This window comes from Microbulbifer maximicatervae (SeqCode) (genome assembly GCF_056232625.1).
Window position 1 is genome coordinate 4,646,716 of record NZ_CP174324.1, and the last position, 57,671, is coordinate 4,704,386.

A 57,671-nucleotide genomic window follows, 5' to 3' on the forward strand; every position below is an offset into this window, starting at 1 on the left:
AGCGTCGCTAAAAAGAATTGCTACGCCCGCCAGCAATAATCCGCAACACACCGTAGCCCCTTTTCCCGATGTACTCATTCGAGTGTAAAAGTCCGGCATTCGCAGCAAGCCCAAAGCGGCGCTGAACCCAAAAAAACTGCCCACCAGAATTATCAAAGCGATAAAAATTTCATCAAATGTCATCATGATCCCTATGGCTGTGGGTGACTGTGCGCGAGCCGCTTTTTTCAATAAAACGGGCAAAGGCCACACTCACTAAAAATGCGACCAGGGCCAGGGCGATGGCAGCGTCCAGATACACGGGTTGTCCCGAGGCGATTGCCAGTAGTGCACAGTAGGCTACCGCCAAAATATTGAGAACATCCAGGGCGACAACCCTGTCTGCTAAGGTGGGGCCCAAAGCGATACGCAGGAAGCACATCACCAGGGCGAGTAACAATAGAAAGGAAGCAATATTGATTGCTACTGTGACCAGTGGCGAATGAATATCGATAATTGTGAGAAACATCAGGAAACAGCCTCCTTAACCCGTTTCTCAAATCCCTCCCTAATCTCCTCGCGAAAGGTTTCTGGATCACTGACAAACATAGTATGTACGATTAAGGCATCATTGTTGGGTGTGACATCCAATACCATAGTGCCCGGTGTCAGCGAAATTAAATTAGTGAGAATAAAAATCTGGTTTCTATCGAGCCTCTCCATGGGTAGTCGTACTACCAGGGGCCGGCTTTGCAAGCGGGGCGAAAAGACTTCGTAGGCGGCACGCAGGCTGGATAAAACAAGCTCCTCGATAAAGAAAAAGAATAAATGAGCCAAACGGGGCAAGCGGGTAAAGTAAGTCTGTGCCCCGGGTAATATAGGTGAGACTCGCAGTGCCAGAAATCCGATCAGAAAACCAAAGAAAAAATTTGCCATGGAAGCATTGCCGGTCAGGGCCGACCAACTGATCGCGAGCAATAAATTTAATAGAAAAATACGCATTTCTATTTATCCATCCCAAAGTTAATGAGTGGTACCTGGTAACACGGCGTTCAGGTAATCATCAGGCTCCAATAACTCTCCGGCAGCCCCCAGGGAGTATTCGATAAAAGGCTCGGGAACCAATCCCAAAGCCAAAGTGATTAATGCCAATAACGCGACTGGCAACAGCCGCTGGAAGCGCTCTGCGCCGCTGAGGCTATATAAATTCTTGCAGTGCTCCTGGGGGTGTGGCTTCCAGAATGCCTCTGCCCATATTTTACTCATTGAAAATAGGGTAAGCGCCCCGGTAATCAGTGCGACGGCAGCGACGATATAGGCGGCTTGATCGAGGCTTGCTTTGACTAATAGCAATTTTGCCCAGAACCCAGATAATGGTGGGAACCCCGCTAAGCTAAATGCGGCGATAAAAAAGAAAGTAGAGAGAAGTGGGCTGGCGCGATATAAACCACCAATTTCATTGAGCTCATAACTACCAGTAAGGCGCTGGGCAGTACCGCTAATCAGGAATAAATTTGTCTTTGCCACAATATTGTGGACCATGTAGAACACAGATCCGGCCAATGCTAAAGGGCTGTTCAGTGCTAATCCCAATACCAGGAATCCAATCTGGCTGATGATATGGAATGCGAGTATCTTGCGGAATTCGTACTGTGCTGCTGCGCCCAAAACACCCGTCAGCATGGTGAGTAATGCAGCTCCCAATAAAATATCCCGGGTGAAATCCAAATCATTGGGAAATATTAAAGTAAAGGTGCGAATTAGCGCATAGACGCCGACTTTGGTCAGAAGACCGGCAAAGACAGCGGTTACAGCGACCGGTGGAACATGGTATGAAGCGGGCAACCAGAAAAAGAGTGGAAATATTGCCGCCTTAATTCCAAAAGCGCAGATAAAAATAACTGCCAATGTTGAAATCGCGACGGGATTTTGTACCTCGGCCAGAGAAATATGCAGCTGCGCCATATTAAGGGTGCCGGTGAGACCATAAAGCAACCCGATAGAGGTCAGCATCAACAGCGTGGATACAAGGTTTAATGCTACATACTTGATGCCACCGTCCAGCTGTATTTTTTCACCCCCCAGTACCAGCAGTGCGAAAGAGGCAATCAGCATCACCTCAAACCACACATACAAATTAAATAGGTCGCCGGTGATAAAGCTACCGCTAACACCGGCCAATAACAGTTGAAAGAAACTGTGAAAGCCAAGTTTCACCCGTTTCTCACTGATATCTGAAATGGCAAATAGAGAGACACACAAACCCACGATGGCACTGATCAACAGCATTACCGCACTGAGCCGATCGGCGACCAATGTGATTCCGAAGGGAGCCTGCCAGTCTCCCATTTGCCCAGCCTGAGGGCCCTGGCTTTCTACCAGGACAAGAATATAAAGGTTAATGCAAAGGGCAGTGAGGCATCCCAATATCGAAATGGCAGAGCAAAGGTATCTACGGCCTCGAGCGGGAAATGTGATTAACGCCGTGGCGATAGGGATTAGGAATGGCAGGGCCAATAACCAACTCAAGTGGTCTTCTTCCTCTTGGGTTTGACAGGCTCGGCAATACGCATGCTATCCACATCTAATGTACCCAGCTCACGGTAAGCCTGGGCGATCAGGGCTAGGGCAAAGGCCAGCAGGCCGAAGCCAATTACGATTGCGGTTAGGATCAGGGCTTGGGGTAGGGGATTGGCAACAATAATTTGCGGGGCTTCCTGATCCTTGGGTACCAGCGGTGGTGAGGCGCGTGTCAACCGCCCCGCGATGAAAATTGCCAAGTTGGCGGCATTGCTAATCAGTACCAAGCCGAACAGATAGTGCAACAGGTGGCGGGCTAGCATAAGGTAGACTCCGGTAGCAATCAGGATGCCGACGACAACGGCGAGGGGAGCTTCCATATCAGCTGGCCTCTTCCAAGGCAAAAATTAGTGTGAGAACGGCTCCGAGTACTGTCAGATAGACCCCAATATCAAAAAATAAAAGATTGCTGATAATGATTCCGCCATTTTCTTTGCTACCTACAATGGCAAACCACTGCCCGGAAAAGGGGCCGTCTCCCCAAAATAGAGCCATCAACCCAGATAATCCGGCGATGACAACTCCCCAGGCGGCGAGAGTTCCTGGAGGTATGCGCAGAGCACTTTGTGCCGCCTCCATCCCCCAAGCCATGGCAAACAGAGCAAAAGCAGAAGCGGCGATTAATCCAGCAATAAATCCGCCTCCGGGATAATTGTGTCCACGTAACAGCATATAAATGGAGAAGACCAAGATCAGCGCTACCAACACACGGGTCGCTGTCTGTAGGATAATAGAATTCACTGCTTGCCCCGTCTTAAATGATGACCGAGTAAGGTCACCGCAGCGACAGCTGCGGTAAACACCACAATAATCTCCCCGAAAGTATCCAGGGCCCGGAAGTCCACCAGAATGACATTGACGATATTGCGCCCATGAGCCTCGGGTACAGCAGCTTCCTTGTAAAATTCACTCACTGGGCTCTCGAATGGGGTTTGCAGAACCACCAGAATGCTAATGGTAAATAAAAGGCCAACTGTGGCACCGAGCAGTGCATCCCTGGGACGAAAGCCTTCCTTCTTACCGGGAGTAAATACGGGCAGACGTGGAAGAATCGCAGCAATTAATACCAAGTAGAGTGTTTCCACCAGAATCTGTGTAATGGCCACATCCGGTGCACCAAAGAAGAGATAAATTAGAGCGATACCCACACCAAGAGCGCCGAGAGCGCAAATGGCGGTGAGAGGTTTACGCGCAAAACCCGCAGTAAACGTACCTCCTACCGTCAGCAGTATGGCTGCCCACTCTTTTAAATTAAGTCGTGGCGCAGTGTATTCCAGTGAGAAGTGGCCGGTATGAACAAAGGCATAAAAAAGGGCCATCGAGAGCGTAACAAAGATGACTGTGAGATAACGACGCATAATTCCATTTTGCAATATGCGTGTTTGCAGTGCGGCAAAAGTTTTTAATAGTTCTAAGGATTTATCCCACAGTAGATCGGCGCTAGTTGGCGCATGGGTAAAGTCCCAGTTTAGCCAGGCACGCATACGTTTAAGATTGACATACATAATCACTCCGAGCACAAAAGTAAGAATGCTCATCAGGAGCGGAATGTTAATACCGTGCCAGAGTTTCAGGTCGATGGTTTCCGGAAGGCCAAGTATCGCTGTCAGTGCCGGTTCTACCAGTCCGCCACCGACTAAGTCCGGGGCCAAACCAAATGTGAGGCCGAAGGCGCTTAAAACTAGTGGGCTTATCCACAAACCAGGAGGTGCCCAGCGAATACGACTGGCATCTTTGGGGGGAGGGCCAAAGAAGGGTTTGATGGCCACCATGCCGGCTACTGTCACCGTTACTGCATTGGCAAAAATTGCTGCTGTGCCCACCAGTGCGGGCTCTGAAGCGACCGCCAGTGCACCTTCATATTTCAGTTCTTTACCAATAAACCCCAAGAACGGCGGGAATCCTGCCATGGATAGGGCTGAAGCCAGTGCAGCTATAAAAGCAAAGGGCAATAACTTCGCCAGGCCATGAAGCCTGGTTAAATCCCGAGTACCTGTCTGCCGATCGATAATGCCCACCACCATAAACAGTGCGGCTTTATAAAAAGAGTGAACCAGCAAGAAAGTAATTGCAGCGGCGACGGCAGCTGAAGCATCAGAACCCAGAAACATGGTGATAGTGCCCAGAGCGATCACGGTGGTATAAGCGAGGGCCAGTTTCAGGTCTGTTTGACGCAGGGCGGCCAATGCCGCCACTGCGGCAGTGGCAATACCGGTGCAGGTTAAAATCCACTCCCAGTATTCAGTGTGAGCCAGTACCGGATGTAGGCGCGCAAGAAGGTAAATACCGGCTTTGACCATAGTGGCGGAATGTAGATATGCGCTCACCGGTGTTGGCGCCGCCATGGCATTGGGCAACCAAAAATGGAAGGGCAGCTGTGCCGACTTTGAGAATGCTCCGATAAGTACCAGTATCAAGATAGGAAGATACAGTGAACTGGATTTAATCTGTTCACCTTTAATTAACAATTCTTCAAGATCATAGCTATCGACAATCTCTCCCATTAATAGGAAAGCGGTTAGTAAGCAAAGTCCCCCTAAGGCAGTTACCAGTAAGGCTTGCAATGCTGAGCGTCGTGCAACAGCACTGGAGTGGTTAAAGCCAATCAGGAGGTAACTTGCGACCGTCGTCACTTCCCAAAACACAAATAAAGTAATGAGATCGGATGCCAATACCAACCCCAGCATTCCGATCATAAATAGATAGAGATAAAGGAAGAAACGTCGCAATAGTGGATTGCCACGTAAATACTCAGCTGCGTAAATGGTGATAAAAAATCCAATACCGCTGATTAATAAGGCAAATAAGAAGCTGAGGCCATCGATATAGAAGCGTAGGGATACGCCCAGCTCTGGAACCCAGCTAATGCCAAAAGAAAACTCTCTACCAGCGGAAATGTCGGGCAGATGAAAAAGTAATGACAAAGCGATAATGGCCGGAGGAATCGGAGAAAGCAGGGAGATCCATCTTCCCGGCGTTTTTTTATCGCCATTGCGACTTTCCATGTCGCCTGCTGATCCCATTATTTTATCCCTGGTGACTCGATGCCTATATACAGCAGTGATTCACTGCCAAGTTAATAGTTTAGGTGTAAACCAGAGATTGTCGCTTTTAGGGTGAGTAGTCTTGTGCTTGTGAATATGAACATGCCGGTTAGATAGAGTTTAATGCCTGTTACGAGAAGCGGTATCTTAGAGCAGGTTTACAGTCTACACAGAATTAGTCTGTTGATAGATCGCCTATTATCGAGGCAAGTCGAACCATAGTGCGATAAGATCATTTGCTGAAGCGGTTAATACTATTTTTTCCCGATAAACTCCCAAGCCATCTCCCGCCACGAGCAGATGGCTGCCATTGAGTTCGGCATTACCAGCGATGATATGAAGATATCCTGGGCGCTTAAGGGTATCCAACCTTAAACTCTCACCGGTGCGTAGTTGGAGGCGAAATAAGCTGGCATTCTGGTGAATAATTAGTGAGTTATCGCGTCCATTGGGAGTTGCCAATGGAGTTAGCGCCCCAGCTTGAGTAATTGTCTTTTGTTCATAGCTGGGTTGAATATTTTTCCGGTTAGGTTGAATCCAGATTTGTAGGAATTTAAGATTTTTAGTCTTTGAGTGGTTATACTCTGAATGGGTAATACCTTTACCTGCACTCATTCTTTGAATCTCACCGGCGGGAACGACAAAGTGGTTTCCCTCGCTATCTAAATGTTCGATAGCACCCTCCAGAATGTAGGAAATAATTTCCATATTCTGATGACCATGAGTGTCAAATCCTGCCCCAGGCTTTACGGTATCATCGTTAATAACTCGCAGCGCGGAAAACCCCAGATGATGCGGGTCATAATAGTGCCCAAATGAAAAACTGTGTTTGCTGTGTAGCCAACCAAAGCGGGCTTGCCCCCGTTCCCCTGATGGTCTGAAGTAGTACATAGCCGGTTCCTTATCGGTAGAAATAATTTGGCTATGGTAGGCTGCTGTGGTTATAGGAGATATTGGATAATAATGAATCGGTTATTCGTATTAATAGAATGTTTAAGATTCTTCAGAGGTTGGCATATCTAAGGTCAGTAATCTTAGCTCACCAATAAACTCTCTAGCGGCAGGGCCTAATTTATCCTGGTCTTTAAAGTTCAAGAAAAAACTTGTGGAGCGCAGGCTGCCGTTTTTTAACTTAAGCTTTTTAAGTGTCCCCGCATTGAGTAACTTAGAAATTAGGGGTATGGGTAGCCAGGCGAATCCGAGGCCCTGTTCAATAAGATCCAAGGAAGCCCGTAAACTACCTACCTTCCAGCGCTGTTCGGCTCCCAGCCAGCCTGAATCCCTGTTTGTCTGCATAGCTGAGTCCCGCACAATAATCTGTCGATATAATTTCAGATTCTCGTAAGTCAGTTCGCAATTTAATTGATGCAGTGGATGATCTCTATGAGCGACAGCGACAAATTCTATACGGCAAATTTCATCGTTGAGAGCATTTTTCATACGAAAGACAGAAAGGCCTAAATCCACAAGCCCTTCTTGGATCAACTCATTGGTACCGGACAATACGGTATCGACAATATCGATATTCACCTGGGGATATCTCGCCGAAACTTTCTCCAGTGCCTGAAAAACCACACTTTGGGGGAAGGCGCCATCTACAGCGATACGCAGTTCTGATTCCACGCCTTCACCAAGGGTTTTGGCAATATCCTCGATACGGGAGACTTCATCCAGCAGGTATTGGCCACGGCGCAACATTAGGTTGCCAACTTCCGTGAGTATCACTTTGCGGCCAGATACCTCAAAAAGCTTGACTCCGAGAGCAGCTTCCAGGTTACTAACCGCATTGTGAATACTGGATTGGCTTTTGTGGACTCGCGCAGAAGCCTGATTAAAACCACCGGCATCCACTACCGCTTTAAACATGCGCCATTGTTCTAAGGTGGTTTTTTGCATTATGTAACCCCTGATTCTTATACCGGTAGTTGTGGATAAATATCAAGGGTAAAGCTGTACGGCCTAGAACCCCAAATACTTGCCCCAAGCGAGGGGCAAGGGCATTTATACCCGATTGTGGGGGCTGTTGTAATCGATCATCGGACCCACCGGTACCACCTGGCTGGGGTTGATGGATTTATGGCTAAAATAGTAGTGGCGTTTAATATGGTGGAAATTCACTGTCTCTGAGACCTGGGGCCATTGGTATAGCTCCCGGACATAATTGCGCACGTTGGGGAAGTCTTCCAGACGCTGCCGGTTACACTTGAAATGGCCGTGATAAACGGAATCAAAGCGAATTAAAGTTGTGAATAGTCGCCAATCTGCCTCAGTGATCTTATCGCCTACCAGATACCGCTGCTTACCTAATATTGCTTCTACCTTATCCAGGGCATCAAATAAGTCTAGGTAGGCCTCTTCATAAGCGGATTGAGTCGTCGCGAAACCACAGCGATAAACCCCGTTATTGATATTTTCATAGACCAATTGATTGATGGCTTCGATATCTCTCTGTTTGCCTTTGGGATAAAAGTCTTGTGTATCACCAGTCATTTCATTAAACGCACTATTAAACATGCGAATTATTTCGGATGACTCATTGCTGACAATACAGTTTTGCAGTTTGTCCCAAAGTACTGGGACCGTAACGCGGCCGGAGTAGTCGGATTTATTGCGAGTGTAAACCTGATGCATAAAGTCATAAGCAAATAGTGCATCACCGCTACTACCCTCATCGGTATTGAAGCTCCATCCCTGCTCAAGCATATCCGGGCTTACAACGGAAGTACTGATATGTTCTTCCAGCTTTTTCAATTTACGGAAAATCAAGGTGCGATGAGCCCAGGGGCAGGCCAGGGATACATATAGATGGTAACGCCCAGACTCAGCTTTAAAGCCACCTATGCCACTGGGCCCTGCGCTGCCATCGACAGTAATCCAGTTGCGTAACTGTGCAGCCTCTCGCTTAAATGCGCCACCTGAATTCTTGGTGTCATACCACTGGTCGTGCCACTGGCCATTAATTAACAATCCCATGTCATACTCCTAAATAGCGGTTGTTTTGTGACTGGCTTCAGATGGAATCAATGTATTTTCTTTCTATTGTCCAAGCTGAAACGACCAGCGCCATGGGCTGCTATCACCAGAAAACCACCGGCTATAGCCAGGTTCTTAAAGAACATTAGAAACTGCATTTGATCTTCCAGGTTGTTATGGAACAGGAGCGCAGTGAGTAAGCTAAATCCGGCGAATGCCAGAGCAGTTAATCGAGTTTGAAAACCTGCAATCAGAGCTAAGGCACCGGCTATCTCAAATAGTATTACCAATGGGAGCAGAAACTCGGGTAGACCACCGTAGGCCAGGTATTGAGCGCTACCCTCATAGTTTTGGATCTTGTTAACGCCTGCCAGTAAAAAGATTGCTGCCAAGCCAATACGTCCGGAAAGGTCTGCGACGGCTGGAAACAAGGAACCACTGGGGGCATTTGATGCTGTGGATAAAGTGGAAGTATTCATTGTGTCGGTCCTTAAACTGTAAATTGAGCGCCACTGCGGAGTAGCTTCTGTGGATAAAGGGCAGTTTATAGAGGACGAGCAGAATGAAAATTGGTTAAATTCGACCATATCATTCGAATAAATCGAACATCGGATTGGCCGGGTTCATTGAGAAGTGGACAAAAGGCCGCTCAAAAGTGATAGCCGATACCTATTGAGTAGACCCAGGGGTCAATATCTACATTCACATTGATGCGGTCGTAGTCGTTATCTTCTGTGCGGAAGCGAATTTTTGCCTTGGTATCGATACTTAAGTACCAGATAGCCGCATTAAACAGCCAGTTGCTCTCTCGTCCAAAGGCAATATCTATGCCCACTTCCCCTGCCAAGCCCCAGGAATTGCTCAGGCTCAGGGATGCTCTTGAGTCTGCACCCAGGGCCGTATCGAAGTAGTTTTGTGCCGTACGGCTGATATCTTCATCGAAGAAATGGGTGTAGTTAATTCCTACACCAATATAGGGCTGCACCCAGGACTCGGTGCATACCGGATACCATTGTACGCTGAGGGTTGGGGGAAGGTGCTTGATGTCACCCAGGGATACCCGACCCAGTGGATCACCGGTATCCGGGTCCGGTAAACCGCGCACATCAAGATCGTGCCGGAAAGGTACAGCTGCCAGTAATTCCAGTCCCCAATGGTCTGCAAATAACCAGGTACCAGTGATGCTAGCGGAGTAGCCTGTATCCACGTAGACCCGGGTGTAGTCCAAGGGGGTGCCATTTAGGCGGAGTCTGCCAGAGTCGTCGTTTGGATCGACCGCAGCAGCGCCAACGCGAACGATAAAATCTCCCTTTTTATAGTCCGCAACCGACTGACCGGTAAGCAATAGTACCGTGCAAAAAACTAATGTCAGATTGATTCTTTTCATGCCCAACTTTCCAGAAGTACGACTGAAAATATGTAGGAGGGTTGATAGCAACAGGAATACTGTAATCTATCGCTAGATTATTAGTGTAGATGTCTTTGAGGTCTGGGTTTATAGATAGCAAGAGCTGAGGCGCAGTAATTTATTGGTATAACTTTGTAAGCTTCTGCTGGGAATAAATTCCTATTTTCTGAGAAAGATTGCCCAGAAAAGGGTTTGGTTTCCTATTGCGAGGATAATTGTAGAATCGGTTAATTTATTGAGTGAAATTGCCCTGTATTATTTTGTGTTTTTACGTTGATATGTATTTAGCGATTCCTGATCAGTGTATTTTGCTTGATGTGCAGTAAAACTCACTATCAATGATCATATAAGACACCAGGCTAGAGATTTAATAACATGCTTAAGATAATACAGGGAGCAATGCAGCTCACAGGGCGACTATCCCCAAAGTTATCGGCAAATATTGCAATGTATCTGTCTTCACGACCCAGACGCTATGCTGACTCCGAACGTGAGAGATCGCAGCTGGCTCAAGCCAAGAAGATTACCTACCGGGGTGCTTTAGGTACAGAAAACACAGCCTGGTCCTGGGGTGAGGGCCCTGTGGTGATTCTATGCCACGGCTGGGAGGCCAAAGCCGCAAAAATGGCAACCTTGGCAATGGCAATTGCCGATCAGGGTTTCCAAGCGGTAGCCATCGATGCTACCGCTCATGGCCACTCTGAGGGCAAGGTTTGTAATTTTGATATTATGGCGAAAGATATCTGCTCTCTAGCCAGCCAGTTTTCGGAAATATTTGCCATCGTCGGTCACTCGATGGGCGGAATGATGACAATGCGTGCGCGGGAGTTTGGGCTTAAAGCCCAGTGCTACGCAATACTTGGCTCACCGAGTGCTCCCCTGCCCATTATAGAAATTATGAAAAAAATGCTGAAGGTGAGCCCTGGAACAGCAGAGTTATGCCAAGACAAGATTGCCAGTCAAATAGGGTATTCTTGGCAAGAGTTGTTGCAGTGTAAAATGTATACACCGGAAGAGACCCCGCTTCTGATGATTTACGATACTGAAGACGATGAAGTGCCGATTTTTCATGGAGAGAGAATTCATAAAACCTGGCCCGCAGCGGAGATGATCAAAATTAGCGGCGTTGGGCATCGGAAAATAGTTTGGGATGCTGAAGTGATAGAGCTTGTAAGTAACTTCCTTCAGCAGCAGAAGAGTAAAAAAATAGTAGTCAAAGGTACTCTAAATAAAATAGCTTGAATACTGATAAAGTTTTCATCTTATAAAAATGGGCCTGAAAGGCCCATTTTTATTTGTGTGAAAGAGAGCTACGTTTAGGATTTACTATTTTGGGCTGCCAAAAATTTTTGATATTGATAGGCCGCCCCCAGCATACATAATCCCACTAACATACAAACGACTATCTTCTGTATTAGTGAGAAGTCCTGCATATCCCAGAGCACAATCTTCAGTGCAGCTATGCCGTAGATAATTAGTGACAACTTAAGTAACTTCTGGGTTTCGGGCTTTAATGTCTGGAACAATAGTAGGGTTGCATGGACAACGAGAGCGAAGGAAACTGCTGGTAGCCACATGGCATCAAATAGCTGTGCTAATAGAGCTACGTAAACAAAAATCGCGGTAACATGCACCAGCCACATATTTGCCATTCGATGACCAGACCAAACGGCTCTTGTAGGCAGGGTTTTGTGGTAAACCAGCAAGACAGCGATGCCAAGAGAGACCAGGTTATAGGCTCCAATCCACTCTGCATTGTGCGATTTCACAATGACAGCTCCGACTTGAATCAGTGTGATTAATTCAAAAATACCCAGTGTCAGCATGTAGAAGGGCGTAAGCTGGTTGCGTACTGGTGCCAGCTTGGGTTGGCTGAAAAAGAGGCTTCCAAAATAGAGCTGGGTGAGTAGTAATGACAGGATAAAGTCATGAGTTAAAGTGTAACTGACAGCTATCAGCACTGCCGCAAAATAGTAAAAGGCCATCGGGAATACAGGCTTCAGTGCCCAGTGAATAGCATGCTGCCACTCCCTACCTGCGGGGTATCGCTTTAAGCCCTGGCCAAACCATATGAGCCCTATGAAGCTGGCTACTCCCAGCAATAGCCCCTCCATCGCCTTGCCCTGCCAGCCGACAAACTCCTGTAGGAGACAACCGCCGATAGTGATAAGGCTTGCAGCAGAAATCAAAATGCGAACTTCTTGTTTTAGATGTTCCATCCGCAGCCATTTGTAGAGGAATAGGGCAATACCACACGAGAACCACATAGCAACAGTGAAGTAGTCACTGGCCTTATACAGTATGGTAGGTAAGGCAATAATGGGCAGTAAAGCGTAAAAGAGTTTACGCAGTGCCAATGCCAGCTTCTGCCCTGGTGATTGTATATTCAGCTGGTGATAAAGCTCCGCAAGCAACCAAAGTCCCAGGAAAGCTTCAATACTGGCGATTTTTCCGTAGGGGATTTGATCGTAGAAATGAAGGTTGCCTACAACCGATGCACTGGCTAACAGTGGGACAAACAACAGAAGGTAATGCCAGAGACCGAGCCACTCGCTAAATGCTGAATTCATGCGCTGGCTACGCCAGATCAGGAAAGTCATTGGCAGTGGTGCCAGCAACCACATCCCTTGCGGCCAGATAATACCCACCGATAGCAGGAAGCTCGCAGATAAAAGCAGTCCGAAAGCATTATCTGCGATATAAGTGAAACGTTGTTCTGCGGGAGTGATTTTACCAGCACTACGGCGTAATAACTGGGTGATCGCAAAGGCCCCAGCACTGAGGGTTAGCCAGTTAGTCCAGCCTGCACTCACCTCTAAGGAGAATAGTAGTGGAGCAGGAACCAAGCTTTCAGCCACCCATACGAGAGCTTGCAAGAATAAGGTTACGCCGGCGAGGGCTAGAGCGATATAGCCCTCACTTCGCACACTGACAAAACCAAAATGTATTCCAAGGTAAATCAGCAGGAGGCCCTCCAGGCACCACACAATGCCCAAAAATTCAGGGCTGCAGAGTGCCAGAATTGCCAGGCCTGTTAACAAGCCCCCATGGAGTAAAGCTATTGCGAGGATACTGCGGGCTGAGGCACTGTTAATATCGTAGCCGAACAGGTGGCGTGAGTAGATGGCGAGCGCGGCCCAGGGTATTAGGTTGAGTAACCAAACCACACCTAGTGCATTAGCAGTGGGTGCTAGAGACCAGCTAATATGAATAAATAGCACCAGGTTTGCTGCCAGCAAACCGAGGCGCCTCCTATCCATTTCCTTGCCACTAAGCCCACCCAGTATGTAATGGGCAAACCCGTAGAAGAAACCTTGCAGTATCAGTAACAGACCCCAGTTTGAGCTAGACTCGCCCAAGTTTGCGACTGAAAACTCGAACATCCCTGCGCTGAGCGCCATAGTGACCACCGCCAGCTGAGGCCACTGAATCAACTTGGACAAACGCAGCATTGCGAGCGCGAGTACCAACAAGTAGCTGAGATAAATAACTGCGGATGGATCAAAATGATTGGCCACCAAGGGCATCGTGGCTCCACCCAGCAGAGTCACCATGGAAACAACACGGGTCTCGAATAGTAGGGCGAGTAAATAAGCAACTCCGGTAGTTACTACAAGCAGCCCCACGCCGATGGGAATCGGAACCAACTGATAGTAAGGCCCAGCAAAGTAACCACATAAGTAAAGCAGTATGACCCCGAGAGCGATCAGTCCTGAGCCGTAATCCGCCATGTTGGGCATGCGCCGCCTGAACATTACTCCACCAGTAGTAGTCGCGGCTGCTACCAGGAAGCCTAAAGTCACTTTACCTACAGGCCCCAAATAGGCATTGAAAGAAAACTGCAACAGGTAAGCAAAACCAAACACCAGCGCCAGGATGCCGGCAGCGGTCATAAAGAAGACAGGAGCCTTCCCTTGGCTTTGATAGTGCCGGTAGAAACTCATCAGGGAGCCCCATACTCGGCTAATGGGTTCCAGAGCAGGTTCCAATAGACTCGGTAGCTCCTCAGATAGCCATTTAGCGTGTCTACCAGGCTTCTCGGTTCTGTTAGGAGCATTGGTAATAGTACTTGCTGGCTGGGTTGGAGTTTCAGGAAGAAGGGGAGTAGCTTGCCCTGTCGACGGGGATCTGGAGGGATGAGTACCCATCAATTGGGATAGCTCATCTTCAGGCTCATCCACTGTCGGGAGCTGACTTGCCAACTGATCCCCAGTATCTTGCTGTATCTGTGCTTCTAGAGTCGATAACCGTTGTTCGAATATCTCAATGCGACGGCGATTATCTCGCTCCAGCAGGGCTAGTTCCGCGCGAAGTGATTGCAGTTCACTTTCCATAACTTGCTCTAAATGCTTTTTTCCGAGGCTACCTGGGCCTGACTGAGGGAACAAGTATTTATAGGGTTATGGATACCTATTCAATTAGTTTTGATAAATGTATCACTGTTTGTCAGGTAAGTGTTCGCCAACTGCCTCGTTGGTAACTAATAAAATCGTAGGAAGATTTAGTACAGTGAAGATTGCTGTTTTTGTTCTGTCTGTTTTACGGTGATTGGGGCAGGGGAGATCGTTTGTTGTCACTCAACCAAGAAACTTGATAGGTCTCGATAAGATAGTTCTTTCACTGTATAGCGCTTACCAAAACTACTTTTTCTATATTTTTACTTTTTTGCACTTAATATTTCAATGTGGAAAAATCATTTGACCCCCTGTAATTCAAAATATATAAGTTCCACCAGAAAAAAGATTAAACATCTTTAAATATTTCACGGAAAATATGGAAGCTAGGTTTCAAAGATCTAAATATCGCATGTTGTTAATCATTTGTTGTTGTCAATTTCATATGCTCGATTGTGTATCCCTCAAGTAACTTTGTGATTTTGTATCAGGTAGAACAGTAGATATTCCCAAATAGTAAAAGTTGTCAGTAATTATTATGGATGTTCAAAGAGCCATTCCCACAGAAAGATCGCATTCACTTGTAATGGCAGCAATACTTGATACTTTGCCATTAGCAATAGCTGTAATTCCCTGGGGGATTCTTTGTGGCTCTTTAGGGATTAAAATGGGCTTGAGTCCACTAGAATCACAGCTAATGTCCTTACTGGTATTTGCCGGGGCAGCCCAGTTATCGGCTCTTTCCATTATTGGTGTGGGCGGTGGACTTTCGTCTATTCTTGGTAGTACAGCAGTTGTAAGTTCTCGCCATTTACTCTACTCAGCAACTTTTAGAAATGAAGTTTTAAAGCTGCCTATATACAAGCGAATTGTATTTGCCTTTCTTCTTACGGACGAAATGTTTGCAGTTGCAGAGAATAAAAAGAGAGTGCTTGGATATTTTTCGTTTGAATATGCGCTAATGTCCGAATTTACCCTTTTACTTAATATGGAATTTATCCACCTTTGTAGGCGTTGTTGCAGGAAAGAGTATTCCAAATTTAGAAGCGCTTGGATTGGAATTTGCAATTGCTGCAACTTTTATTGCTATGGTAGTTCCAAATATTAAATCTAGGGCTACTATTATAGCTGTTTTGATTTCGGCAGTAAGTTCCGTAATGTTTCATATTTATGCAGTACCCAATGGATTACTCTTTTCAGGATTGATGGGTATGTGCATAGGTTATCTATTGGAAGATAAGGTCGAGGAGGAAGAGGTATGAGTATTTATACAATCTTAGCAATGTCTACCATTACTTTTTACATGCGTTATGCTTTTTTTGTAAAGAATCTTCCAATAGAGCTAAACAATAATACCCAACGTTTTTTAAGATTTACTGCACCCTGTATATTGACCTCAATGGCTGCTCCAATCGTATTTGGAGAGGTTGAGCTTTCCAATTCTGATCTGGCTAACCCCTTCCTTGTGGCAGGTCTCTTTACTATTTCAGTTAGCTGCGTGATTAAGAATATCCTTGCCGTTGTCCTTCTTAGTATATTTGCATTTTCAGTGATGAAGTTCTTTTTTAGCTGAAAGAGCTTTAACTGTTTAGAGCGAAAGCTACTCGGCAGCAAGTTTAGTAGGCTGAAGTTAGGTTAAGCCAATTTTTGATAGTAAATTAAGGTGTCAGTTTAAATTAATTTGCTCTTCTTGCTCTTCTTGCTCTTCTTGCTCTTCTTGCTCTTCTTGCTATTAATGGTCTAAGTATTATCAGGCGTTAACTTAACTGAGTCACGATAGCGTGCCAGTTCATCTAAAAGCCACTGCTGGGATACTTCTTTAGGCTTTTCGGCACACTTAATATGGTAGGGCTTGCCACTAAAGGTGCTCTTGGTTGCACTTAGCCTAATAAAATCCTCCGCGCTATCAATTTTGTTGGAGAAATACTTATATTTCTTCTCCATATGCTCCACTGCTTCCTGGCTGGTGTGCTCACTATCGTTGCGGATAAAGGTACACTCTGAAGCAGAGACAAACTCCATTAGGTGGTTTATTTCGTTGATAGGAGTATCTGCCTGAGCCAGGATGGAGGACATACTTAGCGAGATAATAGTAAGTAAAGTTGAGAGACTTTTAATCATTTTCCCATTACTTGGCTGTGGAGTATCAGGGGGGCATTAGCGGGCCAAGAACTGGTATAGAGTCAAGAGGAGCTCTATACCAGAACTTATACCAAGGCCAGCAGCCTGGTGCTTTAAGTGTTCTTAGTGACTATCACTTTTGCAGTGCACTGTACGCTCTTGCTAGCTTCCTCTCCAACAATTTCAGAGGATTCAGTCAAAATTTGGGAGACCGTAAGTTCAGAGGCAGAGATCACCTCCATCATTTCCTTCTTACAGTTGGTGATGTTGATTGCATTAGAGATAGCTGGGTCGTAGCTGATTTTGTGAGAGAAGTTTCTCTCTTCTTCACCATTACGGCTTCTTTTGATGCTTTGGAACGCCTCTTTACCCGCATCTACAGTATCCCCGATCACGTTGCTAGGCTGTACCTCGAGCTTCATACAGGAAGTGGTGGCCAAGGCTATTGCAATAATGGTTAAGAATTTGTTCATTTCTTCTTTAGGCTCTTGAAATTGTAGTGTTTAACCCTTAATAGAACGGTAAGCCTACCGTTCAGAAGTCTAGAGGATCATTCTACATGAGCGGCCGTATTGAGTCGTAACAGAACTCGAATTGTAGTTGATAATCAGTCAGGGCTGATTGCATATTGTTCAAATCGGTTGATAAAAATACATTCAAGATAGAGCTTGCTCGCTAGGAACTAACTCTGGAAGTGGTTCTTAGTGGTTTTTCCATAACTAGTATTATGGAATGGTTCCTGGCTTATTGAACTTATTGCCTTCTACTCAAATTTCGACATTCGTTTGTTCTATTGACAATTCCGAGTCAAAGGTTACTGACCTGCGTAGGTATTGAGTTTCTAGTCTTTTCTTTAAAATTCCTGGGGAGATCAAAAAGGTTTTTTCACCCTAGTTATTAATAAAAATGATAACAAGGAATTACTACTTAACTTCTAGGGTCACTTTGTTCAAAGGTCTATACAGTGAATGATTGGTCACCAATCTATTTGGTACGATCTGGGTGTAAAATCCACAAAGATCCTTATTTTGTCCATAATTTCTTTGCTAAAGTTGCGCCCCATAAAAGTTCAACAAAAAAATTTGTTAAAAACTCTTGGGGAGATCATATAGTGAGCAGCTTTAAGAAAGTTTTGTGCCTCAGCTCTATCATTTCAATTGCAGCTTGCGGAGGTGGAGGTGGAGGCGGCGGTGGCAGTTCGAATGAAGGTGGTTCGGGTGGTGGTTCAACTAATAGCGCCCCTGAGTTTGTCTCTGCAAGTGAAGTCACTACGGAGGAAAATAGTACCGGTATTTTGCTTACACTATCCGCTAGTGATGCCGATGGAGACAGCATTAGTTACAACACTATCGGCGGAGAAGACCAGTCCCGTTTTCTGATAGATAACGGTAACCAGTTGCGCTTTGGTTTTGCTCCAGACTTCGAGAATCCTGCCGACGCAGATGGAGATAATATCTACCAGGTGGTAATTGAGGCTAGCGATGGCAACGGAGGTCAGGCGAGCCAGGAAATTGTGGTAACAGTTACTAATGTCAACGATGGCGCTCCCGAGTTTTCATCTGCAACTGAAGTTACAGTCGAAGAAGGTGTAAGCGGAATTTTTTACACCGCTACGGCCCAGGACCCAGATGGAGATGAGGTCACATTTTCATTGAACGACGATGCTGATACGGCATTGTTTTCTATTGATTCTGCTAGCGGTGAACTTAGCTTTAACACTGCTCCAGATTTTGAGTCTCCTGCGGATAGTGACAAAGATAATTATTATCAGCTATCAATCAGCGCTGCTGATAGTGAAGGGATCGTCAACCAGCTTACGCTACAAGTGTCTGTGACTGATCTAGTTATACCTTCCGCTCGTATGGTTTTCCCCACTGGTGGTGCCAATATGGGAGGGAAGCTTTCCAACCTCGCTCTTACTACCAGGGTCTTAGACCTGGAAAGTGGTGAAAATACTACCGAGCAATTGTCTAGCATCACGATCGATAATCAGTCGCCGATTATGGATGCAACGTCCTCGTCAATTTGGTATCTCGATAGCACGGTTGATAAAGGTCGCGATTCTTATAGTCTTTCAGCCGAGTTCGTCTCGGGCGAAACGGTTCAAAGTTCTCACTCTGTCAAGAATGAGCATTTAATCCATTGGCCAGTGGGGGTGTCCTACGACAATTTATATGGGAGTCGGTATTTCGCTGATACCGGCTTGAATATGATATTTGAGGTAGATTTTACATATACGCGCCGAGTAATTTCTGGGCCATCGGTTGGGTCGGGTCCATCTCTGAATCCAATCGATATGGTACAAAAATTCCCCATGGTGCGCGCCGATCCAGCTGATGACTACTTTGTCGTATTGAATGGGGACGGGAGCATCTACTCTGTACAACGGACAACCGGTAACCGCACGCAATTGTCCACATGGGTTCCGGCAGATCTCACTTCATTGGCATTGACTAGCTATGGAGGTATTGCTTACGCCACAAGAGCACAGGGATCGTATGGAGAAATTATTGAATTTGACCTGCTGAATGGAGGCTACTCCGTGATATCCAGTTCTAATTCATCGTCCCCGATTGGCGCTGGCGCTGACATGATACATCCAAAGGGCATTGCGCTAGATGAGCCAAATGGGCAGCTTTACGTGGGTGACGACAGCACAGATTCTATACATAGGATAGATATTGCAAGCGGTGATAGAACAACAATAAGTGGTAATGGTATCGGCAGCGGTGAACCCGTGTCACAACCAAAGGGTTTAATCGTCGATGTTGACAATGGCAAGATTTATGTTGCCAACGGTCAGGTTCAGAATATCCTGCAAGTTGACATATCTACCGGTGATCGCACAGTTGTGACTGACTGGACTAAGGGAGAAGGATTGCGGCTTGTAAACCCCCAATCAATTAGTCAAGGGGGCGGTAGCGATAGCCTTCTGGTGTCCGGAATTCTCTTCGACCCGGTAATTATGTCTGTCGATATCAATACGGGAGATCGTACAGAAATTTCCTCCAATCATGTTGGTACGGGCCCCAGCTATGTTTGGAACAATATAAGCTATAACCGTGAGACTGATCGGTTATTGACTGTTGTTATAGATAGTTCCATAGCGGCGGAAATAGATTTACAAAACGGCAATCGCACCATTGCGGCTGAATTTATTCCGCCCGCTTCAGCTCGTGTTCGACCGTCTGCGATTGTTCCGGATGACTCAGGTCAATATGCCTATATATTCGATGAGAGCAGCGATGAATTAATTAAGCTTGATTTGGAAAGTGGTGAATTCGAGAGTATATCTGCATCTGGTATTGGTGAAGGCCCTGCGTTCTCCGGTGGCGTAGAAGCCATGGAGTTGGATGCTACTAACAATCGCATGGTTTTGCTACAGGATACAGGGTTAGTAAGCGTAGATCTTGATAGTGGCGATAGGGAAGTTATCTCCGCTAATGATACCGGCACAGGAACCTTCTTTGACTCCGCCAAAGGCTTAGCGCTAGATCTCGCGAATAACCGCGTCTTTGTAAGTGATTCAGGTACTAGTGGCATAGACTGGCAAGTAGACCTGGGTACCGGTGTCAGTGAGTCAGGAACCGGTGCTATCTGGGAAGTAGACTTGACTACTGGTGACAGGAACACTTTCGCCTCGTCAGTGCATGGCGGTAGTAATAATAAGATCCCTAATGATATTGTCCTGGACACTATTGGCAACCGCCTTTTGGTCGGCACTAATAGCGGAAGTTTAGTAGCCATTGATATGGACGACTTTTCACAGTCAATTCTATCTAGTGGCAAGGGTTGTGATAGCGACTGCCGTGGTGACGGAATTGAAGTGGAGAGCCTCTCCTCCATGGCCATTGACACAGAAGGCCGCCGCCTCTTTGCCTACGATGGTGGCTCGAATGGCGTGCAAGGAGTTGTCGTTATTGACTTGCGTTCTGGCCAACGCGCACTGGCTTCCAAATAGGAGCCTACCGGGTCCCAAATGAAAGGGGCCCGGTATCTTTACATCGAATTGCGAGGCTTGTATGCCAGGTGTTGGAATTACGAGATGATTCTGGATCGGTATTGTAGGCCTTGCTTGAATGGCAAGTCCTTTAAAAAACTGCAATAAATAGTTCTACAGTAGCTCAATAAAAGAAGCCCCAGAAAATAGAATTCTCTGAGGCTATCTATTTCTAATCAATAAGCGCTTATGCCTTTTGACTAGCGCTGATAGACTTTAGAAATATTTATAGAAATGCCACTTACAGCTAGCAGTTCATAATGAACGAGCCCAACCTTCACCAGATCACGGCTGGTATAGAGGGTAGTCCGTATATCCCACTTCGGTGCCGCCATACATAGTTTCCGCGTCAACCTGATTGAGTGGCCATTCATTACGAATACGCGTGGGAAGATCCGGGTTGGCAATAAAAGGTCGGCCAAATCCAAAGATATCTCCATTACCTGCGTCAAGCACCCGCAAGGCTTTTTCGGGGGAATACTTTCCTGCATACATGATGCGCCCGCTAAAGATTTCACGTACTTCTCGATAGAAATTCTCAGGCAAATCCGGTGCATTATCCCAATCCGCCTCAGCCAGTGACAGATAGGCAATTCCAGCTTCATTTAGCAGCTTAATAGCTTCGATATAGGTCTTATGGGGATCACTCTCCACCAGCCCAAGGTAGACTCTGTCCTCATCGGTACTTTCGAAAAGCGGTGCAAACCGAACACCGAGCAGTTCGCTGCCGACTTCTTTTGATACCGCCGCAACAATTTCTTTAAGGAAACGCAGGCGGTTTTCCAAACTACCACCATACTCATCATCGCGATGATTGGTATGTTCTGAAATAAACTGGTTCACAAGGTAACCGTTGGCACAGTGTAGCTCAACACCATCAAAGCCAGCTTCCATGGCGTTGCGAGCGGCCTGGGCATAGAGTTGAACCAGTTCTTTAACTTCCTTTGTTGTCAGCGCACGAGGCTCACTGGGTTCAGCCAGGGCGCCTTGTCCTGGACCTGTCTCGATAAATACCTTAACTGCGTCTGCACGGATAGCAGATGGCGCAACGGGCGCTGCATTTTCAGGCTGTAATGTAGTGTGGGATACACGCCCAACATGCCAGAGCTGGGCAAAGATGATACCGCCTTGATCGTGTACGGCTTTGGTCACTTTTTTCCAGCCTTCGATCTGTTCCTTTGAATAGATTCCAGGTGTCCAAGCGTAGCCTTGGCCTCTTGGTTCGATTTGTGTGCCTTCTGTAACCATAAACCCAGCACCAGCACGCTGTGAGTAATAGTTAGCCATCAAGTCATTGGCAATATTACCAGGCTGGCTACTGCGTGATCGGGTCAGCGGTGGCAGAACAATACGATTTTTTAGGGTGTAAGGGCCCAGGTTGATCTCACTGAATAGTGACTCGTTTTTCATAATGACCTTCCTGTTTAAAACTGACTGCAGTGAGTGTTTGAAAAGACACAGGTAAAAAGCAGCAGTGATAAGGGCAACTGAATAGCCCCAGCGAGTTTTGGCTGTGCCTTGTGATGGTGGGAATACTAGAGGTGCAAGGATACAATTTGAAACAACTACTCTTTGTCTTAGTTACAAATATGAATGGTATAAGCCGCCTGGACCTAAAACAGCTACGTATACTGGAAGCACTGCTTCAAGAGAGAAACCTATCCCGGGTAGCTGAAAAGGTGGGGTTAACCCAGCAAGCGATAAGCGAACAGTTGCGTAAGCTGAGAGAAGTGTTTGATGACCGGCTGTTTATCCGGCAAGGCAACGGTATGGTGCCCACCCCTGTTGCTGAGCAGCTGGGAGGCAGGATCAGTAGCATTTTGAAGGATGTAGAGTCACTGCTAACTCCAATAGCGTTTGACCCGGCAACTTATAAAGGGATTTTTAGTATTAGTGCCACGGATTACGCGATTCAATCGGTACTGCCCCAGCTATTAGAGGTCGTCCGTAAATCTGCCCCGGAACTTAAAGTTATCGTCAGGGACTTTGAAACAGATAATCTCAATCAGTTAATGGTGGCTGGTGAGATCGACTTAGCGCTCACCTTTCCTGATTTTATTCCGGATGATCTGCCATACAAACTGTTATTTGAGGAGCAACATGTCTGTATAGCGGGAAAAAAGTCTCCGCTGAAGGGTAAGTCATTAACGTTGGCAGACGTGGCCGAGCTTCCGCAACTGATCATTTCACCGTCACGGGCAAACCTCAAAGGATCACACGATGAGTGGTTTGCGATGCAGGGGCTAAAACGCAATATTGTTATGTCGATACCCAGCTTCTCTGCTGCCCCAGATATTATTGCTGCGACAGACACAATTGCGTTCTACCCCTCAAGACTTCTACCCAATAAAAAAGTTATTCCCCTTAAGTTGGAGACGCAAACACCAAAATTTGAGGTTATAGCAGCATGGCATAGTCGATCTAACCATAGCCAGCTTCATATGTGGATGGTTGAACAGCTGATGAAACTTTTTAAGTAGCCTCTTGGGTAACTAATAGGCTCCTGTATAGAGCGTTAGAAGTATACAAAAGAATAATATTTAGAATTAAATCGCAGTGGGAAAATAAGATGGTTTATAGCGAACCATCTTATTTTTGAAAACTGAAACAGGCTGTATTTCTATTCCCGTAAGAATAACTCAGCAACTTCTTTTTTAGCAGCAACAACATAGGTAATCATTAGGTCTTCCTGATTAATATCAGTCAAGTAATCGATATCTCTATGCACTGCTCTCAAAATAGAAAAGTTACCGGTGTCGAGATCGTATGACCATAACTGATCATCTCGATTGATTGAGTAAATCACATTCTCTTTGATTACAAACCTTTTCTCACTGCCCTGATGAATTAGCTCTTCGATTAGCTGATCTTCCGCTGGGCCGGGCTGCCAGAAGCGGTTCATATGGTCCATATAGATCAGTCGGCCATCCTCGCTTCGTTGGGCCCAGTTAACTTGGGTATCGTTGATAATGCTAACTTCAAGGTTATCCAGGTTTACTTCTGTAAACTTTGTAACGCCTTTAACCGTTAAAGTTAACAGCGCGAGGTTACTCACACTATCCCACTGGAATAGTCGGTCAACTGGATGGGCTAGTGAGAAGGCTTCTCTGCTACCGTCCAGGGAGATTTTAGTTAGTATCTGATTGGCACTCGCCAGTATACTTTGGCCGTCGGCAGACCAGCTAATACCGTAGATATTGGTATCCATTGGAAACTGGCTGACTTGCCGTAAATCGCTGCCATCAGTTATCCATACCTGATCTTCACCAGAGCGCCTGGAGGTAAACGCAATCAAGTTGCCATTGGGTTGGAAAACGCCATCATCCTCTCCCAAAATCGACCGTGTTGTGCTTGGGTAGAGTTCGCTGACATCTTCGTTCGAAGGCGTATCGATGGACTCGGGTTGGTTAAGCGGTATTGATGCAATATCACTATCGTATCGGCCCTTAATCAGAAGTGCCCTCTGCCCATTTGGGTGAAAATCGGGTGTGCTGGCAGATTGATCCAAAGGCAAATCAAGCTTACTGACCTTTCCATCATAAGTGAGAGAGAAGAGTCGTCGCCCTGTGCTGAAGATTAACTCATCTTTAAGCGGCGAAAAGTTAGGGGATATAGTCCTGCGCTGAGGGATTTCATCCGGATAGTCTATCGGGTGGCTGGATAAAAGCGCCCCTTTGGAATCCAGCATATCGATATAAAGCTGGCCATCTTGGTGATGGCTGGTTACAGCTATTAACCCATCAGTAATTGAGTAATCAAAGTAGGCCAGATTTCCATTCTCCAGATCATAAAGGACTCGACTGGTATTATCCCTGACTGAATAGTTGATCAACCGCCAACGGTTGGTCTCTTTATGCAAAATAGCGAGATTATTGTTATTTAACCATACCGGGTTCTTAATGGCCGAGTTCTTACAGCGCATTAATACATTTGGCTGCTGTGGGCTGACTAATGCCTTTTGAAAATCCAGACTTACCAGGTTGTAACAGGTATTCTGGGTTAGCGGTATGGTGCAGTCTTCTTCAGATATAAATACCAGTTTCTTGCCATCTGGTGATAGTGTATGGCGGCCATAAGTACCCCATTCTGGAGTTAATTCCGTCTCCTTCTGGGTACGAATATTTCTGGCCCATATTTTATTAACACAGAGCTTATCTAGATAACGATTAAAAATAATATATTCACCATCTGGCGAATAAGAGGGGCTAAATTCTTTGCGGTCAGTTGCGGTTACTGCCTGTAATCGATCAAATACAAGCTGAGATTTTTGCTCGGGCGGAGAGTATTTAAATATAACAAATACTAATAATACCAATCCGACAAGTGCAAATATTGGAAATCGATTTGGTTTGATAGTCTGGGTTTGGTGGCTTGGATTAACCGGTTTTATATCTATTTCCGGCTTGGGGGAAGAAGGGGAGGGAGCTTCTTCTTTCGGTGCTGTGTTATCTTGTGGAATAGAATCATCATCTTGCCAAACAATATCGCATTCCAAGCTATAACCCTGTTTGGCGTGAGTTCTAATATAAGATTGCTGCTTTCGATCCTCGCCCAAGGCTTTTCTAAGTTGCGCAATACTTCTTTGCAGCGTATTTGGTGTGACTATTGTATCGGGCCAAACTTCAGACAGTAGCTCATCCTGGCTCACCACTTTTCGCTGATGCTTTGCCAAGTGGGTTAAGACAGCAAGGGCTTTTGGGGGGATAGTTTGCGATTGCTCACTTCGGGTGATCTGGTTTCTGGATAAATCAACAAAGAAGTCACCCACCCAATATTGTAAAGCCATTAATATATCTACCTGAGCAAAATTTGATCTGTATTTTTGTGTTCGATACTATCACAACCCTGTATTAGGTCTAAATTGAGTTTTGTGACTTATTAACAATCTGTCGCTTTTAAGTGAAGGTGTCCTGTGCTAGTTGATTGCTTCATTTAGGGCCGGTATCCAATGACAGCAAAATTGTGAAGAGGCAATTAGCTGAGTATTCAGGCCTGGAAATGCTAGCTTTGTATAAAAAGTGGTAGGGTGATCCCAGCTTTCTATAGTAATTAAATCAAAATCAGTCTTGAGAGAATTAAGCTGCGATTCTTAGATGTCACCAACTAAGTTTATATTTCTTTAAATCATCTATTTTTTTACAAATGAGGTCTGGCTGACTACTTTAAGTCACGAATGAACTATCTCCCTCTTTTGTTTATAGGCTTGGATGGTCAGAGATTGCCGAGAATTGAATCAGATGACCTGACATGTTACTCACAAGAATTATCTCCTTTAAGTTCTGATTTGTTGTTCTGTTAGGAGCGGCAGATGTTGGTAGGAAATGCCCTTACAGTGAAAGCTCTCTTCAAATAGGGTTTGGTGGATAGAAGAATTCAATGACAATCTTGAAAGTGAAACTCTAATAGTAAATAGAATGTCGCTGGTTAGATATCATGTTTTCTAACTCGCTAAATACAATACTTAGCTTGTATTGGTTCTGATTTCTATTTTCTTAAGTGTGGATATTTTAAAATTTAGGTAAAAATTGATTGTTTTGTGGGTTTTTGTGGGGATATATATTAAATGTGTTTGTGTTCTGCGTTTGAATTATATGTCTGCAATCATTTGGTATGTTCTTGCCGGCGCTAACTTTTTTAGTTTGGCTGAGCTCCTACTTCTACTTCTACTTCTACTTCTACTTCTACTTCTACTTCTACTTCTACTTCTACTTCTACTTCTACTTCTACTTCTATGGGAATGTGACTTTTACAGAAAAACTGTCACTTTTCCACAATAATTCTGAATGAGAGTGTAAGTGTAGCTGAGTTTTCTTAGTTAATTTTTATCGATTTTTTAGGTTTAATTTAAACGATAGTTCCACTGTGATAAATAAGTAAAGTGTGACCTGGTTTTAGGTTGTTATGTTTTTTTAATGTTTTTTATGTTGCTTTATTTGGTTGTGTTCATATGCGCGCCAAAAAATTACAGAGGGTTAAATTAAATGTTGCTTAAGCTGTCAGGCGTGTGAATAATTTAAAAGTAAATAGTCAGGGCTGCTAGAGCCTGAAGAAATAACTCTGGAAATTAATGATGCTGCGATCTCGTGTAAGTGGTACGAAATTACTTTTTTTGAGCGTGTGTGGTTTTTCACGGTTTAAAAATATTTTGTGTTACCTCTCCGTTAGTTTCATTTTTCTCTTTGTTTCCTTCCCTAGGGTCCATGCTGAATCCATACTTATTTATAGCTACCAGCTTATAGCAGATCCTCAGGGTCCAAAAAGTGAACAGTATAATTTTTCAGCTCCGGTAGCTGGAAACTATGAACTTACGGTATATCGTGACGGAGCAACTCTTCATCAATTATTGTCCCCAAGTGGATCAATTGAAGTAAATGGGAGTGAGATACTTAGTTGGGAAAATAATGATCCAAGGAATTTTATAAGGATTGATGCAGTTCCTTTGGTGGAAGAAAATATAATAGAGTTGGATATAGCTGCCTATGAAAATGCAATGTACATTGTTCAGTTTAAGCTTGTAGATTCTATAGCACCAATCATTGAAGCATCAGTCAATCCAGTTGCCAATGACCACGGATGGAATAACTCTCCTGTCACAGTTTCATTTACCTGTACTGATGATGTTGGGGTAGAAACCTGCTCTGATCCAGTAACGGTAGAACAAGACGGCGATAATCAGGTAGTAACCGGTTCAGCAACAGATTATGTTGGAAATACAAGTAGTACGGAAGTAACTATTAATTTAGATACTGTTGTACCCGCTATCGAAAAGACAATCCTACCCTCCGCAAACTTAAAGGGTTGGCATAACACTGACGTCATTTTGAGCTTTGACTGCTTGGATCAACTGAGCGGGGTGGATAAATGCAATGAGCAAATCCTTGTTACAGGTGAGGGAAGCAATCAAGAATACGATGCTATAGTCCGAGATAGGGCCGGAAATGAAACAGTATCTACAACAATTTTAAATATTGATAGAACTCCTCCAGTTATTACTAGTCAAGCATCGATACAGATAAATGGGGCTGGATGGTATAAGGGGCCAGTAACTTTTACATATAGTTGTCAGGATAATTTAAGCGGTGTGGTGTTTTGCCCAGAGGACGAAACTATTCTTACCGATGGACAGAACCAAATAATAAATTTAGCCATTGAAGATGAAGCAGGTAATGTCACACAATGGCAAGAGATTGTTAATATCGATCAGACGGCACCAGAACTCGCATTTATCTCACCCAGCAGCGATGCCTTGCTGAATGATGCCTTGCCTCAAGTCCGTATTCTTCTAAATGATAATTTTGGATTAGATCAGAGCAGTCTGGAGGTGTCAGTTAATGGCGTAATTATTCCTGACTGCGAGATAGATAGAGATACGGCTTCATGCAATTTGGTTTCTTCTCTGCCAACTTCCAGTGCCGTACCTATACAAGCGAAAATACTTGATTTTGCGGGAAATGAGCAGCAGGTTTTAATTAATGTAAGTGTGGATACAGATGGCGACAATATTGCCGACTATCTGGACCTCTGTAGCGATACACCAATTAAAGAAGAATCAAATAGTGACGGTTGCGCTTTGTCACAGTTGGATAGTGATAATGATGGTGTGAGTGACAATGAAGAGCTGGACGCCGGTACAGATCCCAATGATGTTACAAGTTTCCCACAAGTGGTAATAAACCAATTTGAAGCTTCTCCTTCCTCTGTTTCTGAAAAAGGTCAGAAAATCGAGTTGCGCTGGCAAGTACAGGGTGCTGAGTCAATTTTGCTTGAAACAAATACAGGTACGGATCCTATCGATGACCTGCCAGAGAGTGGAAGTTTAGAGCTACCTATAGATTTAAATACCCAATTCACACTAACAGCTATTGGCCCTGCTGGTGAGCAAAGTAAATTAGTGGATGTAGCGATTGATGCTGAATCTCCACCGGTGCTTTGGGAAAGTGGGTCTAGGCCAATTCAGGATGAAATTATAAGTTCCCTATCCGTGGATAATAATGGAAATTCTTATGTGGGCGCCTTTGATGGACGCTTCTACAAAGTATCACCTAATGGGCAGGTAGCGTGGTCTATCGATGATTTTGGTGTTGCTTTTGGTAAAACAAATGTTATGGATGGCATGGTTATTGTTGGAGTAAATAGGGGCGGTGGGAACGGTAGGGTTTACGCTCTTTCACCAGATAAAAATATCCTCTGGAAGCTGGATACAACGGGAGCTGTAGTAGCTTCAACCTTGGTAGACGAAGACTCTAGTCGAGTATATGCAGTAACTATATCAGGGTATGTCTACGCGGTTAACCGTATAAACGGGGATGTAATTTGGGAGGTTGAGCTTCCTGATAAACCTGAGATTTTGTCTAAGCCAGTAATTAGCGGTTCTAATCTAATTGTTTCTACGTCTGCTGGAAGTATTCTGGCTTTAGATGCCGGTGTTGGGGTTAATAGTATAAGTTCTAAAGTTAATGGTATTGGTGATTCAGATTCAAATACGGCAGGCAATATTTTGTGGGTAAAAAATTTAGCGGATAAGTAGTAGCTGGTTACCATTAGTATAGATAAGTGATTCTTTCTTACTATTAAAAGATTATGCTGGGAAAATGATTGTGAAAACAACAATAAATGTTGGCGATTTTTTAGTTGCTCGGATGCGTAAATATCTGTTTCTAATGTTGCAAACGATTCTGAGAGTATTGTTGTTTTGTAAGTTTTCTATAGTGTGTCTGAATTTCATCACAAGGGTTAGGGGTATATTAGTTAATACCTCAAAGAGCTTTAGTTTTCTTGTCAAGTTCATACCTGGGTTTCTCATCGTTTTTCAGTGTAATGCCGCTTTATCTGCAACTTTGACTTTGACCATTGATGATGCCCCAGTTTCAAAGGACGGAAAATATAAAGTAATTATGGATCTTGATGATCCAGATTTGGGTATGTATGACTGGCCAGATTATAAAATTTATGAAAGTACAGATAATGAAACTTGGTCTGTAATTTCAAGTGGTATGAGTATCTATCAATCAATAGATATTGAGAAAACAGGTGGAACCCACTTTTATAAAGCTAGAATGCATCGTTGGAATGACCGTACGGGTCGTACTGCCTATATTATTTACTCAGATGTGAAAATTATGGAGCTGCCAGATGAGCCTGGCACGCCTACAATTAGCAAACCGACAGCTAATTATGACTTAGATGGTGTATATACCATCGAGTGGTCTCTTCCGACAGGAGATATAACCTATTATAAAATTCAAGAAAGAGTTAAGGATTCAGATGGTTCTATTATTCAAGATTGGGCATGGATAGATGGGCAGGACCCAAACACTTCAGATCGTAAATTCTCAACGAGTGGTAATCCGCGTGAAAATAACCGCACCTATGATTATAAAGTAAAGGCTTGTAATCAGCTAACGTGTAACGATGCATTTAGTAATATAAAGTCTATTCATATTCCTAAAAACGTTGACGCTTCTGGTCAGTTTCTAGACCCAACAGAATCCATAACAATCAGGCCTGGCACTATTAGAACACTTCGGGCTACCGCTACAGATCCTAACGGTATTAGTTCAGCCAATTTCTATTATGGAGGTGCTGATCTCGGCCAAGCTGATGTTGGTACCGGGGATTGTTCTGGGGACACCTCTTGTTTTTATCTGAACCCACGCTTTAATGTAGTTGGGTCAGGCACATTAACGCTGAAAGTCACGGATATATATGGTTATGTTTCGGAGATTACCGGTCATACTCTTACTGTTGCCGAAAATTCTGATCCAATCGTATTAATTGATGAAGATTCGCTTCCCTCTGAAATTATTGAAGGGAGTCCTCTAAATTTACGGGCTTTGGTACAAGACCCGGATGGAAACGAGGACATCACCGAAGTAACATTTTTAGTTGATGGGGCTGAAGTTGGTGCTGGTGTTTACGTTGGTGATCAGGGGCAGTTTCAAGTCTGGGAACGGCCACAGCCATGGAATGTTCCTATACCTTCAGGAGATTCAATTATTTTTGGTGTCCGTGCCAAGGATAATGAAGGTGGCGAGGCTGAAAGTTACCTACAGCCGAAACCGGTCACTCACTTAAATCCTCCAGAGCCACCCACAAGCTTATCTCTAACAGGGATGACCTTGGAAGGGGATGTATTTCCTGTCGACAATGGTGATGCAATTACTGGTGCTAGTTTTACTATTACATGGAACCCAGTTGCAGATGCTGATTTTTATGTTCTTCAAGAAGGCGTGAATGGTAGTTTTACTGACTCAACATGGCACAATCCTCCAGAATCTCTCTCAGTTTTGATTCCTCCACTATCTCATGGAACGTATCAATATAGAGTGGGCGCCTGTAGACATGACGTTGGATGTAGTGGTGATGACGATAATTGGAGTCCAATATTTACAATTCAGTGGGTACAGTATGCGCCCTTAACACCTACGAATTTTTTAATTGATCCTAATCTGAACAATTTCGATTTCACCGGAAGTCATACTTTAAAGTGGGATCCAATAACCACCGGATATAAACCTCAGGATTACCGAGTATTTGGGAAAGATGGGGGCATTGAATCTCCTAATTCATGGGTTGAATTAAGGCGAGTTTCTCATTCTGAAGATGCTGGATTCGAACCTTCGTTTTCATTACAAAATCTTGATCCAGGTACTTACAGTTATCAGGTTCAAGCTTGCAACGCCGAGCACAGCTGTAGTAATGGAGAATATGTCAGCGTCGATGTGTTGTCGCCTGTTTTATATAACGGTATACCTAGTGATAGCACTATACAGTTACAAGGCAATGGTATAGATCCCGATACAGTAATTACCTTAACTGATCGTAAAAGCGGAGATCAGCAAGTCTATCCGGCTGGCAGTCCGCAAATTACTTGGACTTCTCCCTCTAACCAGGAACCAGCAACATACGCGACTATCGTGTTAGATGATGCTATGGAGCTGGCTCTTTCAGATCAAGGCATCCGTGTGTCAGCAGAAAATGCTAATGGCGCACGCGCAGGAATTGACATTTTTGCTAATGATAACGTAGAAAGATTAAGTAGAATCGAGTCAGGACCAGCTGTAGGAGCTGACGGAATAATTTATGTTGGCTCAGGTAACAAAGTATATGCTGTTAACCCTGAAGATGGCTCGACGGTACTTGGGTGGCCCTTTGCTACAGAGGATTTGGTTAAAGCAACCCCGGCGATAGACGCAGTTAGCGGCCATATCTATGTAGGTTCACTCGATGACAGCCTCTACGCATTAAGTTCTTCTGGTCTACAAAAGTGGCGTTTAGTAACAGGTGGAGATATATATGCTTCTGTAGTACAAGATGAAGACCGGAATATCTATCTCGGTAGCATGGACGGCTTTGTTTATTCAGTTCAAGCTGAAAACGGTGCAATTCGGTGGACCTATAATGCGGGTGCCGGTATTGCAGAATCACCGGTGTTGGCGGGCAATGGAATCCTTTATTACACTACCGTTGGCAGTGATCAAGTTTATGCTTTGGGACGTGGAATCCTCGGGGTAGATCAGCTCAGCTGGGAGAGTATGGATAACTCCTTACTCAAGGATGCTATTGATAACCTCAACTGGCAACCGGCAGATGTCAATGAACCAGAATATCTAATAACCGCAAGAATATACCGGTTACTACTACAACCTCCATTACCACTATCTAGAGATGTACTCACGTTTTGGACTTACGCATTATTGAATGGAGCCAGTCCACAGGAGGTAGCCGAAGCTTTCCTGGAATCTGATACCGGAAAATCCAATTTCCCTCCCTTTATATCTAATGAAGCTTTTGTAGACGAACTTTATAATCGCGCTTTTCCAGGTATGGATCAGCCGGCATTTATTTTCAATGGAACTACTTATACCCGCGGTAGTTTACTTGATGCAATGGATGGTGGAATGCGTCCTGCTGAGGTGGCATTGGCCTTTGCTCAGTCTGAAGCTTATGTGCAAGCTACTTATTCGGTATTACGAAACTCCTTTGATTACTTTTATACCCAAGATTATTCCTGGGCTGTGTTTGATTGCGATGACCCAGATGGAACGCCTGAAACTACTGACTGTGACGATGACGGTTTACCGGACTACTGGGAAATTCTATTTTTTGGGGATATTGAGACCGAAAGCGGAGATACAGATGCTGATGGAGACGGTATTTCCAACCTGCAAGCCTTCAATGCCAATATAGACCCCTGTGCTAATCTATGCTACTACGGAGTTACTAATACCCCCCCGGCACCCGCAGAAATGCCTGTGGTGCCCAATAGTGACATCGTCAACTCCGAAGAAATTGGCAGCCTTCCAGGACAGTTCCGCGTAAGTGAGTCGGGCGCAGCAACGTATCAAGTACCACTAAGCCTGCCACTAGGCACCGCGGGAGTTTCCCCCGACCTATCACTCAATTACTCAAGCCAAAACGGAAATGGGCTGCTAGGACATGGTTGGACTATTGGTGGGCTGTCTGCCATTAGCCGCTGCCACCAGACATTGACTCAGGATGGTCAAGCCAAACCTATTACTTGGAGTGATCAAGACCGTTTCTGTTTGGATGGCCAGAGACTGATAGTTGTATCTGGCAGCTATGGTTCTCCTGAGAGCATCTACAAAACGGAGATAGACAGCTTTGTTCGAGTGGTTGCGCGAGGCGGTTCTCTTGGACATCCAGCCTACTTCACGGTAGAACGTAAGGACGGTTCGATCAGCTACTATGGGCTGGGCAATAAATCTCAGCAACAGCTTGGTTCGAATACACTTTCCTGGAATATAAGTCGTAGAGAAGATAGCGTTGGTAATCATATAGAATTTGCCTATGAACTAGGTGGTGGGCACCGTATTCGCGAGATTTCATACGGCTATACGGGTCCTGGCAGTAGTGCTGGTGCTAAGGTAGAGTTCGAATACGTAAACCGCACGGATCCTATAAGTGGATATCTTGCGGGATATTTACTTGAAAACACTCAGTTGTTGACTCGAATTAATGTTTACAACCGTATCGATAGCAGTTTACAGGAAGTACATAGTTACGAACTCGATTACCTGGATGACCCAAGAGATCTGGCCAGTCGTTTAGAAAGGATTCGAATTTGTGGTTACAGTGTTTGCCAGCCCTACACTAAGTTCGACTGGCGATTACCTGTGCCAGGTAGTTTTGCCGGAGATCCCAAAGATGAGGTATTACTGAGCTCGCAGATTGATCGAACTGCAATCGGAACAAGGCCAGCAGATATAAATGGAGATGGTCGTTTAGATCTAATTTGGCTAGAACCAGATTGGGATGATAAAAATAAAATTGACTATCAGATATTTAAGTATGTACTTGCCACAGAGGATGGATTTGGTTCTGAACGTGTAGTTCTTCAAGATGACGCAAATGTACGAAACCCCTTCCGATGGGAGTTATTGGATTACAATGCTGATGGACGTGTTGATCTGGTCTATTATGCGAGTCATGTTAACCAATGGCGTATAGTAATAAGCACTCCAGATGGCAGTGGTAATTGGCACCTCAATGGCCCAGCATCAGATTTAACTGGGTTAACTGATGAAAATCTCCGTTTTGTGGATATTAATAGTGATGGTCTTATTGATGCCGTTTCTGCTAGGGGATTTTATCCGTTGGTTCATAATCCCTCTGAAGAATCCTCATCTAGTAAGTACTACCATTTCGGGAGCTTCAAATCATTATCTTTAGTTGGTTTGGAATCTTGGCAGCTAGGGGCTAATGAAACAGTTGAGCGATATATTGATCCTCAAGCAATGGGGGATTTCAATGGAGACGGTCGACAGGATTTCATATTAATAGATACAAAAGTTACCCGATTAAGTGGGCCAGGAACAACATTCCAGAGCCAGGAGAATCGAATCTATCAGGTGATCGTAGAAGGGAACGATGAGTTAGGATATTCACTTGTTAGTCAGGGCAAATTGCTAGATTTTTCACAGGATGCTAGTAACTTTAGGTCAAAAAATCGCGAATTTAATGCAACTTCAATTGATCGCCACTACGATTTGCTACACAAAGTGAAATCTGTAGACATTAATGGTGACAATATTTCTGATCTTATACTTGAACATAGAATTGGATCACCAGACGCTAAAGTTGCGGAATATGATTATAGATTGGGCACTGGCCAGGGATATAAATCACAGGTTAGCCTCGGTGAAATGCCTGCAAATGCACAGCTGCAATGGTTTGATTATGATAATGATGGTTCACTAGATTTAGTTTGGCATGACACAAATGCTTTTAAGCTTTATGTGAGGCGCTGGTGGAGTATCAATCAGAAGTTTTCTAATGCCTATGCCATTCGCCAGACATCCTATAGTCCAGAAGCTCATATGTTTGTAGATATGAATAGTGATGGTGTTACTGACTATTTGAGAATTGAAGATAATAGAGCCTATTTCTATCCAGCCACAGATGTGCGCGTACCTGTAAATGTCATTGAAAAAATTACCAATGGCCTGGGTGCAGAAACTGATATTAATTATGGTTCCTTAAGTAATAGTGGTCACTATGCTCGACTAGCTGTGGGATCGACCACTGAAGACCGCTGCTTCTATGAGGAGAGAGTTGATTTAAACTGGTGCGGACAATTTACAGTAGCAGATACTGAAAGCTTTTACTCTGCCCTTAACGATCAATGGGAAGGGGATCAGCGGCTGGGCAAGCTCTCACCTACTCTTGAACTAATGGGGCCTATGTTTGTTGTTACTCGCGTAAACAGTGATGCTCCTACACACGATGATATCTATGCGCAAAGTAGTATCAGTTATTACTATGCGCAGGCCAAAATGCAGGCTGGAGGACGCGGTTTACTTGGCTTTGCCCAGTTGCGTACAGTGGATGAACAGACAGGTGTAGAAACAATCACCTATTACGAACAGGACTTCCCGTTTACTGGATATCCCAAGCGTACCGAGGTTAAGGTACCGAATAGTGGTAATGATATTCTTCTCAGTGAGTCATTTAATAGCTGGAATCTAAAAAATTGGCAGAATGATTGGGGAGACCTTGCACGGGAAAAGGGTACCGCTCATTTAGGGTCTTTGCAGCCTGTTCTTACAACAAGTGTGGAAAAATCCTACGCTTTAGAGAATGGGGGCAGTAGTCAGGGAGCATTACTAAAGACTGTTACTTCCGATAGTAACTATGACGATTATGGTAACCCACTGCAAATCAATGTGACCATTGAATCTGAAAACGGAGATCGCTTCGTTACAGCAACAGCTAATGACTACGGACCGGGTACATTCAGTTTTCTAAATACTGACCGCGTTTTGAATAGCTATGCAGAGTTGGGCCGCTTAACTAAAACCACGGTAGAGCATTCAAGATCAATAACTGGGGTGGGGCAGGAGACAGCAACACGTATCAGTAGCTTTAGCTATTACGATTCTTCGGACCATCGAACCGGTCTGCTCAAAGATGAAATCATAGAACCTGGCGATCCTGTATTTGAGGTTGTTGCCCACTACGATTATGACAATTTTGGCAATAAAGATATTGTTGAGAGGAGTGTTGTCGATGAGCCAAAACGTAGCACTCACGTGTATTATAGAGATAACCGAGGTCGTTATCTTGATCGTGAAGAAAATAGCTTGGGTCAAATTACCACTAAAGTTCTCTCACGGAATCAGTTGGGTCTACCGACTCAAGTTCAAGGTATGGCATTGATTGGTAGTGAGCACTCGAATATTCTGGAATATGATACTTTCGGGCGACAATACCTCGACTATAGTCCTACCGGTGCGAGCACCATTACTCTTTTGTCTGCGGCCTCACAACATTGTCCTGCTGGTAGCGTATATCAACAGGCTGTCACTGCGGGAGGAGGGGCCAGCGCGATTACTTGCTTTGATAAGTTAGCGCGAGAGACACGCAGCGGAGCAATCGGCTTTGATGGACAGTGGGTTTATAGTGATACCGAATATAATGCTCGTGGTTTGGTGGAGCATAAATCTGAGCCATACAAGGCTGGAAGTGGAATAAAATATTGGACAAAGATGACCTATGACTTACTCGGTCGATTAGTTGGGACAGATCTTCCAGGTATTAGTAGTAACAATGGAACTGGTCATGATTTATATATTGACTATCACGGCTATACCACAACTTCCCTTAACCCTGAAGGGCAAAGCAAAACCGAAACCAAGAATGCTATTGGTGAGTTGACAACAGTAGTGGATAACCTGGGTGGGCGATTGGAGTATCAGTATGATGCTCAGGGGAATCTGCGCTATGTACACAAATTGGGATCTCCGTCTGATCCCTATAATCTGATTACCGAGATTAAATATGATTTATTGGGCCGCAAGACTGAAATGCGAGATCCAGATAAAGGGTACTGGCAATATGGGTACAATGGTTTTGGGGAGCTGACTTGGCAAAAGGATGCTAAAGGGCAATTGACCATAAATGAATACGATCTTCTTGGCCGCCAAACTCATCGTAAAGATTACCTTAACGATTCTTGCAATGATATTTCCTGTATAGAGGGAGAAACTACCTGGACTTACAACAATGGCTCTGACTGGAATAATGTTCCTCCTGGAGCTCTCGAGTATGTTATAGACAGTATTTCTGGTTACGCAAAAATCTATGGATATGATCACTTTGGCCGTCCCAGTGATCAGGTGACGACATTTGATATCCTTAATACTGGCGATGATCACTATGAGAAAACAACCTACGATGCCCATGGTCGGCCCTTCCAGCAATTTGATGCTGGTGGTGACGGAACCTGGCGATCCAGTGCTATTGAAAGTCGTTATAACGACTTCGGTTACCTAAAAGAGGTTGTCGATGGTGAGAGTATCAACCTGGCATCTGCACAGAAGTTCTACTCTATACAGGAAATGGATGAACGGGGGAACGTTACCAAGTACCAAAATGGTAATGGCGTGGAAACCTCGCGAACTTATGATCCGGCAACTGGACGGCTTTTACACCAAGCCGCTCTTTCAGGTGGAATATTCGAGATTCAGGATCAAACCTATGCCTGGGACAGTCTTGGAAACTTAGATTACCGCCATGATCAGTCGGGAAGTAAGGATTTATTTGAGGACTTTGATTACGATGGCCTTAACCGATTAAAAAGCGCTCAGATTACCGGCCGCACAGCGCAAACAGTACAGTACGATATCCTCGGTAATATCACCAATAAGTCTGATGTTGGTGACTACTATTATGGCGATGATTCCCGTTGTGCTCAGGTTTCTGGCCCTCATGCACTGTGCCAGACAAACCGAGATGGAATTCAAACTAATTACACCTACGACGCCAATGGAAATATGGAGTCTGGCGATGGAAGAACCATTCGCTATACCACGTTTGATAAACCTAAATATATTTCTAAGGATGGCCATAGCATTGAGTTCAAGTATGGCCCAAGTCGCAGTCGCTATTTACGTATGGATAGTGATAGTAGCGGTGGTGTGACAGAAACTCGGTATATCGGTAGTGTAGAAAAAATAACCAAACCCAATGGTGACCGGGAAATAAAACGTTACTTACCTGGTGGGACATTGGTGACTATGAGTGTGGAATCCTCTGGGGGCGGCACTAGTCGTGATACCCAGTACCTACATAAGGATCATTTGGGCTCACTAGACGTAATTACTAATTCCCTGGGTGAAATTTCGGAGTCTTCTGCTGGCAACCAACACTTGTACAGCTTTGATGCTTGGGGGCAGCGTAGAAACGGTCTTGATTGGAGTGTGTTATTAGAGCAAGAGTTGAGTGGCTTCGATACCGGTATTACTACCCGAGGCTATACCGGCCATGAAATGCTGGATCAAGTTGGGCTGATTCATATGAATGGGCGGATTTATGATCCTAAACTCGGCCGGTTTTTACAGGCAGATCCCTTTATACAAGCGGCAACAGATTCACAAATGTTTAACCGCTATAGCTACGTTCGAAATAACCCCTTAAATGCAACCGACCCCAGCGGATATTTTGTATTTACTCTGGGGGCAATGCTATATCTTGCTGTAGCCGAGGGTATTAAGTGGTACGCGGTTGGGCTAATAATGGGGGCCGCTGGCTTCGTAGATGCCATGATGCAAGGGGCTAGCTTTAAGGATGCTCTTAAAGCTGGGGTTATCCAGGGGGTATCTGCCGCTGCTTTTACAGCCATTAGCCAAGGGGTTATTCCGGGCATTGATAATGCTGGGGCACAAGCACTTGCTTCGGGAGTTGTTGGAGGGATAACCAGTGTCCTTCAAGGTGGAAAATTTGGGCATGGGTTCGTAAGCGCAGGTATTCGTGCAGCTGGTGCACCTGGCTTAAAACTGAAATCAGGCGGTGGTTGGGGCAATGTTGGAAAGGCAGTTGCACGGATCACTATTGCGGGTACCGTGTCCAAAGCAACGGGTGGAAAATTTGCGAATGGGGCGGCTTATGTGGCGTTTGCGATAGCGGTTGAGGCGGGATCATTACAAGAAGAGGATATTAGAGCAGGTTTTCCGTCAACTCCTGCTGAAGAAATAGATCCAGTTCAAGAAAAGGAAAACATACAATATGCCTACGATAATGCTGAGAAACTTGGAATAGACGTTCCGGAAGGGCATGAGTGGGAATATTCAGATAAGTATGTCGTGGGCAAAATGAATAGTAGAGGAAGAGTGATAAAAAGTTCTATTCGCGAAGTCCAAAGTCTTGATGAAATGGCTGCTGGGGAACAGCATTTTGGAGCGCTTACTTATGTAAAAGACAACTCGACAGTTTATTATCGGGGATCAGGAACTGCTGCGCACTTAGAGAGTTCCAGGTTTGGGCCCGAGGGGTATGAGATTAGCACTAGACTTATATCCGGTATCGAACATGCAATTTTGTCCGTGGGCCATGAAGTGGCACATACGAGAGGAATAATTTCCGAGATTACAGCCAATTCCTACGGAGAAAGAGCTGTTAATAAATACAAGGCGTTAAATGTCCCTAGGCCTCCGTCAATGCCCTCTACGAACTGGAGGGATTTATAGTGCATAAATTGTTCTTTCTGTTCTTTTTGGTCGTGTTTATTTCTATGCGATCTGAAGCGAGTGGCTCTGTATTTTGCCTAGGACTTGTTAAAGCTTCTAAAGGCGCAAAGTTTATCGGTATCGTAGAGACAAAAAGTGTAACCAGAGAGGAAGGTTCTAGAGGTTATTGGTATACAGTTGATGTATTAGAAAAAATAAAATCTAACTCTGAAGAGGGTGAGGAAGTTTTTAATTGGTCTGATATTCGTGCCTATGGTATTGACAAAAATAAATTAATTTTTGTTTTCAAGAATCAGCGCGTGCTAGCGTTTGACTTGGAGTATTTTTCCGGTGATGCGTATGTGTTTGTGCCGCGAGGTGGTATTACTTATTTTATGCTTGACCCGGAGACTAGTTATCCTGCGATTCCCGTATTTTATCCAAGTTTGGAAAGTAAGGATGGGGAAGTTGTTAACGAGCTTTCTGGGAGTTTAATTCCTCTAGAGCGAGTGGTTAAAAATATTGCTGCGGCAATAGAATTTGATATAAGTCGATGCCAAAGTTTGAACCATTAATGAGGTAAATAAATTAATTGATAGATCCTCTCATGATAAAACGGTACACCCGTATGTGTCTATAAATAGCTCGCAGTCTACTGAGGACTTAATTCTTTCTGAGTCGGGGTGTCTATTTGTTGCCATACCCCATTGGTCACTTTCTGTGCCTTATATGCTCGCCGGCGTCTAAGGTCCGCAAGCTTATGTGCGTGCCCTGGACGATATCCTCCAAGCCTGTATTGCATTGTATCTCTCGATTACTCACTTCGGGTGGTCTGGTTTCTGGATAAATCAATAAAGAAGTCATCCACCCAATATTGTAAAGCCATTGATGTATCGACCTGAACAAATTTGAGCTGAATCTTTGCCGTCGATACTAGCATAAACCCTGATTACATCTAAAGCGATCTTTGTAACCCATTGATAAATAAGGACTTTATGCCAACAGCGTAAATTCATCCAAAAATCAGGAGCATTTCAGGTGTTTCACTGGCTCCTTGTTTAGATTGAGCGCTTCTCCGATCACATGTAACGGTATAAATACTGATATGAAAAAGCGTTTACTAGTCGCCTTTCTCCTGTTGCTACCTATCGCTGCCCTTGAAGCAGGTGAGCATAAGGCCCTGGAGTTATCCACAATCCAAGTAATACCTATTCAGGACTCCAGCAGTAACAGAGAATACGAGCTGTTTATTAAGCTGCCTGAGAAATATAAGGAGAGTGATACTAAAAAGCATCCAGTTATTTACTATACAGATGCTTTATGGGCAGTTGAAATACTATCGGCCACTACTGAATACGCACTGGAAGGTGCCATTTTGGTGGGTATTGGCTGGCAGAAAGATATGCCAGCTGATGAAAATGAATGGTCGAGTCGATATCGGGACTTTAAGCCAGCACTACCCTCAGATAATAAAGATAAAAAAACCTATAAAGGAGAGGCCCATCAGCATCTCGCCTTTATAAGAAATGACGTTATTAAGTATATCGAAAGCAATTACCGCGCGAATCCAGATAACCGCACTTATTTCGGTTACTCATTCGGGGGGCTCTTTGGGGTTTATGCCTTAATAAGCCAACCGGATACTTTTCAAAACTACATTATCGGTAGCCCATCAAGATTGATAGGCACTTATATGGATTCCCGACTTGAATCAGAGCCTAACAAACCATTGATGGAACTACCCAAGCAAACAAACGTATTTATTGCTTACGGTGCATTAGAGAAGGAGCTCGGCGCTACGGTAGAAAAGTTTGTTAGTGAGTTAAAGGGCCAAAACTTGGCTAACTTAACTCTGGAACCGGTGGTTATTGAATCGGCGAATCACACTACAGCATTCCCAAAGACATCAGTTCGCAGTATCTATTGGCTTGCCGATAAGCTGAAACACTAATCAATGGAATATCGAACCATATTAATTATAAATAAATTTGGGCTCAAAGATGATTATTAAAAAGCTAATCAAAATCGGCTTAATGTACGGCATAAGCGCCACTGCGGGCGCAGGAGACTTACATGCTCCAGAAATAAATATGGCCGACTATGGTAGTGACCTCACAGGCCTGGAGAGATCAATACCAAAGCTTAAAAAAGCATTTATTGATACAGCTCCAGCGGATAGAAAAGACGGTATTCCTGTTGGTGAGATAGATGTAATCAAGGAGAGTTTGCAACAGCTGGCACTAGAAATAGCTGATAACCAACATACACCTTACGATAGCCTACTAATTGCTCAAAACAACAAACTGGTTTTTGAATCCTACTATTCCCTTGGTCGTGTCAATTTTCCTCACCCACAAGCGTCTGCCACCAAGGCCTATACAGCCCTGGCAATTGGGCGGGCGATACAGTTAGGTTATTTGACCATGGAAGACTTGGACAAGCCTGTCACTTCCTTCCTGAAAGGATTGGATAGGAAGCAGCTTGTTAAAGGCGCAGACCTTGTGACACTGAATCATGCTATGAGCATGCAGTCAGGAATCCGTATTGCAGAGGAAAAACTCGATGCCTTACTGGAAAACAAAGAGCAGTTAACCGGGAAAAAGCTGGCCCAAATCTATCTAACTCACAGTAAGCCGATCACTCTTGATTCGCAAACTTATTTATATCAAGGCTCAGACCCAATGATTGCAATGTTGGTTCTGGATGCCGTAGTTCCCGGTTCTGCGAGCGACTTTATAAAAGAAGAGCTACTGGAAAAGATGGGGATAGATATCTATCACTGGAAGGAGGCCGTAAGCGGCGTGCCCCAGGCAGGGTCAAGAGCCATGATGACATCGCGCAGTATGGTTAAGTGGGGCACTTTGGTACTTAATAAGGGAAAATGGAACGGCCACCAGTTAATACCGGAGGCGTATATTGCCAAGGCTACTGGTAAAGTGGCTGTTCCCACAGATGATGAGTTTGACTATACCAATTTTTCATACGGCTACTTCTTCTGGCGAACGCCTCTGAAGGTTGGCAACAAGAAATATATCGCAAAGTTTGGCTGGGGCGGTGGTGGCCAGTATGTGATCTCCATTGAAGATCTTGATTTGGTGATTGCGATCACCGGCCACAGAGATGATGACAAAACCCTGGTTTTGATAGAACAACGTATCTTGCCGGCTTTTGTATCTTCTGCATTAAGTGGTACAGCTGGCTAAATTGTTACATTTATTGACCTTGCCTAAGCACTGTTAAAGTTTTCTGTCCAGTATTTAGGGCCTTTGGAATAAGGAAGCTCTAAATACTGGACAGATTATTCGATTACATCAGGATTTTGGTTGTTATAGCCCTTGGGGCAGTAGGGCCAAAGCAGGATTGTTAGGGTTCATTCTATTGGGATAAACTGCTTTTTATCTCCTATTGTCTTGCCTCTGTTGCTTTTTGATTCTTCTATAAATCTCTTCGCGGTGAACCGCCAAGGTCTTGGGGGCGATTATACCTACCCGCACCTGATTACCTTTAACTTCTAATATTGTGATTGAGACGTTTTCCCCAATCCTGAGGTTCTCGCCTGTACGGCGGTTTAAAATCAACATATTGGTTTCCTAATGAGACGCAAAGCAATGGCAAACCTCCCGCAACGGGAAGGCCAGGAAAGTAATATCGGTTGCGGGCATTAGGAGGGGCGCGAGAACGGTAGGCGTAAAAGAAGAAAAGGCGGGCGCTAGACTCCCAGTGCTTGGGGAATCGCCTCAGGTTACTGAATTTGCAACCTTTTATTGAAGACGAGCGGGTTTCTAGCGTACCATTCATGCAGCCACTTTGATAATGTCGATATCAATTTGGTTAGCTGGCCCCGGGTGTTGCCGCACCTTGGGTCAGCGCCTTTTACTTACTCTTACGTCACACTACCGTTCTCCTTTGGGAATGGGTCTTTTAGAAAATTCTCGGTGTTCTTGTTTTATCTTGGGCGGTTGGCTTGTAGAAGCCGGTTTTGTCAGTGCCCAAAATCCCAGTAAATATCTTTCGATTCTACGCAGCTTTGACGCTGAAGAAAACTTAATAAAATCTAATAAGATTATTTGTGCGCCTATATTTTTATGTGTACTTACCGCGAAGAAATACAGATTTATAAGGGGGCGAGAAGCTTTCATTTCTCTAGCGCAGAATTTAAATGAAGTTTTGGAGTCTTATAAGAGTTGCAGTTTTCAAAGCAATCAGCTTTTTAAGGTTGCGAAATATCTTTTAAGGGTTTGGCTTTGCGCGTTTTAATTGTAATTGTCTCGCTACTGCTTATAACCCTTTTGATAAAGGTAAAGGTGTCCGCCTGAAGTTTTGTATCGCTTTTCTGGGTAGTATTCTGAGCACCCATTACAGGATAGTTCTGAATTCTGACTAGGCTTTTAATCATGGCTAAGAAGAACCTGTAGAGGCGAGAGGCTTTCTCTGTATAGGGTACATATCCACGTTAAAAATATCCAATGTCAATTTTTCTTGTAGTGTTTCAGCAGAAAACAGAGCCATGATTTTCTCCGCTAGGTAGCGATATTCGATCACTCTGGCATTTCGACTACCTTAATCCACCGGTCAATAAATTTGTGCTAGAGGCAACAGTTCCTGGCCTTTCAGCCCCTTACTAGGTGGACTTTGGAGAAATAGAAATTCCTTATAATTTGAAAAAAATATAAAAGGCCAGTCTCACGGTTGGCCTCTCTCGCAATAGATATCATTCAGATAGCGCATGAACCAACTATTATCGGTAAGTCGTGCTTTCCAAATTTTTGCTACCTTTGTGAGTTGGGCAAGTTCGGCGTGATCTAGGGCTTTATCACTGTTAAAACACTAAGATAAAGCTGAGCCTCGGCATAATCAATACTAACAAGACCCCACTTCGACCCCAGTCATCCGTCTGTTGCTGGTGTATAAACAGAACAATATAGTGTGGCGTAGGATGCTTTATCTTCTGTGGGTGTCCCGTTACGCCTTTTATGTGCGTTAGTTCAATCGGGAGTATCGGTGCTCGGGAGCTTTGTGGTGGGGCGCTGCAAATCCTGTCAGCTTCAATCTAGCGAGAAACAGTTTGCCCCACGGGTAACGGAAATGTTGCTGGGCAGCGTGCGTATGGCCTAACCATAAATGTGGGTATTCCCAACACAATATTGATCTGTCCCCACTTATTTAGAAGGCTCCGACAGGCATTGAGCCTGCCGGATGAAAAACGTACAGCGCCTAGCGAGGTGGTAGAAAGGATATACTGCCAGTCGGTGCTTTAGTACCGACGTACAACGCATATAACCGAATGTACATGGTAATTATGAAAAGTAAACCTGGCGCTGTATGAGTGGGATTGGGTATTTGACTAAATGGCATGATTTCTTCTTGAAGAGTCACCGCGTGCTGTGGATTGGAGTCGTGTATTTTTAACAGCTTCATGGATTTCGTAAGCAAATCATCGTACGCCTTGACTTCATTCGCTAGATTATCCCAGAGTTCCCCTGCTCCCTTGCCTTCCCATGGATACTTATTAAACTCCGCCACAAGTAGACCATGAATCTCTCCGCATTTTTTTGCTAAGTACTCTTCAAGTCCGAGGAGTTTCACAGACTGGTCGCTCTTGGATTGGCCGATTTGATATTGGCCTTGTTTATTAGCGCCTTTCGACATCATTTTACTAAGGTAATCTACCTCATGTTTTTTAGATTTTAGATTTTTTCCGATTCTGTTGAGGCTTTCCAAGCTCTTATTCATAGTCTTATACCAGGTCGGATCACTTTTCCTATCCTTAATCGCTATCAGAGCCCTGTCAACCAGTATGCTTATAGTTTTCTTGGTTAAAAATTCGTTAGTAGACATATCTTTTTATCCTCGTAAGTCCATTTAAGAATGTGTTCTACCTCTCTGATTTGAGATACATGTGCCACATTCAATTTTTTACCTTGATGAAAACGCGAATTCTAAATCAAATCTGCCGAGTGTCTTGGCCTAATAGAGTACAGGCCATTGCACGGAAGCCGTTGGCGGTTATGGTTTCATTGTCATAGCCCAGTGACCTGAGCGGAGTCCTCACACTGTTATCAGGCAGTGGACAGCTCTGGCTCCGAGCTGATGGGAAAATATATTTGTAATGGCTTGTTAGCGGCTCCAGTTCTTGCAGTAAGGCTAGAGCCTGCTCAGCAAGAGGAATAATGTGTGGCTGGTCCATTTTTATTTTTTCGCAGGGCATTTCTATGTGCTTGGCATTCCAATTGATTTCCCTCCTCTGGAGTTTTCGCAATTCTCCAGGATGGCAGAATAAGAGAGGGGATAGTTTTAGGGCTGCTCTTACTACTGGGGTGCCCTGGTATTCGTCTATGGTAGTTAGTGGGTGCCCAACTTAAGCAGGGTCTGTAATTGCTGCCAGGTGCTTTATCTTGGTGGCGGTGAGTGCGCCGGCCAAATCTGTGGTGGGATCACTGTCGGCCCTTCCGGTATTTGTAGAATCATTATATACGATGGTGCAAGATACGGCTGTCAGTTCCTCTTCCCGAAATGCCAGTAACAATGCCCTCGTAACACGGTGTACTTTATGCTGTCAGGTAAATTGACTTCTTATGATTTTTCAGATGCACTCCAGTAACCTAAACCTTTACGAATAACTTCGAATAACTTCGAATGGCTTTGAACTAAGTTTGTCCCATTTCTTTGAAATTAGGTGGCAATAACTAAGCGCTCAGATAAGTTCATTGGCAACTTTAAAACTTCAGGATTCTGGTGCAGAAAGTGCACCTGAGCCCCAAAAAGGAGGTCAGATGGAAACTGTAGACCCAACAAAAGCTTCGGAAGTAGCCCGCTCTCTTTGCAAAAATTACTTGGCCGAGGTTGAGAGTTTTTCTTCGGAATACTCATATACCGTAGAGCAATTCAGCGAACTAATAGCTGAATGCTACAAGAGAAGTGATAAATTCTCAGCTCATGGTAAGAAAGTGGAACAAGAAAAATTATCAGTAGCATTTCTTGACCTTGCTATTAGCAACCTTTTTTCATCTATGCAGCTCTTAATAATTGAGCACATAATACCTTCCGGCAATATGTATAGGCAGGCGATAGAAGCTGCTTGTCTATCTATACTGCTCTCTCATCAAGGAAAACTTACACCTAACTCAAACAAGCTTGATGACTTCTATTTTAAAGATATCTTTAAAGCAGATAAGCAGTACCAGAAATCCTATCAGTTCGCACCCCTCATAGTAAAAAACCAAACAGCTCTTGGGGTGGATGATGAATTTCTAAAGTTTTTGGAAAAATCGAAAAAAATATTCAATAAATATAGTCATGCAAGTAAGCTAACTGTAGATCTAAGCCAAACAGGCGGTAATAAATCAAGTATTTTTTTTTGGGGGGGAATCGGGCACCCAGAGTTAAAAATATTAGAAGCAGAGCTCGGACCCAGGCTTTTCCTTGTAAAGATGATGGTATCCGTTATTGATGGGGTGTATAACAAATTCCATTAATAGTTTATGGAGGCTAGCTTTTTAGTCTATAAATTGAGCTGAAATTTCGGTTTAGGCTAGTTGTGTACTTCAGGTTAGGGCTCATATCTGGTGGCTGTTGCAACCTTCACCGATTGGGTCTACTTAGTAATTATCAGGTTGACTAGTTGTGTGTCAGATTGGTGCTGAGTAGAGGGCCGTGGAGCTTCTCAAGCAGAATTGAATTCTTGAAAGTCACAGTGTAAAAATCAAAAGTATCAATAAAATCTCAATCTATTCTAGTAATTTGGTTTATTGGTGGGCCATTATAAATATACCTTGTAGTTATATGGTCCCTACTGGCCAATATCTTCATGCCAGATTTCAGGATGTTGCTGAATAAATTGATTCATTAGACCAATACATTCAAGATTATTCAGAACAACCAAGCTTACACCTTCAGATTTGAGTAATGATTCATCACCTAGGAATGTTTTATTTTCACCGATAACAATATTCTTAATTCCGAATAGACGTATGGCCCCACTGCACATCGGGCAGGGTGATAAAGTTGTGTAAACGGTGCACTTTTGGTAATCGGTAGAGCATAATTTTCCCATATTTTCCAGTGCGCTCATTTCAGCATGCTTGATAACACTGTTTTGCTGGACGTGCTGATTGTAACCTTTTCCGATAATTTCACCATTCAGTACTATTACACAACCGACAGGAATCCCTCCCGTTACTAAACCTTTTCGTGCCTCATTAATGGCTTCTTGCATGTAAGCGTCATGGTTAGCTTCACTCATTACAGCTCTCTGTTTTAGGTATTAAGAATATTTTAATCAAAGAATGTAGAGCATATTATTAATACATCATTGTATTAGTGAGCTACTGACTAGAATCAGTGTAAACAAGGGCTAGGTTGAGCTATTTCGGCGATATTTGGGGGGCTGAGAGGGGACTCAGTTAATTGGCGATATGTTTCATAACTTGATTCTTCATCGCTGTGAGTTGCTAGCATGTGTCTTCCTTGCTGCTAATGATCACGCCTTTTTGCAGATGATTTAAATAACTTCTTTTTAAACAGATGTTTGGATTTTAGGGGCTGATTTTAGAGGCTATAGAAAGATAGGCCGGTAAATTTACGTGTCATTAAAGTGACTGGAGTGATCGTCCTAGATTTGTGAGCTAGCCGGTAACCCAGTGGTTTTTGATTGGTTTGTTTAGTGTTATCTAACGGGATTCTTGAATTGTTAGTAACCTGAACAAACGCTAATGGTGAGCTTTTTGAGACCGTCAATATTCGCCATCGATAAGCTATGCCAAAAATTTTCGACGGTGGAAGACTGTGTAGGGCGGTCGATCAAGCAATAAAAAAGGCCAACCTTGCGGTTGGCCTTTTTCGATTTGGTGGAGATGGCGGGAGTCGAACCCGCGTCCGTCAGCACTCTGCCAGAGGCTCTACATGCTTAGCTCCGTCTATTGATTTAACCCATTACAGCCCGGCGGTCAGGACGTATAGGGCGATCCCGAAAGTTGTTTAACCGCTTACCCACGGGTATGGCTTGCGGCGATCCAGTTCTGTATAACAGTCTACAGCGCGATACTGGAACCTTGCTGAAGACTGCTAAGGGACGAACCCTTAGTTAGTGCTTACTTAAGCTGCTAATGCAGTTTGTTGGGCACCGTAGTTGTCGTCGTTGGCAACTAATAAAATACAGCTTTGGATTTACGAGATTCGCTGCCATCTCGGCATGCACCCAAGGTTTCGTAACCGGCGTCGAATCCAAGTCATCCCCGATAAGAAACACTCATGTGTGTCACCTAAGTATACCCCAAAATTCACGTTAGCAATAAATTTTATGTAATTGGCATTTGAGCGATCAGAGTCGCTTTAGTCAGGCGCTTTGAGGGAGGGCTTAGGTGGGAAGGGAGTCCCCGGCGGTAAGGTACCGCCGGGAGGGAGATCAGATTAGCGAATGGACTGTACGAAAGCGGTCAGGATTAGCAGTGGGCAGACGATGCGCACATACCAGGGCCAGATCTTCCAGAACAGGGTGTTTTCGATATCTTCATGGCCTTTCTTGAGCTCACTCAGCAGCTGGTCGCGGCGCCAGATCCAGCCGGCAAAGATACACAGGGCAATACCGAGCAGGGGCTGGCCGTATTCAGTACTGATACTGACTGCCAGTCCGAAAAGGGCGTCGAAATTGTAGATGATGCCGCAGCTCACGCCAAAGATGATCAGGCCAACGATCGGGGTGGCGATGCGGCGGGGGATATTCAGGTTCTCGATAGAGAATGCCACCGGCACTTCCAGCATGGAAATGGAGGAGGTGAGGGAGGCGATAACCATCAGCGCGAAAAAGGCGATGGCGACGAATATCCCGGCTTCACCCATGGTGTCGAAGAGTGCTGGCAGCACTTGCAGGATCAGGCTCGGGCCGGCGATCAGGGAACCGTCGGCAGAGAAGATCTGGGTACCGGCTTCCTGGGCTACATACATGGCGGGCAGGATTAGCAAGCCCGCTGTGAAGGCGATGCCCACATCAATCAGGGTTACCAGGGCGCCGAGGCGCGGCAGGCTTTCCTGCTGGCTCAGGTAGGAACCGTAAATCAGCATGGTGCCTACACCCAGGGATAGGGAGAAAAAGGCCTGGCCCATGGCGGAGATCAGCAGATCCGGGGTGAAGTGGTCGAAGTTGGGCATCAGGTACACTTCCAGGCCGGTCAGGGCGCCGGGCTGGGTGAGTACGTAGCAGATCAACAGCAATAACAGGATGATCAGCGATGGCATCAACAGGGTGGACCAGCGCTCGATCCCCTTTTCAACACCACTGGCGATAATCAGCATGGTAAGACCACTGAAGATAGCAGTCATGATCATATTGCGATCGGTGCTGTTGCCGGCCAACCACTGGGCCGCCTCTTGGGCGCCGAACAGGCTGGCGAAAGGTTGGGCCAGATGGGCCACCATCCAGCCCGCCACAATGGCGTAGAAGCTCAGGATCAGGGAGGCCACCAGGATACCGCCGAAGCCGGTCAGCCCCCCGAAAAAGCGGCTGATGGGCCCGTTGGAAATGGAGCGCAGCGCCTGCACCATATTGCGGCGCGCGTGGCGGCCGATGGTGAGTTCGGCCATCAGGGCCGGATAGGCGAGCGCAAAGGCTAGAAATAAGTAGGCGACTACAAAGGCGGCGCCGCCGTTGCTGGCGGCCTTGGTTGGAAAGCCCCAAATATTGCCGAGACCAACGGCGGAACCCGCCGCGGCCATCAAAAAGCCAATATTCGAGCTGAACTGTCCTCGCGGTGCACTCATGGTAAATCCCGTAATTATTCTTCTAATAGTTCACTGTGCACTATTTGTGCGCCGAGCGCATTAGGCGCTGCTTTTCGCGGTTCCAATCGCGCTTCTTCTCAGTCTCGCGTTTGTCATGGCTCGCCTTACCTTTGGCAAGGCAGACTTCGCACTTCACCAGATGCCCTTTCCAGTACATGGCTGTGGCAACCACGGTGTGACCCTTCTGCTCAACAGCGGCGATCAGCTTGGAAAGCTCGCGCTTGGTTAGCAGCAGGCGACGGGTGCGGTCGGGCTCGGTGACAAAGTGGGTGGAGGCACTGGGTAGCGGCTGGATGTTGGCACCCAGCAGCCAGGCTTCACCGTTTTTGAAAATGACATAGCTGTCGGTCAGCTGGGCTTTGCCCTCCCGACAGCTTTTGACTTCCCAGCCTTTCATCTCAACGCCCGCCTCAAACTTTTCTTCAATGAAATAGTCGTGGCGGGCCTTCTTGTTGAGGGCGATGGTATTGGATGTTTGTGCTTTCTTTTTCTTGGCCATGAAAACTACGAGTGACTATATAAAACTGTGTCCAAAAAACTTCAGGGCCACGGTATTGATAAAGATAAGCAGCAGTATCAATGGGATAAAAGTGCCCAGGGAGAAGTTAACGTATTTTTGCGAAAACGAGCCTGCAAAGTTGCTGTCACCTTCTTGCAGCTCTTTATCAAAATTGGATTTCTTCCATTTGTAGATCACGAACAGACATACCAGCAGGCCATTTAGAGGCAGGATGGTGTCGTAGAAGATGATCTCCACCAAATCGAAGAACGACTTGTTTGCGCCGGCCAGTTGTACAAACTCTGTAAACCAAGTGGCCATACCGAATGATACGGCGCAAGCGATGGCCAGTACAAATTGAACTGCCGCAACGATGTAGATAGCCTTCTTACGCTCCATGTTGCGCTCGTCGCGCAGGGTGGCGATAGGCACCTCGATAATGGAAACCAGTGAGGTAATGGCGGCAACCAGTACCAGGAAGAAGAAGATGGCCGCTACGGCGCTGGCGCCCATGTAGCCGATTCCGTCTTGCAAAGCGAGGAATATCTTCGGCAGGAACAGGAAGATCATACCGGCGGATGAGTCGCTCAGCTCTGTCGGATCAATCTGCGGGTTAAAGTGGAAAATACTCGGCAAAATCAGCAGGCCAGCAGTAAAGGCTACCAATGTGTCAGTAATCGCTACGGCACGGGAAGAACCGGGAATGGAGTCCTTCTTCTTCATATAGGAGCCGTAGGTAATCATGATGCCCATTCCCAGAGACAGGGAGAAGAAGGCCTGGGCCATGGCTTTACTGATTACGTTGCCGTCAATTTTGCTGAAGTCGGGTACCAGGTAGTACTGCAAACCTAGGGCGGCGTTATCCAGGGTTAGTACAAAGAACACCAGTCCCAATAACATTACAAACAGCATGGGCATCAGGGTTTTTGCGGCCCGCTCGATACCGTCTTTAACACCCATAGCGAGAATGGCATTGATGATCAGCATCAGGACAACCAGGTAAATAAATACCGTGGGTGTATTGATAAAGTGGATAAAGAAATCTGGGGTGGCAAGCTTATCCAGGTTGCCGGAGAAGATTTCTACCAGGTATCCCATTACCCATACGGTGACCACCAGATAAAAAACCGCGATCATAAATGGCGTGATCAGGGCCAGCCAGCCGGGAATACTCCACAGCGTGGAGCCCTTGGATATCTGCCGATAGGCCCCGACGGGGTCCTTATCTGAACGGCGTCCCATAGCGAGTTCGGCCATCATCACTGGCAGGCAGATCAGAAATACGAAGAGAGCGTAGACCAGTAAGAAGGCGCCGCCCCCGCTCTTGGTGGCAGCTACAGGAAATGCGACCAGGTTGCCAATACCGACGGCGGAACCTGCTGCGGCTAGGATAAAGCCCAGCCTTGACCCAAAATGCTCTCTCACTGCGGTCATAAGTACTCTCGCTATTATTTTTTGAATGCTTGTAGTTTTTGTTACTGCGGCTGGGGCTAAGTGTGGCCCACCGGTAAAAAATGCGATTGTTGCAGGAATTGTCTTGCTTGAGTAGCGCCGGCTGGCAAAATTAGCCGTTCAACGGTAATCCCAGGTAATTTTGCCTGATGGACTGGGTTAGACAGTAGGAATGACTGAAATAGAACGCAGTGCGCTGGTGATGTACAGCGCGGAACAAATGTTTGATCTGGTCAACGATGTGGCCAGTTACCCACAATTTTTACCCGGCTGTCGCGCTGCGGAGATTATCCACAGCGATGACACCACTTTAGAGGCGCGCCTGGATTTGTCGCGCGCGGGTATAAAGCAGAGCTTTGTGACTCGAAATCAGTTGGTGCGTCCCAAGTCGATGACACTCAAGCTGGTGGATGGTCCCTTCGAGCAGTTCGAGGGACTGTGGGAATTTACTCCACTGGCTGAAAATGCCTGTAAGGTGAGTTTTACCCTTTCGTTTTCGATGAAAAATCGATTGATCGCGGCGGCTGCGGGAAAAATTTTCAGTGACCTAGCCAACCAGATGGTCGCGGTTATGTGTGAGCGCGCGGAAGAAGTTTACGGGAAACCCCAATGACAGAAGAGAGAACAATCTCGGTGGAGGTGGTGTACGCACTGCCCCACGAACAGCGATTAATGCGTTTGTTGGTGTCTGAGGGTACCACTGCGCGGGAGGCGCTAATTCGCTCGGGAATTCCCAAGGAGTATCCCGAAGTTGATCCGGATACGGCAAAGATGGGTATTTTTGCCCAGGTGCTGGGGAGTAAGGGGCTGCCGCCGGCGGAAAGTTATGTCCTGCAACCCGGGGACCGGGTTGAGGTGTATCGCCCCTTGATCGCCGATCCCAAAGAGGCGCGCAAGCAGCGCGCCGAGAAAGCCAAGCGTATGGCTGAGAAGAAGAAAGGCGCCGAGGGGACTTCCGCTTAGGGCCAGCCTGTGGGCTGCCAGTCGCCGCTGGTGGCTACCAGGGAGTCTTCATCAAAGTAAACGCTAAAGGTCTTTTGGGTGATATTGCCTTTCTTGTCGCGAAGGCGATTGACGTAATCCCAGCGGTTGGGGTTGTAAGTATCTTCCAGCAGCGGAGTGCCCAGAACAAACTGTACCTGGCGTCGCGTCATCCCTGGCTTTAGCTGATCCACCATCTCCTGGGTAATGATATTGCCCTGCTGCACCTCAATACGGTGTACACCGGGGAATTTTACGAGTGTGCAAGCTCCCAGCAAGCTGCACAGGAAGGCGATAGTGAGAAATCTCAGACTAGGCGGCATTCATTGCTCCATTATTCGGTTTCAAACGGCAGCGCTCACGCTGATTTCTTACAAACAGTCAGTTTAGTCTCAAGTGGAGAAAAAAAGTTCCTCCACCCACCAGTTCTGCCCTAAGTGAGCAGTACGGGGTTTCTCTGACTCCGTAGGGCATGGGATAATACCTGAAGAGTTGGCTCGCTGACAGACGGGACTCCAGGGTCGGAATCCTTTATAAATGGCCGCTGTGGGTTTGGGCAACTTCGGATAACTTTTAAAATCCTGCCGGGAAATATTGATACATGTCGAACGAAAACCAGGAATTGCGCAAGGCTGGCCTCAAGGTCACTCTGCCGCGGGTGAAAATTCTGCAATTGCTCGAAAGCACTAGTGAGCAGCATTTGAGTGCTGAGGATGTCTATAAGCTGTTGCTGGAGGCGGGAGAGGATGTCGGCCTAGCTACTGTGTACCGGGTATTGACCCAGTTTGAGAGCGCGGGCCTGGTAGTGCGCCACAACTTCGATGGCGGCCACTCCGTATTCGAGCTGGACCGTGGCGATCACCACGATCACATGGTGTGCACGGATACCGGTAAGGTTATCGAGTTCCACAATGAAGAGATTGAGGAGCTACAGCGCCAGATCGCTGAAGAGCACGGCTATGAGCTGACTGGCCACAGCCTGGTTCTGTATGTGACAGAAAAAGAGAAGTGATTCTTTCGGGTGCGGTATTCACCGCACCCTTCAAATGCTTACGCTGGGTGTTACGACTGGCAGGGTGGGGTGTAAAGCTCTGGGAACTTGCCAATTTTATCCGCGTAAAATTCCTTGAGCTTCAACAGCTCGGCTTCCAGGTTTTCACTGAATTGCGCTATCGGGCCGATGCCCACTTCTTTTTTGGGGAAGCTGATATAGCCCAGCACCACCGGAACCCTGGCGTTGCGGGCGATATGGTAAAAGCCGGTTTTCCAGCGTTCCGCCAAACCGCGAGTGCCCTCGGGGGGAATAGCGATAACCAGTTCTTTGCGCAGTTTGAACTGCCTGGCAGTGGCATCCACCAGGTTGTTGGCTTTGCTGCGGTCTACGGCGATACCGCCGAACCAGCGCATGGGGCCACCCAGCGGGAAGGTAAACAGCTTGTCTTTGCCCATCCACTGCGGGGTCATCTTCAGTTTGAGTGCGGCGAGAATAAAGTAATAGCCATCCCAGTTAGTGGTATGGGGGGCGCCGATCAATACGTACTGCTTTAGTTTGAGAGACTGCTCGTCAGCTTTGACACGCCAGCCGTGCAGCTTCAGTAGCACCCGTGCAACCAAGCGGAGGATTGGGGTGACAATAGGGGTGTTGAAAATCGTTCTCTGCATAACCTCGGCCGGGACTACTCATACATCGAAAAATAAGCCGCCAAGTATATGGTGACTTTACCTGTCACTCCCAGTCATATTTGTGCGTTTGTCCTAAATCGGCACATATATCCGACGAAAGGGGTGGTGTACCGGATTGTGTGGCGGTCATTTATTGATCTACGGTATAAGATTGCTTACCAAAATGCATCATTTTTGCCCTTTGGTGACATTTGGCGTCGGAATCGTATAGAGGAAGTGAGGCTGACTCCATAGCCAGCCTGAGAGAGGGGGTGGAGAGTTAAATTCTCTCCAGCATTTCCTCGGCATGAGCCAGGGATTGGGCGGTGGGGGCGCCGCCGAGCATGCGCGCCACTTCTTCGCGGCGCTCGCCGTTGGTGAGTTCGCGCAGTGCCACAAAAACACTTTCGCCATCGCTGTGTTTCTCCACCAAGTATTGGCGGTGGGCTCGCGCCGCTACCTGGGCCAAGTGGGTCACACAGATTACCTGGCCGCTGCGGCCATTGCGGGTTTCTCCCAGTTGACGCAGCAGGCGGCCCACCACATCACCGGTGGCACCGCCGATACCCACATCCACCTCGTCGAATACCAAGGTGGGGGTGCGGGAGGTTTGCGCAGTTACCACCTGGATTGCCAGACTGACCCGGGAGAGTTCACCGCCGGAGGCAATCTTGCCCAGGGGGCGAGGCGGTTGGCCCGGGTTGGTGGAAATTAATATCTCCGCTTCTTCCAGTCCCTGGCTATTGGGCGTATCCAGCTCTTGTAGTGATAGCTCTACTCGAGCGTGAGGCATGGCCAGGTCGGCCAGCTGGCCGTTCACGGCCTCCGCCAGTGAAGCTGCCGCTTTACTGCGCAGTTTGCTGAGTTTGCCGGCCACTTTTCTGTACTGCTTTTCCAGTTGTTCACAATCTGCGGCAAGGCGCTCCAGGGCATCTGGGCTGCCGATATCGTCCAGCTCTGCCTGTAACTGTTGCTGCAGAGCCGGCAGCTCCTGCGGTTGGACTCGGTGTTTGCGCGCAGCCTGGTAGATGGCGCTGAGCCTGTCTTCAACTTCGGAGAGTCGCTCAGGGTCCATCTCGAAGCGATCGATATGTCGGGAGAGGGTGGCTGCGGCCTCATCCACCTGGATGCGAGCACTGTCGAGCATCTGTGCCACTTCCACTAAGGCCGGAGCCTGCCCGGGCATGGAGGACAGCAGTTGCAGGGCGCGGTGCAGCTGTTCGGCGATATCGCCCTCACCGCCGGACAAGAAAGCGGCCAACTGGTAGCTGCCACTGAGGATTTCCCCCGCATTGGCCAGCTGTTGCTGTTCGCTCTCGAGGGACTCTATTTCCCCTTCGCTCAAGCCAAGTTGATCCAGTTCCTTAAGCTGGTATTCCAGCAAGTGGCGGCGGGCTTCGGCTTCCTCGGCGCTGTCGGCCAGTGTGCGATAACGGCGATAGTGATCCCGCCAGGTTTTGAAGCGGCTGCGAGTCTCTGCGGCGAGTTCCTGGGCCTGGGCGTATTCATCCAGCAGGCGCAGGTGCGTTTCTTTCTTCAGCAGGGATTGGTGTTCGTGCTGGCTGTGGATATCGATTAGCTGCTCGCCCAGGGCGCGTAGCTGCAACAGAGTGACCGGTTGGCCGTTGATATAGGCGCGGGAGCGGCCGTCGGCGCCGATGGTGCGGCGCAGAATGACTTCCTGCCCCGCATCCAGCTCTTGGGATTCGAGCCAGCTGGCGGCGCTGGGGTGCTCGGCGATATCAAATGTGGCGCTGATGTCGGCGCGATTGGCGCCGGTGCGCACAAGCTCAGCGCTGCCGCGGCCGCCCAGTGCCAGGCCGAGGGCATCCAAGGTGATTGACTTACCCGCGCCGGTCTCGCCGGTCAGGGTGCTGGTACCGGGACCAAACTCCAACTCCAGTTGGTCCACCAGGGTGAATTGGCTGATAGACAGATGCAGCAGCATAGAGATCGCTTGTGTCCTTGCTAATCGGCGGGCGCCCGGCCCAATTAGTGGTTATTTATACAGTATTCGTTCCCGGTTAGCTATAGGGGCGGGGCCACATTACTCTGAGGATGTGCGCTAGCGCGAAAAACCACTTGAACTGTGCGGGGATGTCCCCATATAGGCTCCAGTGCCCGAGAGACGGGCTCAACTCACATTACTGACAGAGTCGACGCGACGGAGAAAGCAGTGGCCAGAGAGCGCAGCGAAGAAGATCAGATTAAAAAGGGGGCGGAGCACGCACCAGCTACAGACGAGGGCGTTTCAGCTGAGATTGAAGACCCTTCCTCTATAGAAAGCGAACTTGCCGAGGAAGCCCTGCGGGAAGAGGCCGAAGGTGCCGATGCCCTGCACGAGGAAATTATCAAGTTGCAGGAGCAGCTGGCAGCGCACAAGGATATGGCCCTGCGCGCCCAGGCGGAAGAGCAGAACGCCCGTCGCCGCGCGCAACAGGATATCGAGCGCGCGCGCAAATTTGCGGTAGAGAAGTTGCTACAGGACTTGCTGCCTGTAGTGGACAACCTCGAGCGTGCACTGGCGACGATCGATACGGCCGACGAAGCCAACAAGGCCTTGGTAGAAGGTATCGAGCTGACCCACAAATCTTTCGTTGAAACCCTGACGAAAAATGCTGTGGAAGTTGTCGATCCGGCCGGTGAGCCTTTCGACCCAGAGCTGCACCAGGCTATGACCCAGGTGCCCAACGGCGAGGTGGAGCCGAACACGGTTCTGGATGTGTTTCAAAAAGGTTATCGCCTCAATGGCCGCCTGGTTCGCCCGGCCATGGTGGTGGTCAGCAAAGCGCCGTAACGGCAGAAGTGTAAAGCGGCCTTGAAATTTAGCGGCCGGC

43 protein-coding genes and 1 other RNA gene (1 of these 44 running past the window's edge) are annotated in these 57,671 nt (G+C 46.1%); 15 read left to right on the forward strand and 29 right to left on the reverse strand.

Annotated features, from left to right (window positions below):
* The 12 genes from mnhG to ACJJI6_RS20320 all read right to left on the reverse strand — a co-directional run.
* A protein-coding gene (mnhG, locus tag ACJJI6_RS20265; RefSeq protein WP_413663319.1) for a monovalent cation/H(+) antiporter subunit G crosses the window boundary here: on the reverse strand, positions 1-183 show its 5' portion. The gene continues 162 nt to the left of window position 1, outside the view; only the first 183 of its 345 coding nucleotides appear in the window; its start codon is at positions 181-183; its stop codon lies beyond the left edge, outside the window.
* Positions 173-508, reverse strand: coding sequence for a cation:proton antiporter (locus tag ACJJI6_RS20270; protein WP_413663318.1), 336 nt, complete (start codon positions 506-508; stop codon positions 173-175). The genes mnhG and ACJJI6_RS20270 overlap by 11 nt, the downstream gene beginning before the upstream one ends.
* Positions 508-981: a Na+/H+ antiporter subunit E gene (locus ACJJI6_RS20275; protein ID WP_413663317.1), complete on the reverse strand. Its 474-nt coding sequence runs from the start codon at positions 979-981 to the stop codon at positions 508-510. The genes ACJJI6_RS20270 and ACJJI6_RS20275 overlap by 1 nt, the downstream gene beginning before the upstream one ends.
* Positions 982-1,002: 21 nt before the next feature.
* Positions 1,003-2,508, reverse strand: a complete 1,506-nt coding sequence (locus ACJJI6_RS20280) for a Na+/H+ antiporter subunit D (RefSeq protein WP_445362509.1) — start codon at positions 2,506-2,508, stop codon at positions 1,003-1,005.
* The gene (locus ACJJI6_RS20285; RefSeq protein WP_413663315.1) at positions 2,505-2,879 is read right to left on the reverse strand and encodes a Na+/H+ antiporter subunit C; all 375 of its coding nucleotides are present in this window, start codon (positions 2,877-2,879) and stop codon (positions 2,505-2,507) included. Before ACJJI6_RS20285 ends, ACJJI6_RS20280 begins: the two co-directional genes overlap by 4 nt.
* A gap of 1 nt (position 2,880) precedes the next feature.
* The gene (locus ACJJI6_RS20290; protein ID WP_413663314.1) at positions 2,881-3,300 is read right to left on the reverse strand and encodes a Na+/H+ antiporter subunit B; all 420 of its coding nucleotides are present in this window, start codon (positions 3,298-3,300) and stop codon (positions 2,881-2,883) included.
* Entirely contained in the window at positions 3,297-5,582 is a 2,286-nt protein-coding gene (gene mbhE, locus ACJJI6_RS20295) for a hydrogen gas-evolving membrane-bound hydrogenase subunit E (RefSeq protein WP_475711889.1), read from the reverse strand. Before mbhE ends, ACJJI6_RS20290 begins: the two co-directional genes overlap by 4 nt.
* Positions 5,583-5,801: 219 nt before the next feature.
* Complete coding sequence (locus ACJJI6_RS20300; protein WP_475711890.1) at positions 5,802-6,494, reverse strand: pirin family protein; 693 nt, start codon at positions 6,492-6,494, stop codon at positions 5,802-5,804.
* Between the two features lie 102 nt (positions 6,495-6,596).
* Positions 6,597-7,499, reverse strand: a complete 903-nt coding sequence (locus ACJJI6_RS20305) for a LysR family transcriptional regulator (protein ID WP_475711891.1) — start codon at positions 7,497-7,499, stop codon at positions 6,597-6,599.
* Between the two features lie 105 nt (positions 7,500-7,604).
* A complete protein-coding gene (locus ACJJI6_RS20310; RefSeq protein WP_475711892.1) occupies positions 7,605-8,576 on the reverse strand; it encodes a glutathione S-transferase family protein in 972 nt (323 codons plus the stop codon).
* A 47-nt stretch (positions 8,577-8,623) separates the two neighbouring features.
* Positions 8,624-9,055, reverse strand: coding sequence for a DoxX family protein (locus tag ACJJI6_RS20315; RefSeq protein WP_475711893.1), 432 nt, complete (start codon positions 9,053-9,055; stop codon positions 8,624-8,626).
* A gap of 170 nt (positions 9,056-9,225) precedes the next feature.
* Complete coding sequence (locus ACJJI6_RS20320; protein WP_413663308.1) at positions 9,226-9,963, reverse strand: OmpW/AlkL family protein; 738 nt, start codon at positions 9,961-9,963, stop codon at positions 9,226-9,228.
* Positions 9,964-10,359: 396 nt separating this feature from the next.
* On the opposite strand from ACJJI6_RS20320, the gene ACJJI6_RS20325 reads away from it, so the two are divergent.
* A complete protein-coding gene (locus ACJJI6_RS20325) occupies positions 10,360-11,226 on the forward strand; it encodes an alpha/beta hydrolase (RefSeq protein ID WP_475711894.1) in 867 nt (288 codons plus the stop codon).
* Positions 11,227-11,300: 74 nt separating this feature from the next.
* Here the strand turns inward: ACJJI6_RS20325 and ACJJI6_RS20330 are convergent, their stop codons facing one another.
* A complete protein-coding gene (locus ACJJI6_RS20330) occupies positions 11,301-14,318 on the reverse strand; it encodes a DUF2339 domain-containing protein (RefSeq protein ID WP_475711895.1) in 3,018 nt (1,005 codons plus the stop codon).
* A 598-nt stretch (positions 14,319-14,916) separates the two neighbouring features.
* Here ACJJI6_RS20330 and ACJJI6_RS20335 point away from each other — a divergent pair.
* Together ACJJI6_RS20335 and ACJJI6_RS20340 are read left to right on the forward strand one after the other, a co-directional pair.
* Positions 14,917-15,486, forward strand: a complete 570-nt coding sequence (locus ACJJI6_RS20335; protein WP_475711896.1) for an AzlC family ABC transporter permease — start codon at positions 14,917-14,919, stop codon at positions 15,484-15,486.
* Between the two features lie 150 nt (positions 15,487-15,636).
* Complete coding sequence (locus ACJJI6_RS20340) at positions 15,637-15,951, forward strand: branched-chain amino acid transport AzlD family protein (protein ID WP_445355675.1); 315 nt, start codon at positions 15,637-15,639, stop codon at positions 15,949-15,951.
* A 167-nt stretch (positions 15,952-16,118) separates the two neighbouring features.
* Here ACJJI6_RS20340 and ACJJI6_RS20345 read toward each other — a convergent pair whose 3' ends face one another.
* Positions 16,119-16,499: a DUF5329 family protein gene (locus ACJJI6_RS20345; RefSeq protein WP_445355676.1), complete on the reverse strand. Its 381-nt coding sequence runs from the start codon at positions 16,497-16,499 to the stop codon at positions 16,119-16,121.
* A 113-nt stretch (positions 16,500-16,612) separates the two neighbouring features.
* Entirely contained in the window at positions 16,613-16,972 is a 360-nt protein-coding gene (locus ACJJI6_RS20350; RefSeq protein WP_444896112.1) for a hypothetical protein, read from the reverse strand.
* Positions 16,973-17,610: 638 nt separating this feature from the next.
* Here ACJJI6_RS20350 and ACJJI6_RS20355 point away from each other — a divergent pair.
* On the forward strand, positions 17,611-20,460 hold the full coding sequence (locus ACJJI6_RS20355) for an Ig-like domain-containing protein (protein ID WP_445355677.1): 2,850 nt from the start codon (positions 17,611-17,613) through the stop codon (positions 20,458-20,460).
* Positions 20,461-20,784: 324 nt separating this feature from the next.
* On the opposite strand, the gene ACJJI6_RS20360 is transcribed toward ACJJI6_RS20355, so the two are convergent.
* The gene (locus ACJJI6_RS20360; RefSeq protein ID WP_445355678.1) at positions 20,785-21,909 is read right to left on the reverse strand and encodes an alkene reductase; all 1,125 of its coding nucleotides are present in this window, start codon (positions 21,907-21,909) and stop codon (positions 20,785-20,787) included.
* A gap of 146 nt (positions 21,910-22,055) precedes the next feature.
* Here ACJJI6_RS20360 and ACJJI6_RS20365 point away from each other — a divergent pair, with 146 nt between their 5' ends.
* Complete coding sequence (locus ACJJI6_RS20365; RefSeq protein ID WP_475711897.1) at positions 22,056-22,979, forward strand: LysR family transcriptional regulator; 924 nt, start codon at positions 22,056-22,058, stop codon at positions 22,977-22,979.
* A gap of 140 nt (positions 22,980-23,119) precedes the next feature.
* Here the strand turns inward: ACJJI6_RS20365 and ACJJI6_RS20370 are convergent, their stop codons facing one another.
* Positions 23,120-25,285: a winged helix-turn-helix domain-containing protein gene (locus ACJJI6_RS20370; RefSeq protein WP_475711898.1), complete on the reverse strand. Its 2,166-nt coding sequence runs from the start codon at positions 25,283-25,285 to the stop codon at positions 23,120-23,122.
* A 1,284-nt stretch (positions 25,286-26,569) separates the two neighbouring features.
* Between ACJJI6_RS20370 and ACJJI6_RS20375 the strand changes: the two genes are divergently transcribed.
* The 5 genes from ACJJI6_RS20375 (at position 26,570) to ACJJI6_RS20395 (ending at position 42,667) form a co-directional block, all read left to right on the forward strand.
* Positions 26,570-29,026 (forward strand): BamB-related PQQ repeat family beta-propellar protein, encoded by a 2,457-nt coding sequence (locus ACJJI6_RS20375; RefSeq protein ID WP_475711899.1) that lies wholly within the window; start codon positions 26,570-26,572, stop codon positions 29,024-29,026.
* A gap of 70 nt (positions 29,027-29,096) precedes the next feature.
* Positions 29,097-39,485: an RHS repeat-associated core domain-containing protein gene (locus ACJJI6_RS20380; protein ID WP_475711900.1), complete on the forward strand. Its 10,389-nt coding sequence runs from the start codon at positions 29,097-29,099 to the stop codon at positions 39,483-39,485.
* Positions 39,485-40,039, forward strand: coding sequence for a hypothetical protein (locus ACJJI6_RS20385; protein WP_475711901.1), 555 nt, complete (start codon positions 39,485-39,487; stop codon positions 40,037-40,039). The genes ACJJI6_RS20380 and ACJJI6_RS20385 overlap by 1 nt, the downstream gene beginning before the upstream one ends.
* Before the next feature lie 530 nt (positions 40,040-40,569).
* A complete protein-coding gene (locus ACJJI6_RS20390) occupies positions 40,570-41,415 on the forward strand; it encodes an alpha/beta hydrolase (RefSeq protein WP_475711902.1) in 846 nt (281 codons plus the stop codon).
* A 49-nt stretch (positions 41,416-41,464) separates the two neighbouring features.
* Positions 41,465-42,667, forward strand: a complete 1,203-nt coding sequence (locus tag ACJJI6_RS20395; protein ID WP_475711903.1) for a serine hydrolase domain-containing protein — start codon at positions 41,465-41,467, stop codon at positions 42,665-42,667.
* Between the two features lie 192 nt (positions 42,668-42,859).
* Here the strand turns inward: ACJJI6_RS20395 and csrA are convergent, their stop codons facing one another.
* The 4 genes from csrA to ACJJI6_RS20415 all read right to left on the reverse strand — a co-directional run bounded on the left by csrA (position 42,860) and on the right by ACJJI6_RS20415 (position 45,990).
* Positions 42,860-43,045: a carbon storage regulator CsrA gene (gene csrA / locus ACJJI6_RS20400; protein WP_353375693.1), complete on the reverse strand. Its 186-nt coding sequence runs from the start codon at positions 43,043-43,045 to the stop codon at positions 42,860-42,862.
* A 1,633-nt stretch (positions 43,046-44,678) separates the two neighbouring features.
* Positions 44,679-45,302 (reverse strand): hypothetical protein, encoded by a 624-nt coding sequence (locus ACJJI6_RS20405; protein ID WP_475711904.1) that lies wholly within the window; start codon positions 45,300-45,302, stop codon positions 44,679-44,681.
* A 106-nt stretch (positions 45,303-45,408) separates the two neighbouring features.
* Positions 45,409-45,723, reverse strand: a complete 315-nt coding sequence (locus tag ACJJI6_RS20410) for a tyrosine-type recombinase/integrase (RefSeq protein ID WP_475711905.1) — start codon at positions 45,721-45,723, stop codon at positions 45,409-45,411.
* A gap of 99 nt (positions 45,724-45,822) precedes the next feature.
* Positions 45,823-45,990 carry a hypothetical protein gene (locus ACJJI6_RS20415; RefSeq protein ID WP_475711906.1) on the reverse strand — a complete coding sequence of 56 codons (168 nt, stop codon included), beginning with the start codon at positions 45,988-45,990 and terminating at the stop codon, positions 45,823-45,825.
* A 181-nt stretch (positions 45,991-46,171) separates the two neighbouring features.
* On the opposite strand from ACJJI6_RS20415, the gene ACJJI6_RS20420 reads away from it, so the two are divergent.
* Positions 46,172-46,939 carry a hypothetical protein gene (locus tag ACJJI6_RS20420; RefSeq protein ID WP_475711907.1) on the forward strand — a complete coding sequence of 256 codons (768 nt, stop codon included), beginning with the start codon at positions 46,172-46,174 and terminating at the stop codon, positions 46,937-46,939.
* Positions 46,940-47,253: 314 nt separating this feature from the next.
* On the opposite strand, the gene ACJJI6_RS20425 is transcribed toward ACJJI6_RS20420, so the two are convergent.
* The 5 genes from ACJJI6_RS20425 to ACJJI6_RS20445 form a co-directional block, all read right to left on the reverse strand.
* On the reverse strand, positions 47,254-47,706 hold the full coding sequence (locus ACJJI6_RS20425; RefSeq protein ID WP_475711908.1) for a nucleoside deaminase: 453 nt from the start codon (positions 47,704-47,706) through the stop codon (positions 47,254-47,256).
* Between the two features lie 602 nt (positions 47,707-48,308).
* Positions 48,309-48,699: a transfer-messenger RNA gene (gene ssrA, locus ACJJI6_RS20430) on the reverse strand.
* Positions 48,700-48,872: 173 nt separating this feature from the next.
* Entirely contained in the window at positions 48,873-50,219 is a 1,347-nt protein-coding gene (locus ACJJI6_RS20435) for a sodium-dependent transporter (protein ID WP_413663282.1), read from the reverse strand.
* Positions 50,220-50,259: 40 nt separating this feature from the next.
* Positions 50,260-50,739, reverse strand: a complete 480-nt coding sequence (gene smpB / locus ACJJI6_RS20440) for an SsrA-binding protein SmpB (RefSeq protein WP_282931304.1) — start codon at positions 50,737-50,739, stop codon at positions 50,260-50,262.
* Between the two features lie 15 nt (positions 50,740-50,754).
* Positions 50,755-52,173 carry a sodium-dependent transporter gene (locus tag ACJJI6_RS20445; protein ID WP_413663281.1) on the reverse strand — a complete coding sequence of 473 codons (1,419 nt, stop codon included), beginning with the start codon at positions 52,171-52,173 and terminating at the stop codon, positions 50,755-50,757.
* 190 nt (positions 52,174-52,363) lie between these two features.
* On the opposite strand from ACJJI6_RS20445, the gene ACJJI6_RS20450 reads away from it, so the two are divergent.
* Positions 52,364-52,804 carry a type II toxin-antitoxin system RatA family toxin gene (locus ACJJI6_RS20450; RefSeq protein WP_413663280.1) on the forward strand — a complete coding sequence of 147 codons (441 nt, stop codon included), beginning with the start codon at positions 52,364-52,366 and terminating at the stop codon, positions 52,802-52,804.
* Positions 52,801-53,154, forward strand: a complete 354-nt coding sequence (locus ACJJI6_RS20455; protein WP_444911508.1) for an RnfH family protein — start codon at positions 52,801-52,803, stop codon at positions 53,152-53,154. Before ACJJI6_RS20450 ends, ACJJI6_RS20455 begins: the two co-directional genes overlap by 4 nt.
* Here ACJJI6_RS20455 and ACJJI6_RS20460 read toward each other — a convergent pair.
* Positions 53,151-53,495 (reverse strand): outer membrane protein assembly factor BamE, encoded by a 345-nt coding sequence (locus tag ACJJI6_RS20460; RefSeq protein ID WP_413663278.1) that lies wholly within the window; start codon positions 53,493-53,495, stop codon positions 53,151-53,153. The two genes, ACJJI6_RS20455 and ACJJI6_RS20460, sit on opposite strands and share 4 nt — an antisense overlap.
* A 278-nt stretch (positions 53,496-53,773) precedes the next feature.
* On the opposite strand from ACJJI6_RS20460, the gene fur reads away from it, so the two are divergent.
* Positions 53,774-54,184 (forward strand): ferric iron uptake transcriptional regulator, encoded by a 411-nt coding sequence (fur, locus tag ACJJI6_RS20465; protein WP_282931309.1) that lies wholly within the window; start codon positions 53,774-53,776, stop codon positions 54,182-54,184.
* 50 nt (positions 54,185-54,234) lie between these two features.
* On the opposite strand, the gene ACJJI6_RS20470 is transcribed toward fur, so the two are convergent.
* Entirely contained in the window at positions 54,235-54,834 is a 600-nt protein-coding gene (locus ACJJI6_RS20470) for a 1-acyl-sn-glycerol-3-phosphate acyltransferase (RefSeq protein WP_413663277.1), read from the reverse strand.
* A 280-nt stretch (positions 54,835-55,114) separates the two neighbouring features.
* On the reverse strand, positions 55,115-56,782 hold the full coding sequence (gene recN / locus ACJJI6_RS20475) for a DNA repair protein RecN (protein WP_444896132.1): 1,668 nt from the start codon (positions 56,780-56,782) through the stop codon (positions 55,115-55,117).
* A gap of 228 nt (positions 56,783-57,010) precedes the next feature.
* Here recN and grpE point away from each other — a divergent pair, with 228 nt between their 5' ends.
* Positions 57,011-57,631 carry a nucleotide exchange factor GrpE gene (grpE, locus tag ACJJI6_RS20480; protein ID WP_475711909.1) on the forward strand — a complete coding sequence of 207 codons (621 nt, stop codon included), beginning with the start codon at positions 57,011-57,013 and terminating at the stop codon, positions 57,629-57,631.
* The last annotated feature ends 40 nt before the right edge of the window (positions 57,632-57,671 follow it).

Coding starts and splice junctions, on each gene's coding strand:
- ACJJI6_RS20270 (WP_413663318.1), bottom strand. CDS start 508: ATGTTTCTCACAATTATCGATATTCATTCGCCACTGGTCACAGTAGCA.
- ACJJI6_RS20275 (WP_413663317.1), bottom strand. CDS start 981: ATGCGTATTTTTCTATTAAATTTATTGCTCGCGATCAGTTGGTCGGCC.
- ACJJI6_RS20285 (WP_413663315.1), bottom strand. CDS start 2,879: ATGGAAGCTCCCCTCGCCGTTGTCGTCGGCATCCTGATTGCTACCGGA.
- mbhE (WP_475711889.1), bottom strand. CDS start 5,582: ATGGGATCAGCAGGCGACATGGAAAGTCGCAATGGCGATAAAAAAACG.
- ACJJI6_RS20300 (WP_475711890.1), bottom strand. CDS start 6,494: ATGTACTACTTCAGACCATCAGGGGAACGGGGGCAAGCCCGCTTTGGT.
- ACJJI6_RS20305 (WP_475711891.1), bottom strand. CDS start 7,499: ATGCAAAAAACCACCTTAGAACAATGGCGCATGTTTAAAGCGGTAGTG.
- ACJJI6_RS20310 (WP_475711892.1), bottom strand. CDS start 8,576: ATGGGATTGTTAATTAATGGCCAGTGGCACGACCAGTGGTATGACACC.
- ACJJI6_RS20315 (WP_475711893.1), bottom strand. CDS start 9,055: ATGAATACTTCCACTTTATCCACAGCATCAAATGCCCCCAGTGGTTCC.
- ACJJI6_RS20320 (WP_413663308.1), bottom strand. CDS start 9,963: ATGAAAAGAATCAATCTGACATTAGTTTTTTGCACGGTACTATTGCTT.
- ACJJI6_RS20325 (WP_475711894.1), top strand. CDS start 10,360: ATGCTTAAGATAATACAGGGAGCAATGCAGCTCACAGGGCGACTATCC.
- ACJJI6_RS20330 (WP_475711895.1), bottom strand. CDS start 14,318: ATGGAAAGTGAACTGCAATCACTTCGCGCGGAACTAGCCCTGCTGGAG.
- ACJJI6_RS20335 (WP_475711896.1), top strand. CDS start 14,917: ATGGATGTTCAAAGAGCCATTCCCACAGAAAGATCGCATTCACTTGTA.
- ACJJI6_RS20340 (WP_445355675.1), top strand. CDS start 15,637: ATGAGTATTTATACAATCTTAGCAATGTCTACCATTACTTTTTACATG.
- ACJJI6_RS20345 (WP_445355676.1), bottom strand. CDS start 16,499: ATGATTAAAAGTCTCTCAACTTTACTTACTATTATCTCGCTAAGTATG.
- ACJJI6_RS20350 (WP_444896112.1), bottom strand. CDS start 16,972: ATGAACAAATTCTTAACCATTATTGCAATAGCCTTGGCCACCACTTCC.
- ACJJI6_RS20360 (WP_445355678.1), bottom strand. CDS start 21,909: ATGAAAAACGAGTCACTATTCAGTGAGATCAACCTGGGCCCTTACACC.
- ACJJI6_RS20370 (WP_475711898.1), bottom strand. CDS start 25,285: ATGGCTTTACAATATTGGGTGGGTGACTTCTTTGTTGATTTATCCAGA.
- ACJJI6_RS20375 (WP_475711899.1), top strand. CDS start 26,570: ATGCTGCGATCTCGTGTAAGTGGTACGAAATTACTTTTTTTGAGCGTG.
- ACJJI6_RS20390 (WP_475711902.1), top strand. CDS start 40,570: ATGAAAAAGCGTTTACTAGTCGCCTTTCTCCTGTTGCTACCTATCGCT.
- ACJJI6_RS20395 (WP_475711903.1), top strand. CDS start 41,465: ATGATTATTAAAAAGCTAATCAAAATCGGCTTAATGTACGGCATAAGC.
- csrA (WP_353375693.1), bottom strand. CDS start 43,045: ATGTTGATTTTAAACCGCCGTACAGGCGAGAACCTCAGGATTGGGGAA.
- ACJJI6_RS20405 (WP_475711904.1), bottom strand. CDS start 45,302: ATGTCTACTAACGAATTTTTAACCAAGAAAACTATAAGCATACTGGTT.
- ACJJI6_RS20425 (WP_475711908.1), bottom strand. CDS start 47,706: ATGAGTGAAGCTAACCATGACGCTTACATGCAAGAAGCCATTAATGAG.
- ACJJI6_RS20435 (WP_413663282.1), bottom strand. CDS start 50,219: ATGAGTGCACCGCGAGGACAGTTCAGCTCGAATATTGGCTTTTTGATG.
- smpB (WP_282931304.1), bottom strand. CDS start 50,739: ATGGCCAAGAAAAAGAAAGCACAAACATCCAATACCATCGCCCTCAAC.
- ACJJI6_RS20445 (WP_413663281.1), bottom strand. CDS start 52,173: ATGACCGCAGTGAGAGAGCATTTTGGGTCAAGGCTGGGCTTTATCCTA.
- ACJJI6_RS20450 (WP_413663280.1), top strand. CDS start 52,364: ATGACTGAAATAGAACGCAGTGCGCTGGTGATGTACAGCGCGGAACAA.
- ACJJI6_RS20455 (WP_444911508.1), top strand. CDS start 52,801: ATGACAGAAGAGAGAACAATCTCGGTGGAGGTGGTGTACGCACTGCCC.
- ACJJI6_RS20460 (WP_413663278.1), bottom strand. CDS start 53,495: ATGCCGCCTAGTCTGAGATTTCTCACTATCGCCTTCCTGTGCAGCTTG.
- fur (WP_282931309.1), top strand. CDS start 53,774: ATGTCGAACGAAAACCAGGAATTGCGCAAGGCTGGCCTCAAGGTCACT.
- ACJJI6_RS20470 (WP_413663277.1), bottom strand. CDS start 54,834: ATGCAGAGAACGATTTTCAACACCCCTATTGTCACCCCAATCCTCCGC.
- recN (WP_444896132.1), bottom strand. CDS start 56,782: ATGCTGCTGCATCTGTCTATCAGCCAATTCACCCTGGTGGACCAACTG.